The sequence below is a fragment of the Actinomadura parmotrematis genome, assembly GCF_019458805.1.
GTDB classification, from domain to species: domain Bacteria; phylum Actinomycetota; class Actinomycetes; order Streptosporangiales; family Streptosporangiaceae; genus Spirillospora; species Spirillospora parmotrematis.
On sequence record NZ_JAIBOA010000017.1, the window covers coordinates 115055 to 172278 of the forward strand.

Annotated in this window: 46 protein-coding genes, 1 tRNA gene and 1 pseudogene (2 of these 48 running past the window's edge); 24 read left to right on the forward strand and 24 right to left on the reverse strand. The window is 76.1% G+C overall.

Annotated features, from left to right (window positions below; translation table 11 throughout):
* On the reverse strand, positions 1-394 hold the 5' portion of the coding sequence (locus K1Y72_RS24935; RefSeq protein WP_220168882.1) for a PH domain-containing protein. Its footprint begins 38 nt before the window's first position; 394 of the gene's 432 nt are visible here — the first part of the coding sequence; the start codon lies at positions 392-394; the stop codon falls past the left edge of the window.
* Positions 395-468: 74 nt separating this feature from the next.
* On the opposite strand from K1Y72_RS24935, the gene K1Y72_RS24940 reads away from it, so the two are divergent.
* A complete protein-coding gene (locus tag K1Y72_RS24940) occupies positions 469-960 on the forward strand; it encodes an LURP-one-related/scramblase family protein (RefSeq protein WP_220168883.1) in 492 nt (163 codons plus the stop codon).
* A 25-nt stretch (positions 961-985) separates the two neighbouring features.
* On the opposite strand, the gene K1Y72_RS24945 is transcribed toward K1Y72_RS24940, so the two are convergent.
* The 4 genes from K1Y72_RS24945 to K1Y72_RS24960 are packed head-to-tail and all read right to left on the reverse strand — an operon-like array spanning position 986 to position 4485.
* The gene (locus K1Y72_RS24945; protein ID WP_220168884.1) at positions 986-1780 is read right to left on the reverse strand and encodes an ABC transporter permease; all 795 of its coding nucleotides are present in this window, start codon (positions 1778-1780) and stop codon (positions 986-988) included.
* Entirely contained in the window at positions 1777-2571 is a 795-nt protein-coding gene (locus K1Y72_RS24950) for an ABC transporter permease (RefSeq protein WP_220168885.1), read from the reverse strand. Before K1Y72_RS24950 ends, K1Y72_RS24945 begins: the two co-directional genes overlap by 4 nt.
* Positions 2568-3437 (reverse strand): ABC transporter ATP-binding protein, encoded by an 870-nt coding sequence (locus K1Y72_RS24955; protein ID WP_258573625.1) that lies wholly within the window; start codon positions 3435-3437, stop codon positions 2568-2570. Before K1Y72_RS24955 ends, K1Y72_RS24950 begins: the two co-directional genes overlap by 4 nt.
* Positions 3430-4485 carry an ABC transporter substrate-binding protein gene (locus tag K1Y72_RS24960; protein WP_220168886.1) on the reverse strand — a complete coding sequence of 352 codons (1056 nt, stop codon included), beginning with the start codon at positions 4483-4485 and terminating at the stop codon, positions 3430-3432. The genes K1Y72_RS24955 and K1Y72_RS24960 overlap by 8 nt, the downstream gene beginning before the upstream one ends.
* Positions 4486-4729: 244 nt before the next feature.
* Here K1Y72_RS24960 and K1Y72_RS24965 point away from each other — a divergent pair, with 244 nt between their 5' ends.
* Complete coding sequence (locus tag K1Y72_RS24965) at positions 4730-5656, forward strand: Ppx/GppA phosphatase family protein (RefSeq protein WP_220168887.1); 927 nt, start codon at positions 4730-4732, stop codon at positions 5654-5656.
* 24 nt (positions 5657-5680) lie between these two features.
* Here the strand turns inward: K1Y72_RS24965 and K1Y72_RS24970 are convergent, their stop codons facing one another.
* Positions 5681-7882, reverse strand: a complete 2202-nt coding sequence (locus tag K1Y72_RS24970; RefSeq protein ID WP_220168888.1) for a protein kinase domain-containing protein — start codon at positions 7880-7882, stop codon at positions 5681-5683.
* Between the two features lie 294 nt (positions 7883-8176).
* Between K1Y72_RS24970 and K1Y72_RS24975 the strand changes: the two genes are divergently transcribed.
* From K1Y72_RS24975 to K1Y72_RS24990, 4 genes are all read left to right on the forward strand, one after another.
* Positions 8177-9562 carry a polysaccharide deacetylase family protein gene (locus K1Y72_RS24975; RefSeq protein ID WP_220168889.1) on the forward strand — a complete coding sequence of 462 codons (1386 nt, stop codon included), beginning with the start codon at positions 8177-8179 and terminating at the stop codon, positions 9560-9562.
* A 7-nt stretch (positions 9563-9569) separates the two neighbouring features.
* Positions 9570-10577: an S-methyl-5-thioribose-1-phosphate isomerase gene (gene mtnA, locus K1Y72_RS24980; RefSeq protein ID WP_220168890.1), complete on the forward strand. Its 1008-nt coding sequence runs from the start codon at positions 9570-9572 to the stop codon at positions 10575-10577.
* A gap of 33 nt (positions 10578-10610) precedes the next feature.
* Positions 10611-11597 (forward strand): NAD-dependent epimerase/dehydratase family protein, encoded by a 987-nt coding sequence (locus K1Y72_RS24985; RefSeq protein WP_220168891.1) that lies wholly within the window; start codon positions 10611-10613, stop codon positions 11595-11597.
* Between the two features lie 87 nt (positions 11598-11684).
* A complete protein-coding gene (locus tag K1Y72_RS24990; protein WP_220168892.1) occupies positions 11685-12683 on the forward strand; it encodes a sulfotransferase family protein in 999 nt (332 codons plus the stop codon).
* A 43-nt stretch (positions 12684-12726) separates the two neighbouring features.
* Here the strand turns inward: K1Y72_RS24990 and K1Y72_RS24995 are convergent, their stop codons facing one another.
* On the reverse strand, positions 12727-13404 hold the full coding sequence (locus K1Y72_RS24995; RefSeq protein ID WP_220168893.1) for a nucleotidyl cyclase domain-containing protein: 678 nt from the start codon (positions 13402-13404) through the stop codon (positions 12727-12729).
* Positions 13405-13626: 222 nt separating this feature from the next.
* Between K1Y72_RS24995 and K1Y72_RS25000 the strand changes: the two genes are divergently transcribed.
* From K1Y72_RS25000 to recD2, 4 genes are all read left to right on the forward strand, one after another.
* The gene (locus K1Y72_RS25000) at positions 13627-14454 is read left to right on the forward strand and encodes a helix-turn-helix domain-containing protein (protein WP_220168894.1); all 828 of its coding nucleotides are present in this window, start codon (positions 13627-13629) and stop codon (positions 14452-14454) included.
* A gap of 10 nt (positions 14455-14464) precedes the next feature.
* Entirely contained in the window at positions 14465-14683 is a 219-nt protein-coding gene (locus tag K1Y72_RS25005) for a DUF397 domain-containing protein (RefSeq protein WP_258573626.1), read from the forward strand.
* Positions 14684-14824: 141 nt separating this feature from the next.
* A complete protein-coding gene (locus K1Y72_RS25010) occupies positions 14825-16105 on the forward strand; it encodes a cation:proton antiporter (protein WP_220168896.1) in 1281 nt (426 codons plus the stop codon).
* 53 nt (positions 16106-16158) lie between these two features.
* Positions 16159-18387, forward strand: a complete 2229-nt coding sequence (gene recD2 / locus K1Y72_RS25015; RefSeq protein WP_220168897.1) for an SF1B family DNA helicase RecD2 — start codon at positions 16159-16161, stop codon at positions 18385-18387.
* Here recD2 and K1Y72_RS25020 read toward each other — a convergent pair.
* From K1Y72_RS25020 to K1Y72_RS25030, 3 genes are all read right to left on the reverse strand, one after another.
* On the reverse strand, positions 18371-19147 hold the full coding sequence (locus K1Y72_RS25020) for an MBL fold metallo-hydrolase (protein WP_220168898.1): 777 nt from the start codon (positions 19145-19147) through the stop codon (positions 18371-18373). The genes recD2 and K1Y72_RS25020 overlap by 17 nt on opposite strands.
* Positions 19147-19737 (reverse strand): TetR/AcrR family transcriptional regulator, encoded by a 591-nt coding sequence (locus K1Y72_RS37330; RefSeq protein WP_220168899.1) that lies wholly within the window; start codon positions 19735-19737, stop codon positions 19147-19149. Before K1Y72_RS37330 ends, K1Y72_RS25020 begins: the two co-directional genes overlap by 1 nt.
* Before the next feature lie 61 nt (positions 19738-19798).
* Positions 19799-20368, reverse strand: coding sequence for a TetR/AcrR family transcriptional regulator (locus K1Y72_RS25030; protein WP_220168900.1), 570 nt, complete (start codon positions 20366-20368; stop codon positions 19799-19801).
* Between the two features lie 52 nt (positions 20369-20420).
* Here K1Y72_RS25030 and K1Y72_RS36580 point away from each other — a divergent pair.
* A pseudogene (locus K1Y72_RS36580) lies at positions 20421-21140 on the forward strand (MFS transporter); the annotation flags it as partial.
* A gap of 532 nt (positions 21141-21672) precedes the next feature.
* On the opposite strand, the gene K1Y72_RS25035 reads toward K1Y72_RS36580, so the two are convergent.
* The 3 genes from K1Y72_RS25035 to K1Y72_RS37335 all read right to left on the reverse strand — a co-directional run bounded on the left by K1Y72_RS25035 (position 21673) and on the right by K1Y72_RS37335 (position 24366).
* A complete protein-coding gene (locus tag K1Y72_RS25035) occupies positions 21673-22239 on the reverse strand; it encodes an NADPH-dependent FMN reductase (protein WP_220168901.1) in 567 nt (188 codons plus the stop codon).
* A 38-nt stretch (positions 22240-22277) separates the two neighbouring features.
* A complete protein-coding gene (locus K1Y72_RS25040; RefSeq protein ID WP_308287216.1) occupies positions 22278-23702 on the reverse strand; it encodes an FUSC family protein in 1425 nt (474 codons plus the stop codon).
* Between the two features lie 118 nt (positions 23703-23820).
* Complete coding sequence (locus tag K1Y72_RS37335; protein WP_220168902.1) at positions 23821-24366, reverse strand: CGNR zinc finger domain-containing protein; 546 nt, start codon at positions 24364-24366, stop codon at positions 23821-23823.
* Between the two features lie 154 nt (positions 24367-24520).
* Between K1Y72_RS37335 and K1Y72_RS25050 the strand changes: the two genes are divergently transcribed.
* From K1Y72_RS25050 to K1Y72_RS25060, 3 genes are read left to right on the forward strand one after another with little or no spacing between them, the layout of a single operon-like run.
* Positions 24521-25894 (forward strand): FAD-dependent oxidoreductase, encoded by a 1374-nt coding sequence (locus tag K1Y72_RS25050; protein ID WP_220168903.1) that lies wholly within the window; start codon positions 24521-24523, stop codon positions 25892-25894.
* A gap of 36 nt (positions 25895-25930) precedes the next feature.
* Positions 25931-29140, forward strand: coding sequence for a DUF4132 domain-containing protein (locus K1Y72_RS25055; protein WP_220168904.1), 3210 nt, complete (start codon positions 25931-25933; stop codon positions 29138-29140).
* Positions 29137-31116, forward strand: coding sequence for a DUF4132 domain-containing protein (locus K1Y72_RS25060; protein ID WP_220168905.1), 1980 nt, complete (start codon positions 29137-29139; stop codon positions 31114-31116). The genes K1Y72_RS25055 and K1Y72_RS25060 overlap by 4 nt, the downstream gene beginning before the upstream one ends.
* A gap of 12 nt (positions 31117-31128) precedes the next feature.
* Here the strand turns inward: K1Y72_RS25060 and K1Y72_RS25065 are convergent, their stop codons facing one another.
* On the reverse strand, positions 31129-34722 hold the full coding sequence (locus K1Y72_RS25065; RefSeq protein ID WP_220168906.1) for a WD40 repeat domain-containing serine/threonine protein kinase: 3594 nt from the start codon (positions 34720-34722) through the stop codon (positions 31129-31131).
* A 94-nt stretch (positions 34723-34816) separates the two neighbouring features.
* Positions 34817-34945 carry a hypothetical protein gene (locus K1Y72_RS36590; protein WP_258573628.1) on the reverse strand — a complete coding sequence of 43 codons (129 nt, stop codon included), beginning with the start codon at positions 34943-34945 and terminating at the stop codon, positions 34817-34819.
* Between the two features lie 164 nt (positions 34946-35109).
* Between K1Y72_RS36590 and K1Y72_RS25070 the strand changes: the two genes are divergently transcribed.
* The 4 genes from K1Y72_RS25070 (at position 35110) to K1Y72_RS25085 (ending at position 38364) form a co-directional block, all read left to right on the forward strand.
* The gene (locus K1Y72_RS25070) at positions 35110-35769 is read left to right on the forward strand and encodes a TetR/AcrR family transcriptional regulator (RefSeq protein WP_258573629.1); all 660 of its coding nucleotides are present in this window, start codon (positions 35110-35112) and stop codon (positions 35767-35769) included.
* Between the two features lie 286 nt (positions 35770-36055).
* Positions 36056-36952 carry an SDR family NAD(P)-dependent oxidoreductase gene (locus tag K1Y72_RS25075; protein WP_220168907.1) on the forward strand — a complete coding sequence of 299 codons (897 nt, stop codon included), beginning with the start codon at positions 36056-36058 and terminating at the stop codon, positions 36950-36952.
* 7 nt (positions 36953-36959) lie between these two features.
* Positions 36960-37880 carry a saccharopine dehydrogenase family protein gene (locus tag K1Y72_RS25080; protein ID WP_220168908.1) on the forward strand — a complete coding sequence of 307 codons (921 nt, stop codon included), beginning with the start codon at positions 36960-36962 and terminating at the stop codon, positions 37878-37880.
* A 322-nt stretch (positions 37881-38202) separates the two neighbouring features.
* Entirely contained in the window at positions 38203-38364 is a 162-nt protein-coding gene (locus K1Y72_RS25085; protein ID WP_220168909.1) for a hypothetical protein, read from the forward strand.
* Between the two features lie 191 nt (positions 38365-38555).
* On the opposite strand, the gene K1Y72_RS25090 is transcribed toward K1Y72_RS25085, so the two are convergent.
* On the reverse strand, positions 38556-39488 hold the full coding sequence (locus tag K1Y72_RS25090; protein ID WP_220168910.1) for an XRE family transcriptional regulator: 933 nt from the start codon (positions 39486-39488) through the stop codon (positions 38556-38558).
* 176 nt (positions 39489-39664) lie between these two features.
* Here K1Y72_RS25090 and K1Y72_RS25095 point away from each other — a divergent pair, with 176 nt between their 5' ends.
* From K1Y72_RS25095 to K1Y72_RS25115, 5 genes are read left to right on the forward strand one after another with little or no spacing between them, the layout of a single operon-like run.
* Positions 39665-42748, forward strand: a complete 3084-nt coding sequence (locus K1Y72_RS25095; protein WP_220168911.1) for a DUF4132 domain-containing protein — start codon at positions 39665-39667, stop codon at positions 42746-42748.
* Positions 42735-43850 carry an ATP-binding protein gene (locus K1Y72_RS25100; protein ID WP_220168912.1) on the forward strand — a complete coding sequence of 372 codons (1116 nt, stop codon included), beginning with the start codon at positions 42735-42737 and terminating at the stop codon, positions 43848-43850. Before K1Y72_RS25095 ends, K1Y72_RS25100 begins: the two co-directional genes overlap by 14 nt.
* Entirely contained in the window at positions 43850-46096 is a 2247-nt protein-coding gene (locus K1Y72_RS25105; protein WP_220168913.1) for a DUF5682 family protein, read from the forward strand. Before K1Y72_RS25100 ends, K1Y72_RS25105 begins: the two co-directional genes overlap by 1 nt.
* Complete coding sequence (locus tag K1Y72_RS37340; protein WP_220168914.1) at positions 46093-47250, forward strand: VWA domain-containing protein; 1158 nt, start codon at positions 46093-46095, stop codon at positions 47248-47250. The genes K1Y72_RS25105 and K1Y72_RS37340 overlap by 4 nt, the downstream gene beginning before the upstream one ends.
* The gene (locus K1Y72_RS25115) at positions 47247-49163 is read left to right on the forward strand and encodes a YehQ family protein (protein ID WP_220168915.1); all 1917 of its coding nucleotides are present in this window, start codon (positions 47247-47249) and stop codon (positions 49161-49163) included. Before K1Y72_RS37340 ends, K1Y72_RS25115 begins: the two co-directional genes overlap by 4 nt.
* Before the next feature lie 141 nt (positions 49164-49304).
* Here K1Y72_RS25115 and K1Y72_RS25120 read toward each other — a convergent pair whose 3' ends face one another.
* From K1Y72_RS25120 to K1Y72_RS25150, 7 genes are all read right to left on the reverse strand, one after another.
* Complete coding sequence (locus K1Y72_RS25120) at positions 49305-50504, reverse strand: vWA domain-containing protein (protein ID WP_220168916.1); 1200 nt, start codon at positions 50502-50504, stop codon at positions 49305-49307.
* An 8-nt stretch (positions 50505-50512) separates the two neighbouring features.
* On the reverse strand, positions 50513-51679 hold the full coding sequence (locus tag K1Y72_RS25125; protein WP_220168917.1) for an AAA family ATPase: 1167 nt from the start codon (positions 51677-51679) through the stop codon (positions 50513-50515).
* Positions 51676-53346 carry an ankyrin repeat domain-containing protein gene (locus K1Y72_RS25130; protein ID WP_220168918.1) on the reverse strand — a complete coding sequence of 557 codons (1671 nt, stop codon included), beginning with the start codon at positions 53344-53346 and terminating at the stop codon, positions 51676-51678. The genes K1Y72_RS25125 and K1Y72_RS25130 overlap by 4 nt, the downstream gene beginning before the upstream one ends.
* A complete protein-coding gene (locus K1Y72_RS25135) occupies positions 53343-54470 on the reverse strand; it encodes a leucine-rich repeat domain-containing protein (protein WP_220168919.1) in 1128 nt (375 codons plus the stop codon). The genes K1Y72_RS25130 and K1Y72_RS25135 overlap by 4 nt, the downstream gene beginning before the upstream one ends.
* A gap of 2 nt (positions 54471-54472) precedes the next feature.
* On the reverse strand, positions 54473-55834 hold the full coding sequence (locus K1Y72_RS25140) for an SDR family NAD(P)-dependent oxidoreductase (RefSeq protein WP_220168920.1): 1362 nt from the start codon (positions 55832-55834) through the stop codon (positions 54473-54475).
* Positions 55835-55866: 32 nt separating this feature from the next.
* Positions 55867-55939 (reverse strand) — tRNA-Arg (locus K1Y72_RS25145).
* Positions 55940-55999: 60 nt separating this feature from the next.
* On the reverse strand, positions 56000-56518 hold the full coding sequence (locus K1Y72_RS25150; RefSeq protein WP_220168921.1) for a protein-tyrosine phosphatase family protein: 519 nt from the start codon (positions 56516-56518) through the stop codon (positions 56000-56002).
* Positions 56519-56608: 90 nt separating this feature from the next.
* Between K1Y72_RS25150 and K1Y72_RS25155 the strand changes: the two genes are divergently transcribed.
* Positions 56609-56971: a hypothetical protein gene (locus K1Y72_RS25155; RefSeq protein ID WP_220168922.1), complete on the forward strand. Its 363-nt coding sequence runs from the start codon at positions 56609-56611 to the stop codon at positions 56969-56971.
* 60 nt (positions 56972-57031) lie between these two features.
* Here K1Y72_RS25155 and K1Y72_RS25160 read toward each other — a convergent pair whose 3' ends face one another.
* Positions 57032-57224 carry the 3' portion of a nuclear transport factor 2 family protein gene (locus K1Y72_RS25160; protein WP_220168923.1) on the reverse strand. It continues 161 nt past the right edge of the window, so the window shows 193 of its 354 coding nt (coding positions 162-354); its start codon lies off the right edge, out of view; its stop codon occupies positions 57032-57034.

A 57224-nucleotide genomic window follows, 5' to 3' on the forward strand; every position in this document is an offset into this window, starting at 1 on the left:
CGGCGACGTCGTAGACGTCGGCGCCGAGGTCGTAGGAGCTGAACAGGTACAGGTCGTCCCCGGTCTGGATCTCCAGCAGGCGCGTCCTGGAGGCGAGGCGGCGGCGCTCGTCCACCCGGACGGCGGTGATCTCCGGCCACGGGAGCCGCCGGTGCCCGATGTAGCCCGCGACGACGGTGACGCCCTCGCCGTCGGCGGCGACGCGGACCGGCGCGGCCAGGTCGCGGACCGCCAGCACCGCGAAGCCCGCCGCGACGACGCCCGCCAGCAGCGTCCCGCGCCCGTCGCCCACCAGCACGGCGAGGACGGCCGCCGCGACCGCGGCCGCGCACTTGAGGACGGTGTGGGCGGGCGGCACCCGCCAGCTCCGCGACGCCGCTGAACGCTCCTGCATCCCGCCAAGTTAGCGGGCCGCGGAGTAAGTCCGCCCCCACGGGTAGGTAAGGGACCGCCTGGGAAGGGGACGCCATGAAGTTCAAGGTCCGCGACCGCGTGTTCGGGATCGGCGACGACTACTGGATCGAGGACGAGGCCGGGCGGCGCGCCTTCCTCGTGGACGGCAAGGCGCTGCGGCTGCGGCAGACCTTCGAGCTGAAGGCCGCCGACGGGAGCGTCGCCGCCGTCGTCAAGAAGAAGGTGCTGTCGCTGCACAAGGCGATGGCCGTCGAGCGCGACGGCGAGCCGCTCGCCACCGTCCGCAAGAAGCACCTGTCGGTGCTGCGCGACCGCTTCAAGGTCGAGCTCGCCGACGGCGCCGAGTGGTCGGTGAAGGGCGACATCATCGACAAGGAGTACGAGGTCGACGGCCCGGACGGCCCGGTCGCCGCGATCTCCCGCAAGTGGTTCCGCATCCGCGACACCTACGCGGTGGAGGTCGCCGACGGCTACGACGTGCCGCTGGTGCTCGCCGTCGCGGTCGCCGTGGACGCGCTGAACGAGGAGAAGGACGAGGACGGCTGACCGCCGCCCCCGCCCCCTCGCTTCGTCAGCGCTCGTCGCGCGGCGCGAAGCGCGCCAGCACCAGCGCTTCCAGGACGCCGATCAGCGCGTAGACCGCCAGCGACGCCAGCGTCACCGCGACGACGCTCGCCCACAGGTCGTCGTACTTGAACGTGCTGCCGTCGGTCAGCATCGCGTAGCCGAGGCCCTTGCCGGTGGCGAGCCACTCGGCGAGCAGCGCCCCGATCAGCGAGCCGGGCGCGGCGATGCGCGCGGCGGCGAACAGCGCGGGCAGCGCGCTCGGCACCATGACCTTGCGCATCGTCGTCCAGGACGAGCCGCCGTAGGCGCGCACCAGGTCGGCGGCCTGCGGCGACGCCGACCGCAGCCCGAACGCGATCGTGACGAGCGCGGGGAAGAACACCACGATGCCGCTGATGACGGTGGTGGCCAGCAGGTCCCGCCCGAAGATGAGCGTGATGACCGGGGTCATCGCCACCAGCGGCACCGACCGCACGACCATCGCGATCGGCATGAACGACCGCTCGGCGGTCCGCCACAGCACGAACGCCATCGCGACCGCGACGGCGGCGGCGAGCCCGGCGACGAGGCCGAGCCCGGCGTCGCGCAGGGTGACGCCGAGGCCGTCCAGGACGTTGCCGAGGTTGTCGCCGGCCTTCTCGTCGGTGACGAGGTAGGCCCACACGTCCGCGGGGGTCTTGGCGACCAGGGTGTTGACGTCCAGCGCCTTCAGGAACGCCGTCCAGCCGGCGCCGGCGAGCACCAGCGACAGCAGGATCGACAGGAACGTGCTGCCCAGGCGCTTCACCGACGGGTTCACCGGCCGCCTCCGGGGGTTCCGGCCCGTGCCCACGGGGTGGCGAGGCGCCCGGCGAGCGCGATCAGCGCGTAGGCGGCGCCGGCGAGGGCGCCCGCGACGAGGGCGACGCCCCAGGTCCGCTCGACGTTGAGCTGCTGCTGCGCGACGATCATCGCCAGGCCGAGGCCGGCCGGCACCCGGCCCATGAACTCGCCGATGATGGCGCCGAGCACCGCCGCCGGAGCGGCGATTTTCAGGGCGGTGAAGGCGGCCGGCAGCGCGGCGGTGAGCCGCACCCGCCGCAGCAGCGCCCAGCGGCCGCCGCCGTAGGCGCGCACCACGTCCAGGCTGGCCTTGTCGGCGGCGCGCAGTCCCGCCAGCATCCCGATGAGCGTGGTGAACACCACCGACAGCGCCGACAGCGCCACCATCGGGGTGTCGCCGTCGAACACCACGGTGAGGATCGGGCCGACCGCGATGATCGGCAGGCAGTAGCTGGCGACGGCGAGCTGGGTGACGACGCGCTCCAGCGGCGGCACCAGGATCACCAGCAGCGCCATCGCCACCGCGACCGCGTTGCCCCACAGGAACCCGCGCAGCGCCTCGCTCGCCGTGCCGCGCACGTGCGGGCCGTAGAAGGCCCACCCGTCGTCCGCCAACTGCGAAACCACGCCTTGCGGCGTCGGGACGGCGTTGCCGCCGCCGAACACCGTGAGGGCGAGCAGCTCCCACGCCGCCAGCACGCCGACGACGCCGGCGAGGGGACTGACCCAGCCGGGCACCGCGGCGCGGCGGCCCGCGACCGCCGTCATGATCCGCCGCCCTCCTCCTGGCCGAACAGCATCTCCGACAGCCGGTCCTGCAGCGCGTGGAACTCCGGGGTGCGCAGCATCTCGGGGGTGCGCGGCCGGGGCAGGTCGATCTCGACGAGGGCGAGGATGCGGCCGGGCCGCGAGCTCATCACCGCGACGACGTCCGACAGGAACACCGCCTCGGCGATGCCGTGCGTGACCATCAGCGTGGTGGTGGCGCGCTCGGTCCAGATCCGCTGCAGCTCCAGGTTGAGGCGCTGGCGGGTGAGGTCGTCCAGCGCGCCGAACGGCTCGTCGAGCAGCAGCACCTTCGGCTCGACGACGAGGGACCGGGCGATCGCGACGCGCTGGCGCATGCCGCCCGACAGCTGCGCGGGCCGGGCCTTCTCGAAGCCGCCGAGCCCGACCAGCTCGATCAGCTCCTGGATCTGGCCGGGCGCCGGCTTGATCCCGGCGACCTCCAGCGGCAGCCGGATGTTGGCGGTGACCGACCGCCAGGGCAGCAGCGCCGCGTCCTGGAAGGCGATGCCGATGTGGTGGCCGCGGCGGGCGACCTCGGGCGACTCGCCGTGCAGCAGCGCCTGCCCGCCCGAGGGCTGCTCCAGCCCGGCGAGGATGCGCAGCACGGTCGACTTGCCGCAGCCCGAGGGGCCGAGCAGCGACAGGAACGAGCCCTGCGGCGTGCGCAGGTCGACGTTGTCGAGCGCGGTGATGGACTTGCGGCCGAGGCGGAACTCCTTGCGGAGCCCGGCGAGCCGGATGCCGTCGCCCGCGTCCTCGCCGAGGCCGGGGGCGGGGGCCGCCGCGGCGGTGCCGGTCGGCACGTCCGCGGCGGCCTCGTCCTGGGTCGAGGTGAGCTCAGACAAGGGAGGGGTCCTCCTTGTAGACCTCTTCGAGGATCGACAGGTCGAAGAGCTGCTCGGCGGAGATGTCGACGCCGGCGAACTTCAGCGTGCTGATGTTGGCCTGGACGAGCTCCGGCGTCATCGTGAAGATGCCGTTCTTCTTGGTGTCGGCCGTCAGGATGAGGGCGTTCTGGCTGGTGGACTCCAGCGTCTGCTCCTTCACCTCCAGGCCGAGGCCCTTGCCGTAGGTGTCCACGGCGAGCTCGGCGCCGGCGGCGGGGTCCTTCAGGCTGTCCTTCCAGCCCTTGATCTCGGCCCGCAGCATCGCCTTGATCTTGTCCCGGTTCTTCTCGATGGCCTCGGTGGTGACCAGGTAGGACTCGCCGACCAGCGGGTAGGAGTTGTCGGCGAGCAGCATCACGTGCGTGTCGAAGCCCTTCAGCTTCAGCACGTTCGGCTCGTTGGTGACGTAGCTCATCCAGCCGTCGACGGTGCCGGTGGTGAGCGGCAGCGGGTCGAACTGCACGGGCACCTTGGTGACCTGCTTGGGGTCGATCTTGGCGGCCTTGAGGAAGGCGTTCCAGACCGCCTCGTTGGTCGCCTGCACCCCGATCTTCTTGCCGATCATGTCCTGCGGGGTCTTGATCGGGTTCTTGGCCATCGAGGTGATGGCGAACGGGTTCTTCTGGTACTGGCTGCCGATGATCTTCAGGGGGGCGCCCTGCAGCACCGCGGCGCCGACCCGGTCGGGGGACGACAGGCCGGCGAACGCCTTGCCGGTCACCACGTCGGTCTCGGCGGGCGTCGCGTTCGGGCCGCCGGTGATGAGGTCGACCTTGCTGAAGCCCTCGGCCCTGTAGTGGCCGTTGGCGTCGGCCAGGTACTCGCCGGCGAACTCCACGTTCTTGATCCAGGCGAGCCGGATGCCGAGGCTGCCGTGCCCCGACCCGCCGCCCGCGCCCTTCGCGTCGTCGGAGTCGCCGCAGGCGGCGAGCAGCGGTGCGGCCATCACCAGGCCGGCGCCCTGCAGGCCGCGGCGGAGAAGGGTACGGCGGTCGAGCTGGCTCATCGTTCTCCTACTGGTCACGCGTGTCACGGGGGTGGTGCTGCCGTGAAAGTAGAAAGGGCGCGTTGCTGCCGTATGTGCGGTCTTTTTCGCGCTTGTTACGAAAGCCACACCGCCGGATCGTTCCGACGAACGGCCGCCGGGGCGCCCGGCACGTCTGTGGTTTCGTCCAAGGCGAACGGGGACGACCTGTGCGTAGCGGTCATGTACGGCGCTATGACGCATTCGGGTTCGGTAGCGTCATGGCATGCGACTCGGTGTGCTGGACGTGGGCTCGAACACGGTGCATCTCCTCGTGGTGGACGCGCACCCCGGCGCCCGCCCCCTCCCGGCGTTCTCCCACAAGACCGGCATGCAGCTCGCCGCCTACCTGGAGGGCGACCGGCTGTCGGACGAGGGGGAGCGCCGCCTCACCGCCTTCGTCGACGAGGCGCTGCAGGTCGCCGAGGACAAGGGCGTCGAGGACCTCGTCGCGTTCGCCACCTCCGCGGTGCGCGACGCGGTGAACGGCGAGGAGGTCCTCGCCCGCATCCGCGACCGCGCCGGCGTCGACATCGGCGTGCTGTCGGGCGCCGACGAGGCGCGGCTCACCTTCCTCGCGGTGCGCCGCTGGTTCGGCTGGTCGTCGGGCCGCCTGCTGGTGGTCGACATCGGCGGCGGCTCCCTGGAGATCGCCTCGGGCATCGACGAGGACCCCGACGTCGCCGTCTCGCTGCCGCTCGGCGCGAGCCGCCTCACCCGCGACTGGTTCGGCGCCGACCCGCCGCCCGCCGAGGAGGTCCGCAAGCTGCGCCGGCACGTGCGCGCCGAGATCGCCCGGCACGTCGGCGAGATCGCCCGCTACGGCGCCGCCGACCACGCCGTCTGCACGTCCAAGACCTTCAAGCAGCTCGCCCGGATCGCCGGCGCCGCGCCGTCGTCCGACGGGCCGTTCGTCCGCCGCGAGCTGCACCGCGGCGACATCGCCGACTGGGCCGAGAAGCTCGCCGCGATGGAGCCGGACGAGCGCGCCGCGCTGCCCGGGGTGTCGGAGCGGCGGGTGCCGCAGCTCCCGGCGGGCGCGATCGTCGCGGACGCGGCGATGGACCTGCTGGAGGTGCCGTGCCTGGAGGTCTGCCCCTGGGCGCTGCGCGAGGGCGTCATCCTGCGCCGGCTGGACGCCCTCGGCACCTGACGCCCCGGGACCGGCGGCCTCGGGTCAGCAGTTGGGGTGCGCGATGGTGCCCTCCTTCAGCGGGATGGCCTGGTCGTACTTGCCGTCGGGCTGCACGGCCCGCACCGTGGGGGTCCGGTAGTCGCCCTGCACGTAGCAGATCCACTTGCCGTTGCGGAACCAGCTCGGGTCCATGTCGTGCTCGCCGCCGCCGACCACTTTCCGCGGGCCGCCGCCGTCGGCGCTCGCGGTCCAGATGGTGCCCTTCGGGTACTTGCCGCGGGCGAACGCGATGGACTTGCCGTCGGGGGACCAGACGGGGTCCACGTCGGGCTGCTTGGTGTCGGTGAGCTTCTCCCACGGCTTCGCGGGGTCGCCGGCGTCCAGCGAGTAGATCTGCGAGGTGCCCGACCGCTCGCTCCAGAACGCGATCCGGTTCGCGGCCGACCACGACGGATCGTCCTTCTTGGCGCCGTCGCTGGTCAGCGCGGTCTTGCCGCTGCCGTCGGCGGAGCTCACCGTGTAGATCTGCGGGACGTCGCCGGCGTCCTTGGCGACGTAGGCGAGCTTGGAGCCGTCGGGCGACCAGGTGGCGCGCCCGCCGGCCATGACGTCCACGATCTTCTTGGCGCCGGTGCCGTCGATGTTCATCACGTAGAGCGAGCTGGAGCCGTTCACGCGCCGGGTGAAGGCGACCCGCTTGTCGTCCGGGGAGCGCTGGGGGAGCACGTCGCAGGGGCCCGCGGTGAGCGGCGAGGCCGTGTCGGCGCCGATCCGGAAGGTGCCCACCTTGGCGTGGCAGCTGCTCGGCCATCCCGACTCGGTGTCGACCCGCACCAGCAGCAGGGCCTCCTTGGGCAGCACGCCCGGCTTCTCCTGCGCGGCGGCGCCCTTCGCGTTCTTGTCCTTGTCGCCGTTCGCGGTGAGCGCGTAGGCGGCGGCGCCCCCGCCGATGACGAGGACGGCGACGGCGGCGCCGATCGGCAGCAGCAGCGAGCGGCGGCGCTCCTTGGGACGGTGGAGCGTGGGCGACGTCGCCATGTGCTCGGGCGGGCCGCTCAGCCGGGTCGGCGTGTAGCCGGGCTGCTGGAACTGCTGCTGCGGCTGGTACTGCTGCGGGACGTCGGCGGGCTGCGTCCGCGGATGCTCCTGCGGGCCCGTGGACGGCGGCGCGTACCCGCCCTGCCCGGAGTCGGCGCGCATCGTGGGCTCGTACGCGGGGGGCGGCGCCTGGCCCTGATCGGCGCGCATCGTCGGCTCGTAGGCCGGGGGCGGCGCCTGCCCCTGGTCCGCGCGCATGGTCGGCTCGTACGCGGGGGGCGGTCCCTGCGTGCCCTGCCCCTGCTGCGGGGACGGCCCCGCCGGGCCGGCGGGGGTGTCGGCGGCGGCGGTGGGCGGCGGTGTCCAGGACGCGCCGAGCGAGGTGTTCACCGCGGCCTCGCTGCCGCCGCCGACCAGGCGGAGCAGCAGGTCCTGCGCGGTCGGCCGGTGCGCGGGGTCCTTGGCGAGTGCGGCGCGCACGACGCCGGCGAGCGGCTCGGTGAGCGCGCCGAGCTCGGGCTCGCCGTGCAGCACCCGGCCCATCAGCATCTCGAACGAGCCGCGCCCGTAGGGGTTCTCGGCGTTGGCGGCGAACGCCACCAGGCAGCCCCAGGCGAAGATGTCCACCGCCGGGGTGATGCTGCGGCCGGTGACCTGCTCGGGCGCGATGTAGCCGGGCGTCCCGACGAGCTGCCCGGTGCGGGTGTGCGAGCTGGCCTCGTCGAGCGCCCGCGCGATGCCGAAGTCGATGACCCGCGGCCCCGAGATCGACAGCAGCACGTTGCTCGGCTTCAGGTCGCGGTGCACGAGCCCGGCCGCGTGGATGGCGACGAGCGCCGCGGCGACGCCGACCGCCACGCCGTGCAGCATGCCCGCCGACAGCCGCCCCTCCTCGGCGACGTGCTCCAGCAGCGACGGCCCGTCGATGTACTCGGTGACCATGTAGTCGAGCCCGGCGTCCTGGCCGTGGTCGAGGACCGCCGCGGTGCAGAACGAGGCGACGCGCTCGGCGTTGCGCGCCTCGTCGTGGAACCGGGCCAGGAACGCCCGGTCGCCCGCCAGCTCGGGCCGCACCACCTTGACCGCCACGCGCCGCCCGGCGCCGTCGCGGCCCAGGTAGACCGCGCCCATGCCGCCCTCGCCGATGCGGGCCTCCAGCCGGTAGGGGCCGACGGCCTCCGGGTCGGCGGGCTGCAGTTCGCGCATCGACGACGGGACGGGACGCGCCCCTTGGCCTTCCATCGCCCGTTCACCCCTCGATCGTGGGGACGCGCGTCGAGCCGCCCCGCATGCCTCCCACGATGGCAGAGCCAAGGCAGGTCGGGCCAGAGTCAAGCACGAGTCAACGGGCGGCCAAGAACGTTAGCCTCCGGGCAAAACAGCCGCGATGAACCTACTGCTCGCCTTTTCCGTCTCAATACCTTCGTACCCGGCGGGGCGACAGCGGGGGTGGACGTGCGCGGGGGCGGGTGCGGGAGGCGGGCGGGAGGCCGGCCGGCGGTGCTGCCGGCGACCCTCCTCGCCGGGGCGCTGGCGCTGGCCGGCTGCGCGTCGCCGCAGGTCAGGCGGACCGGGACGGTCGCGGAGGTGTCCGGCGTCCAGGCGGTCGGGGCACGCGCGGTGCCCGAGCTGGAGACCGTCACCCGCGACGTCCGCGACCCCGCCCGCAACGTCTTCACCGCCTACCCCGAGGTCCCCGGCGCGCGGCCACTGTCGGACGCGCTCGCCGCCGCCGAGGCGGCCGAGGTCGGCGCCTTCGAGCGGGAGACCGCCCGGCCGCCCGGACCGGGCGCCGGCGTCCCGGAGCTGAACGTCCGCTGGTCGCTGGTCGCCGCCGCGGGCGACGTCGCGGGGGTCCGGCTCGTCGCCGCCCGCGCGTCCGCCGCGGGCGTCCGCGAGACGCGCCGCACCCTCTGGTACGACGGCGCGGACGGGCGCGCGCACGCCTCCGCCGACCTGCTGGACGGGCCGCGCGGCGTCGCCGGGCTCGCCGCGCTGGTACGGGCGCGGGCTGGCGCGACGGCAGGCCCGTCGCGGATCGGCGCCGGCCCCGCCGCGTTCCCCTCGCTCGCCTTCACCGCCTCGGGCGCCCTCGCCGTCGAGCTCGCCGACCCCGCGCCCGGCGAGCGGCAAGCCCCCGTCCTTCTCGAACCGGCGTCCTACCGGCCGCTCCTGTCGGCGTTCGGGCGCCGCGCCCGCGACGCCGCGCTCACCCCGCACCCCCGCCTCACCCTCGCGCCCCTCCCGCCCGCCGCCCCGCAGACCGCCGTCACGCGGCCGGCCGCGCCGGCGGCGCGCACCGACTGCGCCCGCGCCAGGTGCGTGGCGCTCACCTTCGACGACGGGCCCGGCCCCCGCACCGCCGGCGTCCTGGACGCCCTGCGGGACGCGGGGGCGCGCGCCACCTTCTTCGTCGTCGGCGACAGCGCCGCCGTCCACCAGGACCTGCTGCGGCGCATCGCCGCCGGCGGCCACGAGATCGGCAACCTCACCGGGAGCCACCGCGACCTGTCGCGCCTCACCGCCGTCCAGGTCAACGGGGAGGTGCAGCCCACCCAGGACATCGTCCGCACCGTCGTCGGGCGCGCCCCGGTGCTGCTCCGCCCGCCCTACGCGGCGACCAACCCGACGGTGGCCGGGGTCGCCCGCTCGCTCGGCGTCCGCGAGGTGCTGTGGACGCTGGATTCCGGCGACCTCGCCGACGACGACGCGGCGTCGGTCGCGGCCCGCGTCGCGCGCGGCGTCCGCCCGGGGTCGGTGGTGCTGCTGCACGACACCCGCGCGTCGGCCGCCGGCGCGCTCCCGTCCCTGTTGCAGGCGCTGCGCGCCGCCGGATACACGTTCGTGACCGTCTCGGAACTGGGAGATCCGCCGCCGTCCGGATAATGGCGTCATGCCGGAAGATCTGCGGACCGTCGAATGGACCGGATCGGCCCTGCGGCTGCTCGACCAGACCGCGCTGCCCGACCGCGTCGCCTACCTGGACGCCGGCACCGTGGACGCGCTCGTCGACGCCGTCCGCCGGCTGGTCGTGCGCGGCGCGCCCGCCCTCGGCGTCGCGGGCGCCTTCGGCGTCGCGCTCGCCCTGCGGGAGGCCGGCGGGGACCGGGCCGCCTTCGAGGCGGGCGCCGCCCGCGTCCGCGCGGCCCGCCCGACCGCCGTCAACCTCGCCGCGGGCGTCGACCGGGTGCTGCCGCTCGCCGCCGAGGGCGAGGACGCCGTCGTCGCCGCCGCGCAGGCGCTGCTGGAGGAGGACGTGCGCGGCAACCGCGCGATCGGCGCGTTCGGCGCCGACTGGATCCTCGCCCGTACCGGCGACCGGCCGGTGCGCGTCCTCACCCACTGCAACGCCGGCGCGCTCGCGACCGCCGGCTGGGGCACCGCGCTCGGCGTCGTCCGCGAGCTGCACGCGCGCGCCCGGGTCGGCATGGTCTACGCCGACGAGACCCGGCCGCTGCTCCAGGGCTCGCGGCTCACCGCCTGGGAGCTCCAGCGGGCGGGGGTGCCGTTCCGCGTCCAGGCCGACTCCGCGGCGGCCGGCACGATCATGGGCGGGCTGGTGGACGTGGCCGTCATCGGCGCCGACCGGATCGCCGCCAACGGCGACACCGCCAACAAGGTCGGGTCGCTCGGTGTCGCGCTCGCCTGCGCCGCCGCCGGGATCCCGCTCGTCGTCGCCGCGCCCTGGAGCACCGTGGACCTCGCCACCCCCGGCGGCGACGGCATCCCGATCGAGCTGCGCGCCGAGGAGGAGCTGCTCGGCCCCGGCGTCGCGCCCGCCGGGGCGCGCGCCCACAACCCGGCGTTCGACGTGACGCCCGCCCGGCTGGTGTCGGCCTTGGTCACCGAGTCCGGTGTGCTGGAGGTCTCGGCGGGTACGACACCGGCACGCGCCCGCTGATCCCCCCCCGTCCCCGGCAGCGAGGAGACCGTCATGGGCCTGACCGTCGCGGTGACCGGACCGACCGGGGAGATCGGCACCGCCGTCGTCGGCGCCCTGGAGCGCGACCCGCGCGTGGACCGGATCGTCGGCATGGCCCGCCGCCCCTTCGACCCGGCCGCGCACGGCTGGCACCGGACCGAGTACCGGCGGGGCGACGTCCTGGACCGCGCGGCCGTGGACGGCCTCGTCGCGGGCGCCGACGTCGTCGTCCACCTCGCCTTCATGATCATGGGGTCGCGGGCCGAGGGCGAGCGCGTCAACCTGGCGGGCTCGCGCAACGTGTTCGCGGCCGCGCCGGGCCGCCTCGTCTACACCTCGTCGGTCGCCGCCTACGGCTACCACGCCGACAACCCCTCGCCGCTCACCGAGGACGTCCCGGCGCGCGGCTCGTCCGAGCACTACTACTCGGCGCAGAAGGCCGCCTGTGAGCGGCTCCTGCACGACGTCACCAAGGGCGCCGGCCGCCCGGTGTACGTGCTGCGGCCGAGCATCGTCGCCGGGCCCGACGCCACCATCCTGCTGCGGAACCTGCCCTGGGAGCCGGTCGCCGCGCGCACCCCCGAGCCGCTCCGCCGCCTGCTCGGCGCCGTCCCCGGCCTGAGACCGGTGCTGCCCGACCCCGGCACCCGCTTCCAGCTCGTCCACCACGACGACGTGGCCGCCGCGGTCGTCCTCGCCGCCCTCGGCGACGCCCCGCCCGGCGCCTACAACCTGGCGGGCGACGGCGACATCGGCATGGCCGACCTCGCCGCCGCCGTCGGCGCGCACGCCGTCCCGATCCCGGCCGAGCTGGTCGGCCTCACCGCCGAGCTGATCGATTTCCTGCCCTACCTGCCGGCCAAGCTGGAGTGGATCCACGCGGCCCGCCACCCCATGCTGATGGACACCGGCAAGGCCCGCCGCGACCTCGGCTGGACGCCCCGCCACACCGCCGCCGCCACCCTCGCCGCGATGGCCGCGGCCCACCGCGCCGGGTAGCGGGACCGCCGCCCCTCACGATCCGTTCATCGAATTCCAGGGTTCCTCTCAACGGGTTCTCAGCCGGGGCCACCACGCTGACCAGGCATGACGACCCCATCCCACCGGCCGGTGTTCATCATCGGCTGCCCCCGCTCGGGCACCACCCTGCTCCAGCAGATGCTCCACCTCGGCCCCCGCATCGCGCTCCCCGCCGAGACCCGCATCGTGCACACCGCCTACCGCGACCGCCGCGAGTTCGGCGACCTGACCGACCCCGCCAACCGCCGCGCGCTCGCCGGGTGGATCACCGGCCGCAAGGACACCAAGTTCGCCGCGCTCGGCCTGGACGCCCGGAGCGTCGCCGAGGAGATCGTCGCCGCGCCGCCCACCCTCGGCTCGGCGCTCGCCACGGTGTTCCGCGCCTACGCCCGCGAGAACGGCAAGCCGCGGTGGGGCGACAAGCGGCCGTCCTACTTCCGCATGGTGCCGATGCTGCTGCGGCTGTTCCCCGACGCCCAGTTCGTCCACCTGGTCCGCGACGGCCGCGACGCGGCGAGCTCGCTGCGCCAGATGCCCTGGTACAAGGGCGACATCTACTCGGCGCTGCTGACCTGGCGCGAGGCGGTCGACCGCGGCCGGCAGCTCGCCGCGCGGCTGCCGCCCGACGCCTACCACCAGCTCCGCTACGAGGACCTCGCCGCCGATCCCGAGGCCGCCCTCCGCCCCCTCTGCGCGTTCCTCGGCGAGGAGTACGCCCCGGCGATGGCCGAGCCGCACCACCTCGCCCGGCGCACCGTCCCGGCCGAGCGCCGCTGGCACCACCGCACGCTGGAGGCCGTGGACACCAAGGTCGTCGGCGCCTGGCAGGACCGCCTGCGCGACTGGGAGGTCGAGCTCGCCGAGCACGTCTTCGGCCCCCGCCTGGCGGAGCTCGGCTACGCCCCCTCGGGCGCGGGCCGCCCCCCGTCGCTGCACCTGACCCGCTTCCGCCAGATCGCCGCCGTCCGCTGGCGCCGCCGGCACGAGCAGGAGGCCGCCGAACGCTACCGCCGCCTCCGCGAACCGAACCCCGTCGTCTCCCTCCTGACGGGCCCCGCCACCTGACGCGCTCCGCCCCCGGACGGCCGCGGCCCCGGCCGTCCGCGCGTTAGAGCAGGACCGCGGCGCGCAGCCGCTTCAACGACCGCCGCGAGGCTGGCTCCGCGACCTGAACGGCACGCCCACCCGGCGGGTTCCTGCGGATGTAGGCGGGGAACGCCCGTCCCTTGGCGCGGACGTCGACCGGCTCGAAGACCGCCGGATCCAGCCCTTCCAGGCCAGTCTGCACAATGTCGTCGTAGATCCGCCGAGAGACGATCAGCGCCAGGTCGGCGCCGCCGCGGGCGAGCTCGTCCCGCAACACCTGCGCGTCGAGGAGCCGGGCCGCCACGATCGGCGCGCTGCCGACCGGCCCGAAGGGACCGTCCATCAGCGTGCCGTGATGGAGCGCGAACCGCACCCGCAGCCGGGGCGTGCGCTGCGCGTTCACGTCGGCGAGCGCCCGCTCCAGCTCCCGCGGAAAGGCGCCGACCAGGCGCAGCACATCGGTGTCCGACGGCAGGAACGCCAGCTCACCGTCTCCGGCGACCTGCCGCACCCACTGGGTGCGTTCGAGGCCGGCTCCCGTCGCGGCCTCGTCCAGCGCCCTGGCGAGGTCCCGCTGGACCTCGGCCTGGTCGGCGGCGCACAGCGGGCTGAACCCCGCGACGTCGACACCGACGACGAACCGGAAGCTGAGCCGCCCGTGGGAGAGCCCGGGCGGCGCCCCGGCCGGTGGCGCCATCATGGCGCTGTCCGTAACGGGGTCTCGGGTGGACCGGTTTTCATGCGCACACGCCTTCCGCACCTCTCAGTGCCCCACACTCCGAGAATGCGGGAAAAGCAAGGTGCCGCGCAAGCTTGCATGTAAGCTAGCTCGTACTTACTCGCAGTTGCTTGCGTGCAGTGTGGCGCGCAAGTCGTCAGAGGAGGGGTCATGCCCGCCGGTCGACGGCCGCCCTCTGTTCGCATGCAGCGGCTCGGCATCGAGCTGCGGAATCTGCGCGAGCGAGTGGGCGCGACCCTGGACGAGATCGCTGGGGAGTTCGGGTGGTCGGCGGCCAAGCTGTCGCGCATCGAGCAGGCGCGTTCGGCGGTGACGGCCGGTGACCTGGAACGGCTGCTGGAGCACTACCGGGTGGCCGGGGAGCATCGGGACCGCCTCAGGGAGCTCGGTGATTCCGGGTCGCGGCGGAACTGGTGGGACGCCTATGACCGCCGTACCGTCTCCGCCGCCTTGGCCACCTACATCGACTTCGAATCCGAGGCCGTGGAGATCCGCGCCTACCGGCTCTCCCTGGTGCACGGTCTCCTCCAGACGCCCCGGTACATGCGGGCGGTCATGGAGGGTTCGGCCGAGCACCTCACGCCCGGCGAGATCGAGCGGCGCATCGAGGTGCGCCGCAGGCGTCAGGAGAGGCTGACCGCGTCCCCTGCCCTGCAACTGCGGGTCGTCTGCGAGGAAGGAGTGCTGCGCAGGAGCATCGGCGGCCCCGATGTCATGAACGAGCAGCTCCGGCATCTGGTCGCGCAGAGCGCGCTGCCCAACGTCCGGCTGCAGGTCATTCCCTTCGACGCGCCTCTCCTACCCGGAGGGGCCGTCTCCTTCAACCTGTTGCGCTTCCCCGACACCCTCCTTCCCGAGCTGCTCTATGTCGAGATTCCGGGGGGCAGCATCTTCCGGAACGATGAGCGGAGCGTCTACGAGTACGCGACCTCGTTCGAAGGAGTGGGCCGGGCGGCGCTCTCTTCCGATGAGTCGCGGGAGTTCATCTCAGCGCTCATCGCCGAGATGTGAAAGCGACGCATTGAAAGATCATGTTTCCGGGGCCGTACTGGCCTGGCGCAAGAGCACGCGCAGCTTCTCCTCCGACGACTGCGTCGAGGTGGCCCCGCTGCCGTCCGCCGCCGTGCTGGCGCGCGACTCCAAGGACGCCGCCGGGGGCGCCGTCCTGTTCGACCGGGCCGGGTGGCGGGCGCTCCTCACTCGTGTGAAGGAGGGGGAGTTGGACTTGCCCGGCCGCTGACGCGGTGGCGCCGCACGGCCGTCGTTCCGGGGATTTCCGGGGCGGCGGCCGTGCGGCGTTTCGGGGGTGGGGCCGGGCGGTGTGATGAAGAAGGTGGTGTTCGGGAGGATTCGAGGGGTCGTGGGCGGGCAGCGGCGGTGGGTGAGTCTCCCCGATCTGCTGTTCCTGGTCGCCGGTGCGGCCGCGCTGCTCGCGGCGCTGCTGCCGGGGCTGCTGGACCGGCTGCCGCTGTCGCAGCCCATGCTCTTCCTCGGCGCCGGCGCGGCGCTCTACCTGCTGCCGCTCGGGCTGCCGGTGCCCGACCCGGTGGCGCACGCCGGGACCGTCGAGCACGTCGCCGAGGTGTGCGTGATCGTGTCGCTGATGGGGGCGGGGCTGGCGCTGAACCGCCCGTTCGGGCGGCGCTGGTCGTCGACGGCGCGGCTGCTCGCCGTCGCCATGCCGCTGACGATGCTCGGCGTCGCCGCCGTCGCGTACTGGGCGGCGGGGTGGCCCGCCGCGGCGGCGCTGCTGATCGGCGCGGTGCTGGCGCCGACCGACCCCGTCCTCGCCGCCGACGTGCGCGTCGGCGAGCCCGCCGGGGCCGACGGCGAGAGCGAGCCGGACCGGGACGACGACGAGGTCCGCTTCGCGCTGACCTCCGAGGCCGGCCTGAACGACGGCCTGGCGTTCCCCGTCGTCGCCGCCGCGATCGCGCTCGCCGCGGGCGGCGGCGCCGCGCACTGGGCGCTGGTCGACGTCCTGTACAAGTGCGTGGTCGGCGGCGTCGCCGGCCTCGCGGCGGGCCGCCTGCTCGGCCGGCTGTTCTTCCACACCGACCGCCCCGAGCTGCGCCTCGCCGAGCAGCGCGAGGGGTTCGTCGCGCTCGCCGCGACGCTGCTCGCCTACGGCGCCGCCGAGGTGGCGGGCGGCTACGGGTTCGTCGCGGTGTTCGTCACCGCCTGTTCCATCCGCGCCGCCGAGCGCAGCCACGGCTACCACGGCGTCCTGCACGGCTTCACCGAGCAGATCGAGCGCCTGTTCACCGCCTGGCTGCTGCTGCTCGCCGGCGGGTTCGCCGTCTCGGGCGGCCTGTCCGCGCTGACCTGGGAGGGGGCCGCGATCGGGCTGGCGCTGCTGCTGGTCGTCCGGCCGCTGGTGGCGTGGGTGTCGCTGCACCGGGGACTCCCCGGGCCGCGCGAGCGGGCGGTGATCGCGTTCTTCGGCGTGCGCGGCATCGGCTCGCTGTTCTACCTCGCCTACGCGCTCGGCCACACCGACTTCGGCGTCGCGCCCGAGGAGCTGTGGGCCGTCGTGACCTTCACCATCGTCGTTTCGGTGCTGCTGCACGGCGTGACGGCCAAGGCCGTCCTCGGCCGCCTGGACGGGCTGCGCGAGCGCCGCGCCCGGCGGCAGGGCCGCGAGGAGCTGCCCGCGGTGTAGGGCGGGCGGTGCGGGGCGGGCGGAGTGTCGCAGGGGAGGGGCATGATGGGGGCGTGGCCAGTTCGCCCCCCGAGACGTTCCGCCCCGCCGTGCTGGAAGCCGTGCTGGAGCGGATCACCTTCGCCAACGAGGAGACCGGCTTCACCGTCGCGCGGGTCGCGACCGAGCGGACGGGCGGCGACCTGCTCACCGTCGTCGGCGCGCTGCTCGGCGCGCAGGTGGGCGAGAGCCTCCGGCTGACCGGCCGGTGGGGGTCGCATCCGCGGCACGGACGGCAGTTCGAGGTGCACTCCTACACGACGGTGCTGCCCGCGACGGTGCAGGGCCTCCGCCGCTACCTCGGCTCCGGGATGATCAAGGGGATCGGGCCGGTGATGGCCGACCGGATGGTCGGCCACTTCGGCGTCGACATCCTGCGCGTCATCGAGGAGGAGCCCGACCGGCTGAACGAGGTGCGCGGCCTCGGCCGCAAGCGGGTGCGGCGCATCGCCGACGCCTGGGAGGAGCAGAAGGCCATCAAGGAGGTCATGGTCTTCCTGCAGGGGGTCGGGGTGTCCACCTCGCTGGCGGTGCGGATCTACAAGAAGTACGGCGACGCCTCCATCGGCACCGTCCGCCGCGAGCCCTACCGGCTGGCGTCGGACGTGTGGGGCATCGGCTTCAAGACCGCCGACACGATCGCGCAGGCCGTCGGCATCCCGCACGACAGCCCCGAGCGGATCAAGGCCGGGCTCCAGCACACCCTGTCGGAGGGCGCCGACTCCGGGCACTGCTACCTGCCCGAACCCAACCTGATCACCGCCGCCGAGAAGATCCTCGGGGTGCCGCGCGAGCTGATCAGGCCGGCGCTGGACGAGCTCGCCGCCGCCGAGGGCGTCGTCCGCGAGCGCATCCCCGGCGAGGGCGAGGAGGCCGCCGACATCCCCGCCGTCTACCTGGTGCCCTTCCACCGCGCCGAGAGGTCCCTCGCCCGCGGCCTCCGCGACCTGCTGGACGCCGGCGCCGACCGGCTGCCCGCCTTCAAGGACGTCGACTGGGACAAGGCCCTCGGCTGGCTGCGCGCCCGGACCGGCGTCGAGCTCGCGCCCGAGCAGGAGCAGGCCGTCAAGCTGGCCCTCACCAGCAAGGTCGCCGTCCTCACCGGCGGCCCCGGCTGCGGCAAGAGCTTCACCGTCCGCTCCATCGTGACGCTCGCCGCCGCCAAGAACGCCAAGATCGTGCTCGTGGCGCCGACGGGCCGGGCCGCCAAGCGCCTCGCCGAGCTCACCGGGCACGAGGCCGCCACCGTCCACCGGCTCCTGCAGCTCCAGCCCGGCGGCGACGCCCGCTACGACCAGGACGACCCGATCGACGCCGACCTGGTCGTGGTCGACGAGTGCTCCATGGTCGACCTGATCCTGGCGAACAAGCTGGTGAAGGCCGTCGCGCGCGGCGCGCACCTGCTGCTGGTCGGCGACGTCGACCAGCTCCCCTCGGTCGGCGCCGGCGAGGTGCTGGCCGACCTGCTCGCCGCCGACGCGATCCCCCGGATCCGGCTCACCCGGATCTTCCGGCAGGCGCAGGAGTCGGGGATCGTGGTGAACGCGCACCGCGTCAACCGCGGAGACGCCCCGCACACCACCGGCTACCCCGACTTCTACCTGTTCCCCTGCGAGGAGCCCGAGCGGGCCGCCGAGCTGACGGTGGACGTCGTCGCCCGCCGCGTCCCGGGGAGGTTCGGCCTGGACGCCCGCCGCGACGTCCAGGTCCTCACGCCCATGCACCGCGGCGCGGCCGGCGCGGGCGAGCTCAACAACCGCCTCCAGGAGGCGCTCACCCCGCACGACGAGCGCAGCCCCGAGCGCCGCTACGGCGGCCGCGTCTACCGCGTCGGCGACAAGGTCACCCAGCTGCGCAACAACTACGACAAGGGCGAGGCGGGCGTCTTCAACGGCACCGTCGGCGTCGTCACGGCGGTCTCGCCGGAGGAGTCGACGCTGACGGTCCGCACCGACGAGGACGAGGTGATCGACTACTCCTTCGACGAGCTGGACGAGCTCGCCCACGCCTACGCGATCACGATCCACCGCAGCCAGGGCAGCGAGTACCCGGCCGTGGTGATCCCGCTCACCACCGGCTCGTACATGATGCTGCAGCGCAACCTGCTCTACACCGGCATCACCCGCGCCAAGAGGCTGGTGGTGCTCGTCGGCTCCCGGCGGGCCCTCGCCATCGCGGTCCGCACCGCGGGCGCGGGCCGCCGGCACACCGCCCTCGCGCACCGGCTCAGGTCAGGCGGCTGAACTCCCACGGGTCGTGGGCGGAGAAGACGGTCACCTTGCCCGCGTCCGCGCGGGCGAGGGCGCGCAGCCGGTCCACGTTGGCGAGCCGGAGCGTCCGGTCGCTCTCGTTGGCCTCCTGGATCAGGTTCATCAGGGGGTGCACGACGGGGTCGGGGCGGTCGACCTCGCCGTGGTAGAAGTAGCAGTCGCCCGCGTGGACGAGCGTGCCGTCCCCGGTGTCGACGGCGACGCCGATGTGGCCGGGGGTGTGGCCCGCCATCGGCAGCAGCAGGATCTCCGGCGGCAGCCCCGCGAACGCCTGGACGCCCGCGAAGCCGCCCCACTCCTCGCCGGGGGCGTCCGCGTAGGTCCGCCAGCGCACCCCGTGGGCGAGCTGTGCCTCGTGCCCGGCCGGGTCCTCGGCGGCGTGCACGTGGACGGTGGCGCCGGGGAAGTCGGCGAGTCCGCCGATGTGGTCGTTGTGCAGGTGGGTGACGATGACGTGCCGGACGTCGGCGGGGTCGTGCCCGAGCGCCCGGACCTGGTGCAGCGCGGTCTCGGCGGGGTCCAGGACGGGCCCGGCGTAGGAGATCCAGTCGGCGCCGAGGCGCTCGGCGGGGCGGGCGACGTCGCGGGTGCCGAGCCCGGCGTCCACGAGGACGAGCCCCGCCGCGGCGGTCTCGATCAGCAGGCAGTGGCAGACCGCGCGGGCCGGGGCGCCCCGGCCGTCCACGGTCTCGATCTCGCTGAGGGATCCACAGTTGAGGTGGTGAACGCGCATCACGGCTCCCTGACGGTGGCGGCGGCCGCCGCGCGCTCGGCGAGCGAGCGGGCGACGGTCCGCAGGACGGTGGTGTCCCGCTGGACGCGGGCGAGCATGATCGCTCCTTGCAGGGACGACAGCAGCAGCGCGGCGAGCGCCCCGGCGTCCCCGGCCGGGACGCCCCAGCGGACGAGCGCGCCTTCGAGGCCGGCGAGCCAGCCGGCGTAGGCGTCGGCGCAGGCGTCGCGGATCGGCCCGTCGTCGGCGGCGGTCTCCAGCGCGATGGTCGCGACGGGGCAGCCCTTGGCGTAGCCGGACTCCTCCAGGAGGCGGGCGTAGTACTCCCCGATCGCCAGGACGCCGTCGTGGGCGCCGGTCGCGTCCGCCGCCGCGGCGGCGAGCTCCCCGGCGACGGCGGCGGCCGACAGCCGGACGGCGTCGGCGCCGAGCTGCTCCTTGCCGCCGGGGAAGTGGAAGTACAGCGAGCCCTTGGGGGCGCCGCTCTCGGCGAGGACCTGGTTGAGCCCGGTGCCGTGGTAGCCCTGCCGCTGGAACAGCCCGGCCGCCGTCTCCAGGACGCGGGCGCGGGTCTCGCCGTGAGGTGCCATGACCTAGATACTAGACCGGTCTACCTATTTTTGGAAGCCCCGGGATCCACCCGGCCGGTGCTCAGCGCGCGGCGTGCCGCTCGACGGCGTCCAGCGCCATGGTCTCGGCCAGCGCGTAGATCTGCTCGATCTCCTCGGCGCCGCCGTCGAAGCGGCCGCCCGCCTCGGACGCGGCGAGGCCCATGCCGAGGGTGTCCAGCAGCCGCTGGAGCGGCACGACGACCGGTTCGGGGACGCCCGCGTCGCGCAGGATCGCCTGCATCGCCTGCCGGGGGCGGAGCGCGCCGGGCGTGACGGTCGGGCGCGCGAACAGCAGGGGGAACAGCTCGGGGTGGCGGCGGGCGACCTCGCGGACGCCCGAGCCGAGGACGCGCAGCCGGTCCCGCCAGGGGAGCGCCGGGTCGTCGGCGGGCATCTCGGCGAGCAGCCGCTCGACCAGGCCGTCCAGCAGGCCCGCCTTGTCGCCGACGTAGCGGTAGAGCGCCATCGGCGTGACGCCGAGGCGGGCGGCGACCGCGCGCATGGAGACGGCGTCCAGGCCGCGCTCCTCGGCGAGGCCGAGGGTCGCGTCGAGGACCTCGTCGCGGGTGAGGCCGCGGGTGCCGCGTCCGCGCCTGGCCGGGGTGTTCACGGGGCCAGTCTAGTGCTTAATATACAGCGTATATTTTCTGGAAGGGGGCGCGATGCGTTCCTCCCGCCGGACCCTGGCGGTCGCCGCGACCGCCGGGTACCTGCTCGTCCTCGACCTCGCCGGGGTGAACCTCGCCCTCCCCGGCATGCGCCGCGACCTGCACGCCTCCCTCGCGGAGGTGCAGTGGTCGGTGGACGCCTACGCGCTGGCCCTGGCGGCGCTGCTGCTCCCGGCGGGCGCCCTCGCCGACCGGGCCGGGCGCCGCCGCCTGTTCCTGGCGGGCCTCGCGCTGTTCACCGCCGCCTCGCTGGCCTGCGCGCTCGCGCCGTCCCCGGGGGTCCTGGACGCCTGCCGGGCCGTCCAGGGCGCGGGCGGCGCGGTCCTCTACGGGACGGGCGCGCCGCTGGTCGCCGCGGCCTTCCCGGCGGGCGCGGCCCGCAACCGCGCGCTCGGGGTGTTCGCCGCCTCCACCGGCGCCGCGCTCGCGACGGCGCCGCTCGTCGGCGGCCTCCTCACCGAGCTGGCCGGCTGGCGGGCGATCTTCCTGCTGAACGTGCCGATCGGGCTCGCCGCGCTCGCCGTCGCGGCCCGCTCGGCGGCCGAGTCCCGCGATCCGGGCGCCCGGCCGCTGGACGTGCGGGCCGCCGCCCGCCTCGCCGCCGGCCTCGCGGGCGCGCTCGCCGCGCTGATCGAGGGGCCGCGCCTCGGCTGGCCCGTCCCGCTGCTGCTCGTCGGCGCCGCCGCGCTCGCCGTCGCCGCGTCGGGGCTGGCCCGGCTGCCCGGCGCGGAGCTGCTGCGCGACCGGCTGTACGCGGCCAACGCGGTGAGCGCGCTCGGCTTCAACGGGGCGGGCGCGGGCGCGATGGCCTACTTCTCCCTCTACGCGCAGGAGAGCATGGACGCCCGGCCGCTGGTGGCGGGCCTGTGGTTCCTCACCTACAGCGTGCCCGCGCTCGCCGCGCCGCTGCTGCTCGGCCGGGCCGTGCACCGGCTGCCGCCCGCCGCGCTCGTCGCGTCCGGGACGCTGCTGGTCGCCCTGTCGAGCGTGCTGCTGGCGGTGACGGCGGGGGAGTGGGCGGCGATGGTGCCCGGCCTCGTCGCGGGCGGCGCCGGGATCGGGATCTCCAGCCTGGTGTCGGGGCAGGTCGCCCTGACCGCGTCCCCGCCGGGACGCGAGGGCGCCGCCTCCGGCGTCGTCAGCACCGTCAAGCAGCTCGCGATCGGGGCGGGCGTCGCCGTCCTCGGCGTCCCCTACGGGCTCGGCGGGGTCGTCCCCATGCTGCTGGCGGCGGCGGCGATCGCGTTCACGGCCGCTCTGCCGGCCCTCGCGCTGCTGCGGCCAGCAGGGCGGCGAGGGGCGCGCCGAGGCGGTCGCGCAGCGCCGGATCGCGCACCCGCCCGTCCGGCCCGAGGTCCGGGCGGGTGACGGGGACGCGCGCGCACGCCTCCTCGACGATCTCCGCGCCGGCGTAGCCGAGCACCTTGCGCAGCGAGGCGTGCGCGTCGGCGCCGCCGGCCGGGGCGGCCGGGGACGCGACGTTGATCCAGGCGACCGGGCGGCCGGACAGCTCGCCGCCGCCGATCGTCCAGTCCAGCAGGTTCTTGAACGAGCCGGGCAGGGCGCCGGCGTACTCGGGCGTGCAGAACAGCACCGCGTCCGCCGCGCCGATCGCCGACCGCAGCGCGGCGACGGGCGCGGGCGGCGGGTCGCGGTCGTCGTCGGGGTTGAAGTGCGGCAGCGCCCCCATGCCGCCGAACACCTCGCCGGACGTGCCGGGCGGCGCCGCGTCGAGGGCGGCGCGGAGCGCGGCCTCGTTGGTGGAGCCGGCCCGCAGGCTGCCGCAGACGAGCAGGACCCGGGGGGACGTCATGATCGCGATGCTAGCGGCCGGGCCGGGCCGGGGGCCGGTCAGGCGGCCGAGTCGCGGCGGTGGTTCGCCGAGCGCTGCTCGCTCGTCCCGGTCCGGGCCTGCTGGTACTCGGGCGGGTGGTGGGAGTGCGCGGTCTCGCGGGGCCGCCAGGGCAGCGCGCCGAGGTCGGCGGCCGCGGCGTTGCGCTCGGCGGCCTGGGCGGCCGACTGGGCCGCCCGGCGGAGCCCGACGCCCGCCCGGTCCATCACCCGGGCCGGCCGCTCGGGCAGGTGGCGGGTCATCCGGCGGCTGCGCCGCCACTGCTCGCGGGCGTGCGCCCGGTGCTCCACCCGCAGCTGCTCGATCAGCCGGTCGACCTGCATGAGGATCTCGCCGTACAGGGCCCACCGGTCGTCGCCGATCGCCGGGTCGCGGAGGCGCCCGGCGAGCCGGTCGCGGCGCTCGCGGGCGGTGCGGATGTGCCGGTCGAGGGTCTGCTCGGCGCCCGTCGGGGCCGAGTCGGTGACGAGGTCGGAGCGGGCGAGGGTGCCGTAGGAGGCGATGCAGAGCGCGATCTCGTCGAGGGTGTCGGCGAGCTGGGTGCGGACCGGCCCGTCGTCGAGCGGCCGCTGCCCCGACAGGTGCGCGGCGTCGGCGAGGGCGCGGGTGAGGCCGCGCAGCGACAGGGTGAAGTGCTCCATCGTCTCCACGCCGTTGCGGAGGGCGGCGCCGGCGTCGATGAGGCGGCGGGCGCGCGGGTTGAAGCGCAGGCTGTCCTCGGCGGCGGTGAGCTCGCGGTCGGCGCGGCCGATGTCGGCGAACAGCCGCTCGGCGTCGCGCTGCCAGGCGTCGGCCTGGTCGGCGTGCAGCCCGGCGCGCAGCTGGTCGTCGACGGTGTCGAGGAGGCGGGACAGGCGGTCGGCGAGGTCCTGCACGGCCTCGGCGGCGGGCCGCACCCGGACCGGCGGCAGCAGCAGGCTCGCGGCGAGCCCGACGCCCGCGCCGATGAGCGTCTCCAGGATGCGGTCCCACGCGGCGGCCTCGTTGGCGGCGCCGATCGCGAAGATCAGCATCGCGCTGATCGGGACCTCCAGCATCTGGTCGCCGGTCGGCAGCACGTGCCCGACGACCAGCGCCGCCAGGATCGTCAGGGTGAGGCTCCACCAGGAGAACCCGACGGTGGTGGCGAACAGCACCGCGAGGACGACCCCCGAGGTGACGGCCACCACCCGCCAGAAGCCCGACCGGATGGTCTCGTACAGCGAGAACTGCACGACCAGCAGGGCGGTCAGCGGGGCGAGGAGCGGCGCCGGGCTGCCCTCGGGCAGGACCCGGAGGGCCAGCAGGTAGGCGGCCATCGAGGTGAGGGTGAGCCGGGCGATGCGGACGACGGTGCGCTGCCGCTCCGAGGAGACCTGCAGCGGCATCCGGTCGGCGTGGGCGCTGCGGGCGGCACGGGCGGCGCGGGCGGTACGGAAGAACACGGGCGCTGGATCCAGGGTCGGTGCTGAAACGATCTGAACGGGCTGTCCGAAAAGGGTGCCTCCTGGTTACTAAAGCGGATCGGGCCCCATGTGTTCCCTGACCGGGGGCAAAGCGCGGCTAAATATCCCCGGGGCCCGCGCGGCGGGACCGGAAGGCGGCGACGTTGGTGCGGTTGGCGCAGGACGCCGAGCAGAACCGGCGGCGGCCGCCGCGCGAGGTGTCGGCGTAGACGCGGCCGCAGCCGCCGGCCGCGCAGACTCCGGTGCGGGTGAGACCGTGCTCGGCGAGCAGCTCGGCGAGCCGCATGAGCGTGGTGGCGCGGAACCGGTCGGGCAACCGCGCCGAGGGCGGCGCGAAGTGCAGGTGCAGCGGCTCGCCGTCGTGCGCCGACAGGTGCGGGTGCATGGGGGTGCGCAGCATCAGCCGGTTCAGCAGGTCCACCGCCTCGCGCAGCTCGCCGGTCTCGAACAGCGGGCGCAGGTTGCGGCCCCATGCGCGCAGCCGGCGGGCGCCCGCCTCGTCCAGCTCGCTCCAGCGGAACCCGTGCGCGCGCAGCAGGGCCCGCAGCGCCTCGTCCGAGGCGTCCGCGCCGGGGACGGTGGCGGCGTTCACCAGCGCGACGGCGGCGGCCACGCCCTGGCTCCGGTACCCGCTGTCGTGCACGCGCGTCTCCTCCCGCTCGGGGTCACCAGTCTCCCCGGCGCGGCCCCGCCGCGTGTACCGGCCGCGCGGTGGGGGAGGTGCCGGGGATAAAGTGCGAGGCCGGTCCGCGGGGACGGGCTCGCGGAGACAGGGGCGCGGGGGACAGGGGAGCGCGATGACCGAACGGCTGCTGGTGATCGGCGGGGACGCCGCCGGGATGACCGCCGCGTCCCAGGCGCGCCGCCTGCGCGACCGCGCCGACCTGGAGATCGTCGCCGTCGAGCGCGGCCACTTCACCTCCTACTCCGCCTGCGGCATCCCCTACTACGTCGGCGGCGACGTCGCCGACGCCGGCGACCTCGTCGCGCGCACCCCCGAGGAGCACCGCGCCAAGGGCATCGACGTCCGGCCTGCGACCGAGGCCGTCGAGATCGACACCGGCCGCGGCCGGGTCCGGCTCCGCGACCTGGCGACCGGCGCCGAGACCTGGGAGGGCTACGACCGGCTCGTCGTCGCGACCGGCTCGGTGCCGACCCGGCCCGACCTGCCCGGCGCGGACGCCGAGGGCGTGCACGGCGTGCAGATCCTCGACGACGGCCTCGCCATCCGCCGCGTCCTGGAGCGCGACAGGCCCGCCCGCGCCGTCGTGGTCGGCGGCGGCTACATCGGCCTGGAGATGGCCGAGGCGCTGGTCAAGCAGGGCCTGAACGTCAGCCTGGTCGACGGCGCCGAGCAGCCGATGCGGACCCTGGACCCCGAGATGGGCGCGCTCGTCGCCGACGCCCTGCGCGGCATCGGCGTCGAGCTCCACCTCGGCGAGCGGGTCGAGGGCTTCGAGACGACCGGCGGGCGGGTGACCGCCGTCACCACCGCCGAGCGGACGCTGCCCGCCGACATCGTGGTCCTCGGCCTCGGCGTCCGCCCGAACGTCGGCCTGGCGCGCGCCGCCGGCATCGAGATCGGCACGGTGGGCGGCATCGTCACCGACCGGCGGATGCGCACCGGCACCGACGGCGTCTGGGCGGCGGGCGACTGCGTGCAGACCCGCCACCTGGTGTCGGGCGAGCCCGTCGCGATCGCGCTCGGCACGCACGCCAACAAGCAGGGGCGCGTCGCCGGCATCGACATCGGCGGCGGCTACGCCACCTTCCCCGGCGTCGTCGGCACCGCCGTGTCCAAGGTCTGCCACGTGGAGGTCGCCCGCACCGGGCTGAACGAGCGCGAGGCCGCCGCGGCGGGCTTCGCGACCGTCACCGCGACGATCGAGTCCACCACCCGCGCCGGCTACCACCCCGGCGCCACGAAGATCCGCGCCCGGCTCGTCGCCGAGCGGCGGAGCGGCCGCCTGCTCGGCGGGCAGATCGTCGGCGAGGAGGGCGCGGCCAAGCGCATCGACGGCCTCGCCATCGCGCTCTGGAACGGCATGACCGTCGAGCAGATGACCGGCCTCGACCTCGCGTACGCGCCGCCGTTCGCGCCGGTGTGGGATCCGGTGCTCGTCGCGGCCCGCAAGGCGGCCGAGCTGGTCGAGAAGGACCTGCGTTCCTGATCTTTTTGTCCGCCCCGTCCTCTACGGTGTGGGCTCATGGACGACCCCTCCCCGGTGCTCCCGGCCGCGTGGCGCGCGCGCCTGCACCCCCGGCGCGGCGGCACGCCGGTCCCCCCTCCCGCCGCCGACGCGGCCCGCGCCGCCGAGGCGCGCGCCCTGCTGGACGCCTACGCGCCGCTGCACGACCGGATCGTGATCGCCGGAGAGGGCGAGGCGGAGCTGGAGCGCGCCGCGGCCGCCCACCTCGCCGGCGCGGCGTCCCCGCTGGGCGCCGCGGCCGTCGCGGCGCTGATCGACGCGGGGGAGAGCGGTTTCCACAACGACCTCCGCACGCCCTTCGCGCACGCCTGGCTGGCCGACCACGGCCCGGCCTTCGCCGCCGCCGCGCTCGTCGCCGCGAGCGACATGGAGGCGCGGCCGGAGAAGTGGCACTCCGACGAGCAGGAGCAGCGCCGCAGCCTGCACTACCGCAAGCCCGACCGCATCACCTACTTCCATATGGAGAACCTGCTGCCCGTCCGCGCGGCCCTCGCGGCGGCCGGCGACGAGGAGTACCGGCGCGCCGTCGCCCTGCTCGACCCGATGCGGACGAGCACCGCGCGCCGCATCGTCGCCGCCTACCTGCTGCCGACCGAGACCGCCTGGGTGGACGAGGCGCTCCAGCGCGAACCGGTCGACGACAACGGGCGGCCCGCCCACGCGAGCTGGATGATGATGGCCGCGGCCGGCACCGCCGCGCAGGTCAAGGCGCTCTGCGCGTGGCAGTGCCGCTACCACTACGTGTTCGACGTCGGACCCATCGCCAGCCTCGTGGACGGCGCGCGCGCGGACGCGCTGCCGTTCCTGGAGGAGCTCCTCGACGGCCCCTACTTGAGGGCCGGGGAGCGCAAGCGCCTGTTCAAGGCGCTGTCGGTGATCCCCGCCGACGGGGCGTTCGGGGCCCTGCTGCGCCGGATCGCGCAGCCCGGCGCCACCGTCGCCCTCACGGCCATGGCCAAGTCCTTCCCCGACCGCGCCGCCCGCCTGCTGCCGGCGTCGTCCGATCCCAGGGCCGCCGCCCTGCTCGCCGAGATCACCGGCACGGACGCGCCGGCGGACGACGGCGACACCGAGGGGCTGCCCGCCCTCCTGGTCTCCCCGCCCTGGACGCGGGCGCGCAAGGCCAAGCCCGCCGTCGTCACCGGCCTCACCGCGCCCACCGGGCGGCGGACGGCCTGGCGCGACGGCGAGCGCGAGGAGTGGCGCGCGACCGACTACTACCAGTGGTCGTGGCGCAGCGAGGTCGCCGACTGGGACGCCGTCCTCGCCCAGCACCGCAAGGACACCTACCGGTACGGCGGCGAGGACGCGCTGCTGCTCGGCCGCGGCCCCGAGGAGCTGATCCGCCCGCTGCTCGCCGACTGGCGCCCCCGCCCCTCCTGGAACGTCGACACGTGGATGCGGGTCGCCGTCGCCCGCTTCGAGCTGGACGCGCTCCCGGTCGTCCTGCATTACGCCGCGGCGCAGCCCGCCGTCTGCGGCGGCCTGCTGCTGCCTTACCTGACGCCCGAGACCGCGGGCCTCGCCGCCGACTGGCTGGCCCGGCTGAAGAAGGCCCGCACCCCGGCCGCCGCCTGGTTCGACCGGCACCGCCTGGCCGCCGTCCCCTACCTGGTGCCCGCCGCCGTCGGCAAGGCGGGCGCCGCGCGCCGCGCCGCCGAGAACGCCCTCCGCCACGTCGCGTCCCTCACCTCCGCCGGCGAGGTGACCGGCGCCGCCCGCGAAGCCCACGGTGACGCCGCCGCCGGCGCGGTGGCGGCCCTGCTCGCCACCGATCCGCTCGACGTCGTCCCCGCCCGGATCCCCCGGCCCGGCGAGTGGGCCGACGCGGCGCAGCTGCCCCGGCCCGTCCTCCGCGACGGCCGCCGCGAGTTGCCGCCCGCTGCGACCGCCCACCTCATCACGATGCTGGCGATGGGCGACGACTACGCGGGCGCCGCCGCCGTCCGCGACCTGTTCACCCCGGCCTCCCTCGCCGAATTCGGCTGGGCGCTGTTCGAGCGCTGGCGCATGTACGGGATGCCGTCCAAGGACGGCTGGGCGCTCACGCAGCTCGCGGTGACCGGCGACGACGGCACCGTCCGCCGCCTGACTCCCGTCATCCGGGCCTGGCCAGGCGAGGGCGGCCACACCCGCGCCGTCACCGGACTGGACGTGCTCGCCGCCATCGGCACCGACGTCGCCCTCATGCATCTGCACGGCATCGCGCAGAAGGTGAAGTTCCGCGCTTTGAAGACGCGCGCGCAGGAACGCATCGCCGAGGTCGCCGACGGCCTCGGGCTGACTCCCGACCAGCTCGCTGATCGCCTCGTCCCCGACTTCGGCCTGGACGGTCTCGTCCTCGACTACGGGCCGCGCTCGTTCACCGTCGGGTTCGACGAGCAGCTGAAGCCCTACGTCCTCGCCCAGGACGGCAAGCGCTTGAAGGCGCTGCCGAAGCCGGGCGCCAAGGACGACCCGGACAAGGCGCCCGCCGCCCATGCCCGCTTCGCCGGGCTGAAGAAGGACGTGCGGACCGTCGCCGCCGACCAGGTGCGCCGTATGGAGGCCGCCATGGTCGCGCAGCGCCGCTGGACGGCCGCCGAGTTCACCGCCCTGTTCGCCGGCCACCCGCTGATGCGGTACCCGACGTCCCGCCTGGTCTGGATCACCGGCGGCGGGACGGCGTTCCGCGTCGCCGAGGACGGCACGCTCGCCGACGTCCGCGACGACGCGTGGGAGCTGCCGGCGGACGCCGAGGTCCGCATCGCGCACCCGCTCGACCTGGACGTGCCCGCCTGGTCGGAGGTGTTCGCCGACTACGAGATCCTGCAGCCGTTCGCCCAGCTCGCCCGGCCCGTCCACGCCCTCACCGGCGAGGAGCGGGCGGGCGCGCGCCTCGCCCGGTTCGAGCACCGCACGGTGCCCGCGCTGCGGCTGCTCGGGCTGGAGCGGCGCGGCTGGTCGCGGGCCGCGCCGATGGACGCCGGCGTCCAGAGCTCGATCAGCCGGCCGGTGCCCGGCGGCCGCCACCTCGTCATCGCCCTGGACCCCGGCATCGTCGTCGGGCTCGTGGAGGAGTTCGAGGAGCAGTCGCTGGAGGCGGTCTACCTGGCGACGACGCCCGACGACTGGGGGCCGCGCGAGGGGCGGACCGTGCCGCTCGCCGAGCTGGACGCCATCACCGCGTCCGAGATCATCGAGGACCTGACCGGGGTGACGGCGTGAACCTGGAGGCCCCCGAGGGCCGCGAGCTGCGCTGGCTCGTCGGCGAGAAGCTCGCCTGGACCGCCGGGCCCTGCCCTGATCAGGACTGGGCCGGCCACGTCGAGAGCTACCTCGCCGGGAAGCTGACGTGGATCCCGTACCAGTCCGACATGTTCGTCTGCGGCCCCGAGGAGCTCGTCCGCCCGCTGCTCGCCGCCTGGCGGCCGGACGTCAACTACGAGTTCGCGCACCGGTTGAAGCGCATCGTGGCGCGCTTCGAGCTGGACGCCCACGACGCGGCCCTGCACGTCGCCAAGAAGAACCCGTTCGGCTCCGGGCCGGCGCTGATGCCGTTCCTCAGCACCGACGTGGCGCGCGCGATGGCCGACTGGCGGTTCCGCCTGAAGTCCGCGCGGGAGCTCACCGCCGCCTGGTTCGCCCGCCACGGCCTGGACACCGTCCCCTACCTGGTGCCCGACGCGCTCGGCAAGCGCAAGGCGCTCCGCGACCGGGCGCACGGGGCGCTCTGGCTCGTCGCCGCCGAGCACGGCCTGGACGCCGTCGTCGCGGCGGCCCGCACCGCCTACGGCGACGAGGCCGCGTCGGGCGTCGCCGCGCTCACCGAGCCCGCCGGGCCGCCGCCGAAGCCGGTACGGCTGCCCCGCTGGGCGGCGCCCGACATGCTGCCCGCGCCCGCGCGCGAGGACGGGACGCCGCTGGACGCCGACCGGTTCCGCGACCTGCTGCTGGCGCTCGCCGGGGACCGGCCCGCCGACACCGCCGGCCTCACCCGCGCGTCCCTCGCGGCGTTCGCGCTCGCCCTGTTCGAGGCGTGGCTCGCGGCGGGCACGCCGTCCCGCGAGAAGTGGGCGATGCGGACGCTCGGCCGGTACGGCGACGACGCCGCCGCCCGCCGCCTCGCCCCGCTGGTGCGCGAGTGGCCGAAGCAGAGCGGCCACGAGCGGGCCGCGCTCGGCGCGCGCGTCCTCGCCGAGATCGGCACCGACCTCGCCCTCGCCCACCTGTACGGCATCGCGGGCAAGACCCCCTACCCGGCGCTCCGCGACCGGGCCTGGCTGCGGCTGGAGGAGGTCGCGGCCGCCCGCGGCATGGCGCTGACCGAGCTGCTCGACCGGCTCGTCCCCGACTTCGGGCTGGACACGGTCGTCCTGGACTACGGTCCGCGCTCGTTCACCGTCGGCCTCGACGCCGCGCTGCGCCTCCAGGTGCTCCAGGACGGCAAGCCCCGCAAGGGCCTGCCGAAGCCGGGCCTGAAGGACGACGCCGCGCTCGCCGAGGCGGCCCGCCGCCGCCTCGCCGACCTGCGCAAGGACGTGCGGGGCGTGGTGTCGGACCAGCTCGCCCGGCTGGAGTGGGCGATGACGTCGGGCCGCACCTGGGCGCCCGCCGACTTCCGCGCCCACGTCGCCGGGCACGCCATCGTCGGGCGGATCGCCTCCCGCCTGGTCTGGCACGACCTCGGCGGCCGGGCGTTCCGCATCGCCGAGGACGGCACCTTCGCCGACGTCCACGACGACCCCTACGAGCTGTCGGCGGGCGGCCCGATCGGGCTCGCGCACCCGGTGGAGCTGGACGTCGCCGCGTGGGCGCGGGTGTTCGTCGACTACGAGATCCTGCAGCCGTTCGCGCAGCTGTCGCGCCCGGTGCACCGCCTCACCGACGCCGAGCGCGGCGCGTCGCGGCTGGACCGGTTCGCCGGCGCGAAGGTCGCGACGGGCCGGCTGCTCGGCCTCACCCGCCGCGACTGGCAGCGCGGCGTCCCCCAGGACGGCGGCGTCGAGCACGAGCTCACGCTGCCGCTGGACGACGGCAGCGAGGTCGTCATCGACCTGGACCCCGGCATCGCGGTCGGCCTGGTGGACCTGTTCCCCGACAACACCCTCACCGCCGTCCGCATCTCCCGCGGCACCTTCGGCGACCTCGGCCCCATCACCGCCTCGGAGATCCTCGCCGACCTCACCGCCCTCACCTCCTGACCGCCGGCCCCGTCAGCAGGTCGCGCGGTAGGGGATGCCGTAGTCCTTGCGGACGTTCCGGTCCCACTCCCGCCGGGTGAGGCCGCCGGTCTGTTTGCAGAGCGCGGCCCGGAGGGGGCGGGTGCCGACGAGGTGGGTGACGAGCTTGGCGTCGTCCTCGCCGACGCTGTAGAGGCGGGTGCCGTCGGCGCTGAACGCCAGGGCGTCGATCACGGTGTCGGTGCCGGTGGTGTGGCCGGTGAGGGCGAGGCCGAGGTGGCGCTGCGTCGCCACGTCCCACACGTCGATCCTGCCCTTGCTGTCGGCGGTCGCGGCGAGCCGTCCATCGGGGGACAGGGCGGTGATCGGGGTCTTGCCCTCGGGCAGGCGGACCGGGGCGCCCCGCTGCTTCAGGGTGGCGGCGTCCCAGAAGATGAGGGTGCGCTGGTTCACCACGCCCTCGACGGTCGCCAGGACGCCCTGCGGGTTCAGCGCCTGCACGGTCCGGCTCACCAGGGGCGCGCCGAGCGCGCCGGGCGGGACGGCCGTGCGGCCGGAGGGGAACGCGACGACGCCGAGGTCGGTGGCCGACACGACGCGGCGCCCGTCCTTGCTCCAGACGATCCGGATGTCGGCGTCGCCGACCGTCGAGCGCTGCGCGGCGGCGCGGGCCTCGCCGAGGCGGCGGCCGGTGGCGGCGTCGAAGAACGTCAGCACGCTCGGCTTGGTGGAGGTGAGGACGGCCAGCGCCCTGCCGTCGGGGGAGAAGGACGGCAGCGGCCGGCCGGCGAGGGGCGGCGGCCCGGCGGCGATCGTGGTGCGCCGGGTGCGGGCCCGCACGTCCCAGACCTCGATGGCCCCGGCCTCGCCGGGCAGGGCGAGGAACCGGCCGTCGGGGGACAGGGCCGTCCCGCCGCTGAGGGGGTGGCCGACGGCGAGGTCGCCGCGGCGGGCGCCGGTCGCGGTGTCCCAGACCTGCACGGTGCCGGGGAAGGAGCTGGAGGCGACGGCGAGCGTGCGGCCGTCGCCGCTGATCGCCGAGTGCGCGCTGAGCTCGGCGAAGCGGATCCCGCCGGTGAAGGCGGACACGTCGATGGTGCGGACGCGGTCCTGCTCGTCGACGCAGCGCAGGGTCGTGCCGTCGCGGCCGAAACGGGTGCCGTTGCACATCGCGTCGGGCGTGTAGTGCAGGTACGGGCCCTCGCCGGTGCCGATCTCGGTGCTCCACATCGTCATGTCCATGGCGATGTAGCGGCCGTCCCGGCTGAAGTCCAGGTCGGGTGCGTCCACGCCGTTCGGGACTTTCAGCGTCGTCCGTACCTCGCGGGTGCGCGCGTCCAGGACGGCGATGGTGTCGCCGACGCGGGTGGCGAGGAAGCGGCCGTCGGGGCTGAACGTCGTGCCCTGGAACTGGCGGGCGTCGGCGAACGGGTACTGGTGCGGGCGGCTGTGGGCGCCGGGCAGCTCCTTGCCGGTGGCGAGGTCCCACCAGGCGAGGCGCATCCGGTCCTTGCCGGCCTCCAGCGGCATGACCATGGACCGCTCGTCGGGGGACATCGCGGGCCCCCACACGCTGTTCTTGCCGGCGGCGCGGAACAGCTCCCGGCCGGTGGCGGCCTCCACCACCGTGATCTGCCCGTCGAGCGTGCGCACCAGCTTCGCGCCGGTGGGGCTGAGCCAGAGGCCGGCGCCCGCCGGGTGCTTGTAGGGCAGCGGGCGGGCGGCGCCCGTCGCCACGTCCCAGAAGACCTGGGTGCCGTCCTTCTGGAGGGTGAACAGGCGGGCGCCGTCCAGGGTGAGGTCCATCCCGGCGAGCGGCGCGCCGGTCACCGCCAGGGTGCGGACGACGCGGCGGGCGCCGGCGTCCGCGATGATGATCCTGCCGGTCGCGGGCTTCCAGAACACGGTCGGGCCGCCGCCCGCCGGGTACACCTGGTTCCACGAGCCGTCGGTGCCCGGCGGCGCCCAGATGTCGCGCTCCCACTGGGAGTTCAGGGCGAGCAGCGCGTCGTGGGCGTCGGGGACGTCCCCGGCGAGGGACGCCGCCGCGACGGCGAGGCGGCGCGCGAGCGTCGGGTCGGTGCGGCGGAGCTGCAGGGCGCGGGCGGCGAGCTGGCGGCCCACGGCCGAGTCGCGCTGCGCCGAGACGGTGTCGTTGGCCTTGGCGAGGTTCCAGCTCTGCGCGCCGGCGGTGCCGCCCGCCAGGAGGGCGACCAGCAGCAGGGCGGCGAGCGCGCCGGTCACCGCGGTGCGGGTCCGGGCGCGGCGGCGGGTCTGCTCGACCGACGCCTTCAGGAAGTCGCGCTCGGCGGGGTTCAGCGTGATGTGGCGGCGGCCCGCCGACGCCCAGCCGAGCGCGTCGTCCAGCCGCGATCCCTGCAGCAGGTCGGTGGGCTTGCGGCCGCCGCCGTCCCAGCGGTGGGTGGCGTCGGCGAGGACGTGGTGGTGGTCCAGGCCGTCGCGCTCGGCCTCGAACCACTCGCGCAGGCGCGGCCAGGCGCGCAGCAGGGCCGGGGTGGTCAGCCGGACCGTGCCGCCGGAGCCGTGGAGCAGGCCGGCGTCGCCGAAGGCGGTGAGCACGCGGTGCACGGTGCCGGGGTCGGCGTCGCCGTCGCTGAAGTCGCCGACGGGCACCGTGCAGAGGACGTCGCCCGCCCGGGCGCGCGCGGCGAGCATGCGCAGCAGGATGCGCGGGACGGCCTGCCGCGCCTGCGGGTCCAGCCCGCCGTAGGCGCGCTCGGCGAGGGCGCCGAGCGTCGGCGGGAACGTCATCGACGGCTGGACGGTCCCGGCGGCGGCCTGCTTGCCGGCCTCCAGCGGGTCGGGCCGCCGGCCGCCGATGAGCCCGGCGAGGACGTCCTCGGGGCGCGGCCGCTCGTCCGGATCCTGGCGGAGCGCCGCCTCGACGAGGCCGCGCAGCGGTTCGGCGAGCACGCCGGTGTCGGGCCGCAGGGTGGTGATCTGGTGCATGAGGACGGGCAGGGTGTCGCCGTCGAACGGAGCCTTGCCGGTCGCGGCGAACAGCACGATCGCGCCCCACGCCCAGACGTCGACGGCCGGGGTCGGGCGGTGCCCGCGGAACACCTCGGGCGCCATCCACCGCGGCGTGCCCTTGATCGACCCGGTGGCGCTGCGCGACATCTCCTCGGTGCGCGCGATGCCGAAGTCGATGACGCGCGGGCCGTCCGGGCCGAGCAGCACGTTCGCCGGCTTCAGGTCGCGGTGCACCACGCCCGCGCGGTGGATCGACGCGAGCGCCGTCACGACGCCGATCGCGAGGCGGTGCAGCTCGTCCGGCCGGTAGGCGCCGGTGCGGTCGACCCAGCTCTGCAGGTCGGCGCCGGGCACGTACTCGCTCACGATGTAGGGCGGGGCGTGGTCGAGGTCGGCGGCGAGGATCCGGGCGGTGCAGAACGGGGCGACGCGCTGCAGGGCGGCGGCTTCCTTGCGCAGGCCGTCGCGGAACGCCTCGTCGACGGCGTCGGTGTGCAGCGCCTTGACCGCGACGCGGGTGCCCTGCACGTCGTAGCCCTCGTAGACGACGCCCTGGCCGCCGGCGCCGAGCCGGGCCGCCAGCCAGTAGCCGCCGAGCTGCCTCGGGTCGCGTTCGAGCAGGGGGGTGCTCACGTCATCACTTCCTCGGGGGAGGGGGACCGGTGGCCGGTCCGGGCCGCGGCGGCCCGGCCGGACACGTCGGCGGGGGGTCTGGTGCGGGGTGGGGTCAGGCGTTGCGGCGGCGCTCGCGGCGCTCCTCGGCGCGGCGCCGCCGGGACTGGCCGAGCGCTCCGGCGAGGCCGATCAGGCCGCCGCCGATGGCGCCGGCCACCAGGACGTGGAGCAACTGGTCCATGAGCTCTCCCTCGCGGTCGGGGCGGGGCCCGGTGGCCGCCAACCCAGAAGAACAATTCTGTCTACTTGAAGGGTACGACGAGCGCGGCCCGGCGGAGGTTCGGTGAACGCCCGGGGAAATCGCCGTGCCTTCAAGTGCGGTGCCCGCTGCCCTAAACTGGGCCGATGCCCACGTCACGACGGTTGCCGCGAGGGCGGACCGCCCTGCCGCCCGAGGAGGTCGCCCGCGTCCAGCGCGGCCGCCTCTGCGAGGCGATGGCCGAGGTCGTCACGGAGAAGGGCTACGCCGCCACGTCGGTGGCGGACGTGCTGAAGCTCGCCGGGGTCTCCCGGCAGAGCTTCTACCAGCTGTTCTCCTCCAAGCAGGACTGCTTCCTCGCCACCTACGACCGCGCCGCCGAGCGCCTGGTGGCGCGGGTCTTCGAGGCGCTCGGCCCCGGCGGCCTGGACGACGGCCCGGACGACCCGTCGCCCCCGCTGAAGCGCTACGAGCGCGGGTTCAACGCCTACCTGGAGGCGCTGCGGGCCGAATGGTCCTACACGCGGCTGTTCCTGGTGGAGGTGTTCGCGGCGGGCCCCGCCGCCGTCGCGCGGCGCGTCGAGGGGCAGGACTTCCTGGTGCAGACGCACGCCGACGTGCTCGGCGCGGCCACGCCCGAGGCGCTGCTCGCCTGCCGGATGGTCGTCGCCGCCGGGGCGTCGCTGGTCAGCAACGCCGCCGCCGCCGACCGGCCCGACCGGCTCGCCGACATCGGCCGCGAGATCGTCGAGTACGTCCGCACGCTCTGGGAGGCCGGCGTCTTCACCGCCCCGGTGGACGCCTGACCGGAACCGCCCGTCCCGCCCGCCCGTCCCGCCCGCCCGTCCCGCCGCTGACGATGACCACCCGGTCGCCCCATGTTGAGATGCGGCGTGTTGGGCCTTCTGGCGATCGAAAGTGCCCAACACTCCGCATCTCAACCGTTGATGACCGGGGGGTCGCGGGTGGTGGGACGTGCTCGGCGTCGCGGGTCGCGTTAGGGGAACATTTTTGTCTTTTTGATGGTCGTCTCCCCTTCCCGCCGGCGGCGGCGCGTGGAACACTCGGCCGCGGGGAGCCCTGGGGGAGGCCATGCGATCCACCATCGTGATGACCGGAGCGAGCCGCGGGATCGGCCGGTCCACCGCCGGGCACATCCTGCGCCGGGCGCCGGGCGTCCGCCTCGTCGTCCTCGGCCGGACCCCGACGGCGCCGGACGCCGGTGAGATCGTCCACATCGCCACCGACCTCGGCTCGCTGCGCAGCGTCCGGGAGGGTGCCGCCGCCGTCCGCGAACGGCTGGCGAGCGGCGCCCTGCCGCCGCTGCGCGGCATCGTCGCCAACGCGGGCGTCCAGCACACCGACGCGCTGACCGAGAGCGCCGACGGCTTCGAGGCCACGTTCGCCGTCAACGTGCTGGCCCACCACCTGCTCGTCCGGCTGCTCCAGGACCGCCTGACGCCGCCCGCCCGCGTCGTCGTCACCGTCAGCGACACCCACTTCGGCGACGTCCGGCACAACCTGGGCATGGTCCCCGGCCCGCGCTGGCGGGAGCCCGACGCGCTGGCCCGTCCGGGCGCCTTCCCCAAGCCCGCGAGCACGGGCGCGGGTCGCACGGCGTACTCCACCAGCAAGCTGGCCGCCGTCCACCTCGTCCACGAGTACGCCCGCCGCCTGCCGGCCGGGATCGACGCCGTCGCCTACAACCCCGGCCTCGTCCCCGGCACCGGCCTCGCCCGCAACGCCGGGCCGCTCGCCCGCTTCGCGATGCGCCGGATCCTGCCGGCGCTCGCCGCCACGCCGCTCGCGACCGGCCCCGGCACGGCGGGGCGCCGCCTGGCGGACGTGGTCCTCGGCGCGATCGCCGCGCCGACCGGGTCCTACGTGGACCGGCGCCGCCCGGCCCGGTCCTCCGCCGCGTCCTACGACCCGGCGCGCGAGCGCGAGCTGTGGGACGCCGCCGAGCGGCTCACCGCCGGGACGGCGTGAGGCGGCCATGGCGACCTTCCTGGTGCTGGGCGGGTACGGGGCGGTCGGCCGCGAGATCGTCGCGCTGCTGCGGGACGGCGGCGACGAGGCGCTCGCGGCGGGCCGCGACGCCGCCCGCGCCGACCGCCGCGTCGACCTCGCCGAGCCGGGCCTGCGCTCCTACCGAGCCGCCCTCGACGGCGCGGGCGTCGTCGTCAACGCCTCGGGGGCCGAGGACCCGCGGTTCGCGGAGCTCGCGGCGGCGCGGGGCGCGGCGTTCGTCGACATCACCGCCACGACCTCCTACACGGCCGAGCTGGAGCGGCTCGACCCGCCGCGTCCGGTGCTGCTCGGCGTCGGGCTCGCCCCCGGGCTGACGAACCTGCTCGCCGCCGACGTCCACCGCGCCGCGCCGGGACCGGTCGACGTCGCCGTCCTGCTCGGGGCCGGCGACCGGCACGGGCCGGCGGCGACCGACTGGACCTACCGGCTGCTCGGCCGCCGCTTCCACCACGGCGGCGACACGATCCGCAACCTCACCCGGCCGCGGGCGTTCGACCTGCCCGGCCTCGGCCGCCGCCGGCTCTACCGGCTGGACTTCTCCGACCAGCACGCCCTCAGCCGCGACCTCGGCGTACCGGTCCGCACCTACTTCGGCCTCGACTCGCGGACGGCGACCGCCGCCCTCGCCGCGCTCACCTGGCTGCCCGGCGCCTCCCGCGCGCCGCGCGGCGTGCACCCGCCCGGCGGCGACGGCTGGCTGCTGCTCGCCCGCGGCCACGACGGCACCGTCCGGTGGGCGCGCGGGCGCGGCCAGTCGCGCGGCACGGCGATCGTGACGGCCGCCGCCGCCCGCCTGGCGCCCGGCCTGCCTCCCGGGACGCGGCACCTGCACCACGTCCTCACCCTCCGCGACCTGCCCGCCCACCAGGGCATCGAACTCGGCTGAACCGCCGTCCGCGCCGGCGTCGGGACCTTCGGCCCTGTACCGGAGGCGGGGGAGCGCGCAGGCTCGGCCGGGAGGGGTTACCGGACGCGGGACGGGCGCGCCCGTGCGACCCGAGCGCCCGCCATGGCGGAGGCCGTGACGGACCCTCCCACCGGCGCGGGCCGTCGCCCCGGCGCCGACGGCCCGGCCGGACGCGGGGCGCGCGTACCGGCCGGGCCGGGCGCGGCGCCGTGAGCTCGCGCAACGTGTCCGGTTGGACACCGCTCGTCCGGGCATGAGGATGACCGTCCAGTCATCCGCGATCCGCAAAGGAGCGATCGTCATGGCCCAGCCCGAGCACCCGGCCGACGTCACCACCGCCGACACCGCCCGCACCGCCCACGGGAGCGACCCGCTGCCCGAGGCGTGGGAGGTCGCCGACGTCCCGGCCGCCTCGTCCGCGATCCGCCGCAACCCGCTGCGCACCGACGCCGACCTCGGCTGAGCCGCTCCCGACCCGGACGTCAGCCCGGACCGGCGCCACCGCCGGCCACGGCCACCGCGACGAGGCCGAGGTCCACGTAGGCGATCCGCCCGCCCGGCCCGCGCTCCACGAGTAGAAGGTGACCGGCCCGCGAGAAAGCGCCATCCCAGCCCACCGCCCTTCCCATCACGTTCGGTAAGAGATGGGGAACGCTAAGGCGCCGGGCCGAGGCGAAGGTTCTCCGCCGGAAACCGTGCTCGGATGAGGTTCATGCGCCAGGCGAGGCCGCGCAGCTCGCGGCCGCCGGGCTTGAGCAGCAGGTCGGCGACCAGCTCGCGGAGGAGCGGGTGGTGGTGCACCTGTTCGGGGGAGAGGCGTTCGGCGTGCCGGAGTTCGGCGCCCGCCGCGCGGTGGTCGCCGAGCATGGCGTGCGCGCGGGCGCGTTCCAGGCGCAGGGCGGCCCGGCGGTCGCCGGAGGCCAGGGCCTGCGGGACGTCGGCGTCGGCGTCGGCGTAGGTGAGGGCACGGCCGGGTTCGCCCGCCTCCACGGCCAGGGACGCCCGCCACACGCCGACGTTGGCCGGGCCGAACAGTTCCCAGGCGTGCGGGTCGTCGCCCAGGGGCGCGGCGATGCGCGCCGCCTCCTCGGCGTGGGCGTCGGCGGCGGCGTGGTCGCCTTGGATCTGGCGGGTGAGGGCGGCGGAGAGACGCAGCATCCCGTAGACCTGTCGCGCGAAACGGTCGTCGCCGACGTGCGGTTCCACGTCGTCGGCCGCCTCGGGCGTGGTCATCAGGGCGCACGGCAGGTTCATGGAACTGCGGGCGTGGGCGCGGCCGTAGGCGGCCGCGGCGCACCAGACCGGGTCGCCGAGCAGGGCCGCGGCCCGGTGGCCGCGCTCGCCGCTGATCCAGGCCAGTTCGGTGGCGCCCAGGTGCCGCAGCGCGCAGACCGCCTCCGAACCGTACGCCTTCACGAGCAGGCGGAGCGCCGTCGAGCGTGCGGGCTCCGGACCGGCGGAGCGCACGCACAGCTCGCCGAGGAGAGGCGGCAGGAGACGCATGACCGTCGTGTAGTCGGCCGTGCGGAGAGCCGCGTCCACCGCGTCGAGGTCGTCGCGGAGGAGGGGGAGCGGCCGGGCGGGCACGTCCGGCGGGTCGTCGAGCGCCGCCCAGTACGGCCCGAGCGGCCGCAGTGGCTACATGGCCCTCGGCGCGTTCGGGTGGGAACGTCGCGACTTCGCGTGGGAGGCCACCGTCCTCGCGTTCAGGACGAACGAGACGTACCGGAATTCTGTCGGCCGCCCCCACTACCGTGATCACCGTGATCCTGGAGTTCATCCCCCGCCGCGGCGGCGCCCCCGGCCCCGCCCTCGCCGTCGCCCCCGACGCCGCCGAGCGGCTCGCCCGCGCCCTGCCCGACGACGGCGACGGCGCCGCCGCCCTGCGCCTGTACGGCGAGCCGGACGGGTGGCGGACGCTGGTGGACGGCCTCGTCGCCCGCCGCGGTCCCGCCGCCGCAGCGGCCTCGGTCGCCGGACTGGCCGGCCGCACCGACCCGGCCCGGCCCGGTTCCACGAACGGGCTGCGGCACAAGGACCTCGACGCCCTCAGCCGCCTCCGCGCGTTCCTCGCCGCCACCGGCGACGACGAGTACGCCCGCGCGATCGACCTCCTCGCCCCGCTGCGCGGCTCGGAGCTCGGCGACCTGGTGACGGGCTTCCTGGTCCCCACCCGGCACGACTGGGCCGCCGCCGACCTGGCACGAAGGTCGATGTGGACCCAGCACAACCCGCTGCGCGTCCTCGCCCTCTGCTCCCTCGGCGCCCCCGAGCACCTGGACGGCGTCAGTCTCGAACAGGACGACCTCCTGGACCGCGTCATCCTGGGAACGCTGGCGGACGGCGTCGGCGGCGACGCCCTCGCCGCCCACTTCGCCCGGCTGCTGGACGGACCCATCTGGGACGACGCGGGCCGGGCCCTCGGCCTGGCGCTCGGCCGCATCCCCGGCGACCGCGCGCTGCTCGCCCTCGCCGAGCGCGCGGGCCGGTCCTACATGCGGACGCCCGTGCTCGCCGCGCTGCGCCGCGTCCCCGAGCGCCTCCCGGAGTTCGCCGCCGCGCTGCGCAGCGGCGGCGGCAGCGCGATCCTCGACCTCCTCCAGCGCGAACGCGCCTTGCTGGACGTCCCGCGCGTCCCCGACGCCGCCCCGGCCGACGTGCCCGGCTTCCTCGCGACGCCGCCCGGACAGGAGCCCCGCCCCGAACCCGTCGTCGTCCCCAGGCTCAAGGCGCCCGCTCCGGTCGCCGCCTGGGCCGAGGGCGAGCGGGCCGGGTGGCTGAACGCCCCCGTCGGACGCTCGGTCGGGTCGATGGTCGCGAAGAGCACCGGGCGGCCCTACGACGCCGCGAGCGACTCCACCGACGCACTGCGCGCCACCGAGGTCACGCCCGAATGGCGGCGGCAGGTCGACGACGTCCGCCGAGGCAGCCACTCCTACGCCGTCCAGGACGACGCCGCCGTCCTGCTGCTCGCGCCGGACGAGCTGGTGCGTCCGGTGCTGAAGGAATGGAACCGGCACCCCCACCCCTGGCGCTACTACGGCGATTTCGGCCCCACGTACAAGGTCCTCGCCGCCCGCTTCGAGGCCGACGCCCTCCCCTTCCTGCTGCCGATGGCCCGCTGGGACGCCGGGGCGCTCGTGCCCTTCCTCGACGTCCGGGTCGCCGCCGCCATGGCCGCCCGCGGCCCCGACGACGCCACGGCCGCCGCCTGGCTGCGGCGCCACGGCCTGGCCGCCGTCCCCTACCTGCTGAAGGACGCGCTCGCCAAGCCCGGCCCGAAGCGCCGCAAGGCCGACGCCCTGCTGCGCGCCCTCGCCGCCGAGCACGGCGCCGACGAGGTCGCCGAAGCGGCGGGGGAGCACCGCGAGGCGGTCGCGGCGTCCTTCGCCTTCGACTCCAGCCTCCTCACCGAACGCAAGATGCCCGTCCTCGGCCCGTGGCTGCACCCGGAAGCGCTGCCCCAGGCGGTCCTGCGCGCCACCGGCACCGCCCTGCCCGCCGCCCTCGTCCCGCACCTGGTCACCCTCATCGCCCTGGACGACGGCCGCGTCGAGCGGATCCGCGAGGTGTTCGAGCCCGCCTCCCTCACCCGCCTGACCTGGGCGCTGTTCGGCCAGTGGCAGTCGGGCGGCGAGCCGAGCCCGGGATCGTGGGCGCTGCTCGCGCTCGGCGCGTTCGGCGACGACGAGACCGCGCGGCTGCTCACCCCGTCCGTCCACGCCTGGCCCGGCGACAACGGCCACGCCAAGGCGGTGAAGGGCCTGGACGTCCTCGCCCGCATCGGCACCGACACCGCGCTGGGGCAGCTCAACACCGTCGCGCAGCGGGCGAAGTTCAAGGCCATCAAGCAGCGCGCCGCCGAGAAGATGGAGGACGTCGCGCACGGCCTCGGCCTCACCGGCGAGGAGCTCGCCGACCGCCTCGTCCCCGCCTACGGCCTGGACGACCGCACCCTCGACTACGGCCCCCGCCGCTTCACCATCGGCGTCGACGAGCAGCTCAAGCCCTACGTCGTCGACGAGGCGGGCAAGGTCCGCAAGGCGCTGCCCAAGCCCGGCGCCAAGGACGACCCGGAGAAGGCCCCCGCCGCGCACCGCCGCTTCGCCGACCTCAAGAAGGACCTGCGCGCCACCGCCGCCATCCAGATCCAGCGCATGGAGCTGGCCATGACGACCGGACGCCGCTGGTCCGCACCCGACTTCGACCGCTTCATCGCCCGCCACCCCCTGACCGGCCACCTCGCCCGCCGCCTCGTCTGGCTCGCCGAGGACGACGGGACCGCGACGGCGTTCCGCATCGCCGAGGACGGCACGCTCGCCGACGTCCGCGACGACCCCTTCGCTCTCCCGGACGACGCCCGCGTCGCCGTCGCCCACCCGCTGCACCTCGGCGCCGACCTGGCCGCCTGGTCCGAGCTGCTCGCCGACTACGAGATCCTCCAGCCGTTCGAGCAGCTCGCCCGCCCCGTCCGCGCCCTCACCGGCGAGCAGCGCGCCGCCCGCCGCCTGGCCGCCTTCGAGAACGTCACCGTCCCGACCGGCCGCGTCCTCGCCCTCGTCAAGCGCGGCTGGAAGCGCGCCGCCCCGCAGGACAACGGCACCGAGTTCGGCGTCCACCGCGACCTGCCCGGCGGCCTGCACCTCATGGTCGCCCTGTCGCCGGGCATCACCGTCGGCAACGTCATGATGGACCCCGACCAGACCCTCACCGAGGTGTGGATCACCGACGCGTACGACGAGTACCACTGGTTCCGCGACGGCCCGCACACCTTCGGCGACCTGGACGCCGTCACCGCCTCGGAGATCCTCCTCGACCTGAACGGACTGGCCGATGCCGCATCCTGACGCCCCGCCCGCCGACGCCGCGCGGGAGGCGCAGCGGCCGCCCGCCGAGGTGCGGTTCGCCGCCGAGCTGGCGCGCCTGCGCGACACCGACACCGCGCCCCGCCCGCCGGGCTGGGCGCTCAGCCTGGAGGCCGCGCGCCGCTTCATCGTCGGCGACCCCGCCCGCGACGTCGCCCGCAAGTTCGTCGGCGACCCCTCGCTGGTCGACCGCGCCCTGGTCACCCTCGCCACGAGCCGCGGCCTGATGCTCGTCGGCGAGCCCGGCACCGCCAAGTCGCTGCTGTCGGAGCTCATCGCCGCCGCCGTCAGCGGCGACTCCACCCTCACGATCCAGGGCGGCGCCGCCACCACCGAGGACCAGATCCGCTACTCCTGGAACTACGCGCTGCTCGTCGCCGAGGGCCCCTCGCCCCGCTCCCTGGTGCCCGCGCCGCTGCTGCGCGGCATGGCGGACGGCAAGGTCGTCCGCTTCGAGGAGATCACCCGCTGCCCGCTGGAGGTGCAGGACACGCTGCTGTCGCCGCTGTCGGACCGCGTCCTCGCCGTCCCCGAGCTGACCGGCCCCGACGCCATGGTCTTCGCCCGCGACGGCTTCAACATCATCGCGACGGCCAACACCCGCGACCGCGGCGTCAACGAGATGAGCGCCGCGCTGAAGCGCCGCTTCAACTTCGAGACCGTCTTCCCCATCGCCGACTTCGCCACCGAGCTGGAGCTCGTGGAGGCCGAGGCGGCCCGGCTGCTGGAGCACTCCGGCGTCGGCGTCCCGCCCCGCCGCGACGTGCTGGAGGTGCTCGTCACGACGTTCCGCGAGCTGCGCGAGGGCCGCACCGCGCAGGGCCAGGCGATGGACCGGCCGCAGGCCGTCCTCAGCACCGCCGAGGCCGTGTCGGTCGCGCACGCCGTCGGCGTCCGCGGCTGGTTCCTGCGCGGCGAGGCCGGCACCGCCGCCGACATCGTGGAGAGCCTCGCCGGCACCGCCGCCAAGGACAGCCCCGACGACCTCGCCAAGCTCCGCCGCTACCTGGAGCAGCAGGCGTCGCGCCGCGACGGCGCCCAGTGGAAGGCGCTGCACGCCGCCCGGCACCGGCTGCCCGGCTGATGCCCGTCACCTTCGTCGGCGTCCGCCACCACAGCCCCGCGTGCGCCCGGCTCGTCCGCGCCGCGATCGCCCGGCTGCGGCCCGCGCACGTCCTCATCGAGGGCCCCGCCGACTTCACCGATCGGCTGGACGAGCTGCTCCTCGCCCACACCCTCCCGTTGGCCATCTTCACCCACCACAGGGACGGGGACCGGACGCACGCGTCCTGGACGCCGTTCTGCGCCTACTCGCCCGAGTGGGTCGCGCTCACCGAGGGCCGCGCCGCCGGCGCGGAGGTCCGCTTCATCGACCTGCCCGCCTGGCATCCCGCGTTCGCCGACCGCGGCAACCGCTACAGCGACGCCGAGGAGCGCTACGCCGAGGCCACCCGCCGCCTCTGCGAGGAGCTCGCCGTCGACAACAGCGACGCCCTGTGGGACCACCTCGTCGAGGTCGCCGGGGACGACGGCCTCGCCGAGCGCCTCACCGCCTACTTCGACCTCGTGCGCGGCGAGTCCGAAGCCGGCGAGGACGACGCCGAGCGCGAGCGCTACATGGCCCGCTGGATCCGCGCGGCCGCCGCCGACGCCGGCGACCGCCACGTCGTCGTGGTCACCGGCGGCTTCCACACCCCCGCCCTCCGCGCCCTCACCGCAGCGCCCGGCGACGGCGCGGACGGCTGGCCGGAGGTGCCCGCCCCCGCCGGCGGCGCCCGGCACGGCAGCTACCTCGTGCCGTACTCCTTCAAGCGCCTGGACGCCTTCACCGGCTACCAGTCGGGGATGCCGTCGCCGGAGTACTACCAGCGACTCTGGGAGGGCGGCCCGCAGGCCGCCGCCGACGCCCTCACCGAGCTCGTCGCGACCCGGCTGCGCCGCCGCAAGCAGGTGGTGTCGACGTCCGACCTCATCGCCGCCCGCACCCTCACCGAGGGCCTCGCCCGGATGCGCGGCCACGCCGCGCCCGCCCGCGCCGACCTGCTGGACGGCCTCGCCGCCGCGCTCGTCAACGAGGACCTCGCCCAGCGGCTCCCCTGGAGCGCCCGCGCCCCGCTCGGCCCCGGCGCGCACCCGGCCGTCGTCGAGATGGTCGGCGCGCTGAGCGGCGACCGCGCCGGCCGCCTCGCGCCCGGCACCCCCGCCCCGCCGCTCGTGCACGACGCGGCCGCCGAGCTGGAGCGCCTCGGCCTCGACACCCCCGGCCCCCGCACGCTGCGCCTCACCCGGCCGAAGGATCTGGAGCGCAGCCGCACCCTGCACCGCCTCCGCGTCCTCGGCGTCCCCGGCGCCACCCCCACCTCGGCCACCTACACCGAGGAGGGCTGGACGCTCGCCGGCGACGACGCCCGCGACTCCGCGCTGATCGAGGCCGGCGCCTACGGCGCGACCCTCGCCGACGCCGCCACCGCCGCCCTGGAGGAGCGCGCCCTCGCCGCCGGGCACGACATGGCCGCCCTCGCCGCGGTCCTGGACGCCGCCGCGCGCGCCGGCTGTACCGGCGTGTCCGGCCGCATCGCCGCCCTCCTCGGCGGCGGCATCGCCGCCGCCACCGACTTCGGCGGCCTCGGCGCCGCCCTCGCCACCGTCCTCGGCCTCTGGCGCCACGACGCCGTCCTCGGCACCGCCGGGAGCCCGCTGTTCGCCGCCGTCATCGACGGCGCGGTCACCCGCCTGCTCTGGCTCGCCGAGGGGACGCGCGGCGGCGCCGCGCCCGCCGAGCCGAAGCGCCTGGCCGCCGTCGCCGCCATTCGCGACGCGCTCCGCCACGCCGCGCCCGTCCTCACCGTCGCCCGCGAGGACGCCCTCGGCGTCGCCGCCCGCATCAGCGCCGACCCGGACGCGCCGCCCGACCTGCGCGGCGCCGCGTTCGGCCTCGGCTGGGCGTTCGACGCCGCCGACGATCCGGAGCGCGCCGTGCGGGGCGCCGCCGACGCGCGGACGCTCGGCGACTGGCTCGCGGGGCTGTTCGCCGTCGCCCGCGAGCAGGTCCTCACCGGCGGGCCCGGCGTCCTCGGCGTCCTGGACGAGCTGGTCGGCGGCCTCACCGAGGCCGACTTCCTGATCGCGCTGCCCGCGCTGCGGCAGGCGTTCCACCACTTCCCGCCGCGCGAGCGCGAGACGATCGCCCGCCGCCTGCTGGAGCGCCGCGGCGCCGCCGGCTCCGGCCGCGCCCTGCTGCGCGGCGCGCCCGACCCGCTCGCCGTCGCCCGGGGCCGCGCCCTGGAGGAGCGCGCCGCCGCCGTCCTGGCCGAGGAGGGCCTGCTGTGACCACCCCCGACGCGCCCACCCCCGACGCGCCCACTCCCGATCTGGAGCGCTGGCGGCTCATCCTCGGCGACGCCGCCGAGAGCCGCACCGGCGCCCCGTCCGCCGCCGGCGCCGCCCGCGACGCCGCCCTGGACTGGCTCTACGGCCGCGACGCCGACGCCGACGGCCGCGGCGTCCGCCGCACCGGCCCGCGCACCGGCGGGGACGGCCCGTCGCAGCTCACCCCCGTCGACTGGCTGGACGAGGTGCACCGGCTGTTCCCCAAGGAGACCGTCGAGCGGCTGGAGCGCGACGCCGTCGAGCGCTACGAGATCCACGAGATCGTCACCGACCCGGCGGTGCTGGAGCGCGCCGAGCCCGACGCCGCGCTGCTGCGCGCCGTGCTGCGCACCAAGCACCTGATGAACCCCGAGGTCCTCGCGCTCGCCCGCCGCATCGTCGAGCACGTCGTCCGCGACCTGATGGACCGGCTGCGCGTGGAGGTCCGCCAGGCGTTCCACGGCACCCGCACCCGCCGCCCGAGCCACCGCAAGCAGGCCCGCGACTTCGACTTCAAGGGCACGATCCGCGCCAACCTCGCCCACTACCGCCCCGACGAGCGGCGCCTCTACATCGAGCGGCCGCGCTTCCTCGCCCGCACCCGCCGCCACCTGGAGCAGTGGCAGCTCATCCTGCTGGTCGACCAGTCCGGGTCCATGGTCGGGTCGGTCATCCACAGCGCGGTGACGGCGGCGTGCCTGTGGAGCCTGCCGGGCCTGCGCACCCACCTGGTCGCCTTCGACACCGCCGTCGTCGACCTCACCTCCGACGTCGTCGACCCGGTGGAGCTGCTCATGAAGGTCCAGCTCGGCGGCGGCACCGACATCGCCCGCGCCGTCCGCTACGGCTGCGGCCTGATCGACAACCCGCGCCGCGCCATCGTCGTCGTCGTCAGCGACTTCTACGAGGGCGGCGACGCCGAGGCCCTCGTCCGCGACGTGCGGGAGATGGCCGCGCAGGGCGTGCAGGTGCTCGGCCTCGCCGCCCTGGACGCCGACGCCGAACCCGACTACGACCGCGAGATGGGGCGGCGCCTCGTCGCCGCCGGCGCGCACGTCGGCGCGATGACGCCCGCCCACCTCGCCGAGTTCGTCGCCGAGAGGATCGGCCGGTGACCCGCGCCGACCTGCTCGCCCTCACCCCCGACGCGCTCGCCGCCCTCGCCAACCGGGGCCTGGTCAAGCGCGCCGCCAAGGACCTGGACGCCGGCACCGTCCCCGCCCTGGAGAGCGACGCCGACGGCACCGTGCGCGCCGCGTTCCCCGACGGCGCCCGCGCCGCCCTGCCCGCCGGCGCCGGCCTGGAGGCCGCCACCTGCACCTGCGGCGCTTCCGGCGTCTGCCGCCACCGCATCGGCGCCGTCCTGGCCTACCAGCGCCAGGGCGCCGGCGCCGAGCCCGAGCCGCCGCAGGACGCCGCGCCGTGGTCGCCCGGCGCGTTCGACGACGACGCGCTCGCCGCCGTCGTCGGCGCCCGCGCCCTCGCCGCCGCCCACCGCACCCTGCGCGCCGGGTACGCCGCCCGCGTGCACCGGCCCGGCCCCGACGGGCAGGCGTGGGCGGAGCTGCCCGCCTGCACGGTCCGGTTCCTCGTCCCCGGCGAGCTCGGCTACGTCCACACCGACGCCGGCGACACCCGGCGCGGCGAGGTGATCGTCCTCGCCGTCTGGGCGTTCCGCGCCGCCGACGAGCGCGGCCTCGGCGACGCCGTCCTAGACGTCGGCGGCGAAGGCCGTACCGGCCGCGACGACATGGCGGGCGTCCTCGACCTCGCCGAGCGGCTGCTGCTGGACGGGGCCGCGCACGCCGGGCCCGTCCTCGCCGCCGCGCTCGGCACCGCCGAGAAGGCCCTCGCCGCCCGCGGCCTGCACTGGCCCGCCGCCGTCGCCGCCGACCTCGCCGACCAGCTCGCCGCCCACGACGACCGCGCCGCCCGCCACGACCCGGCCCGCACCGCCGAGCTGATCGCCGAGCTGCACGCCCGGCACCGCGCCGCCGCCCACGCCGGCGGCAGCCCCCGCTCGGCCGTCCTCGGCACCGCCGAGGCGGGCGAGACGCCGCTCCGCCGCGTCCGCCTCACCGCGCTCGGCTGCCGCGTCGGCGGCACCCCCGAACGGCCCGAGGCGCGGGTGCTGCTCGCCGACGGCGCGGGCACCGTCCTGGTGCTGCACCGCCAGTGGCCCGAGCCCGCCGCCGACATCGGCGGGCGCCGCGTCGCCGGGGCGGCGCTGCGGGCGCTCGCCGCCTCCAACGTGGTGTCGGAGAGCGCGTCCCGCAGCGCGCGCCACCACGTCCGCCTGTCGCCGGGCCGGATCGCCCGCACCACCGTCACCCCCCTCGGCCGCGCCTGGGAGGACCTGCCCGCGCCGCTGCTCACCGGCGACTTCGCCGCGCTCGGCGAGCGGATCGCCGCGCTGCCGCCGCGCCTCGTGCGGCCCCGGGTGGACGCCGACAACGTCCACGTGCTGCGCGTCGCCGCCGTGGAGGACGTCCGCTACGACCCCGGCGGCCAGGCGCTCTCGGCCGTCGTCCGCGACGGGCACGGCACCCCCGCCGCCCTGCACGCCGTCCACAGCCCCGTCGCCCCGGCCGCGCTGGACCGCCTCGCCGCCGCGCTCGGCGACGGCGCCACCCACGTGTCCGGCGCGGTGCGGCGCTCGCAGGGGACGCTGCACGTCACCCCCTACGCCGTCCTCACCTCCGCCGGGCTCCAGGTCCCCGACCTGGCCGCCGGCACCGCCGCCGCGATCACCGACCGCGCCGTCCCCGCCCCGCCCGACCCGATCGGCGCCGCCCTCGACGAGGCCCTGGAGGTGTGCGCGGACGCCGCCCACCACGGCCTGCGCCACCTGCCCGCCGGTTTCGCGCCCCGCGCCGAGCGCGCCGCCGCCGCCCTCGACGCGACGGGCCTGCGCGCCGCCGCCGGCGCCGTCCGCGCCTTCGTCCACGCCCTGGACGACGAGGAGGAGGCCGCCCGCCGCTGGACCGACGCGCAGATCCGCCTCACCACGACCGCCGACCTCCGCTGATCCGAGGACACCCGATGCCGCGCCGCCTCCTGCTCGCCCTCGCCGGGCTGTCCGTCCTCGCCCTGGCGCTGGTGGTCGTGGCGCTGGAGCTCTTCGAGCGGTGGGCCGAATGCAGCGGACGCTGCTGACGCGCCGCCCGCGTCAGCGGACGCGGACCGTCTCCACCCAGCCGGGCGGGTTCGGCGGGTCCTCGCCGACCAGGCCGGCGATGAGGCGGCACGTCTGCGGCTCGTGCGGCCACGGCGTGAACCCGTCGGTCAGCACGATGACGACCTGCGGCCGCTCGCGGGACGCCAGCGCCCGCGCGATCCCGACGCGCATGTCGGTGCCGCCGCCCCCGCCGAGCTCCACCTGGCCGGCCGACGTCACCCGGCTGACGGCCTGCACGTCGGCGTCGCAGGCCAGCACGCTCACCCGGTTCGCGCCCACCCCGACCTCGCGGAGCACGCCCGTCACCTCGGCGAGTGCGGCGCCGAGCTCGTCGTCGCCCATCGACCCCGAGGTGTCGATGACGATCGCGACGCGCGGCAGCGGCCGCCGCAGGCTCGGCAGCACCACGCCGCGCAGCGCGGGCGTGCGGCGCGACGGCCGCCGGTAGGTGTAGTCGACGGCGCCGCCCGCCCACGCGACGGCCTCGCGGACCGCGCCCGCCAGCACCCGCCGCCAGTCCACGACCGGCTCCAGGACCTGCTCGGCCCACCGCTTCCAGCCGCCCGGCAGCGTCCCGCGCGACCGCTCGTGCGCGCGCATCGCCTCGGCCGTCGCGCGCCGCAGCGCCGCCGCCTCGACGTCCCCGACCGACGCCGCCCCGCCCCGACCCGGCAGCTCCCACGGGGCCGGGACGCCGTGCGCGCCCGACCCGCAGTCGTGCGGGTGCGGCTGCGGCGGGACGCCCGCCAGGTACTCCTCGAACAGGCGCCCGGTGGGCAGCCCGAAGTCGCCGGGCACGACCCGCGAGGCGGGCAGCCGCAGCCGGTCGGCGAGCAGGTCGTCGTTGATCTCGCAGTCCTGCGCGAGGTTGAGGCGGGCACGGTCGCGCTGGTCGGCGGCCGGCAGCCGCGACGCGCGCCCGTGGTGGTCGCGCAGCAGGTGCGCGACCTCGTGGATCCACACCCCCGCCAGCTCCTCCACCGGCGTGGCGTCCACGAACGCGGGGGAGACGTAGCAGCGCCAGTACCGGTCCACGCCCATCGTCGGGACGGCGGCGGTCGGCACGACCGTCAGCGAGTACAGCGCCGACGCCAGGTAGGGGCGGTCGCCCGCGGCCTTGAACCGGGCGGCGAGCAGCTTGGTGCGGTCGAGCGCGGGCGCGCCGGGCGCGGGCTCACCGGGAGCGGGCATTGCCGCCCCTACAGCGCGCCGGACAGCTGGAGCAGTTCCACGAACCCGTCGATGCCCTCGGGCACCGGCCAGTCCGGCTCGCGCAGCGCCGCGAGGTCGGCGGCGGCGCGCGCCGCGACGTCCGGGACGCCCGCGTCGACCGCCTTGGCGAGCACCACCCAGCCCGCCTCCCAGCGGCGCCGCGTGAGGTCGCCCTGCACGGCCGACACGACCGCCGTCAGGAACGCCAGCTGCCGGTCGCCGCGCTCGGGCAGCGCGAACCGCGCCGGGTCGGCGAGGACCTTGTCGGGGTCGGGCAGGTCCAGCTCCTCCAGGTAGGACAGCAGCTCCAGGCCCGCGCCGTCGCCGACCGCGCCGACGACCGCCGCCGACACCGCCTCGCCGGCGGAGCCGGTGGCGTACCCGGCGGCCAGCAGCCGCAGCGCCATCTCCCAGCTGCGCGGCGACGGCCACGCGCCGCCGCGCGCCTCGGCGTCGGCCGGCATGTGGTGCACCAGGCCCGGCCGCGCCGTCAGGAACCCCGAGATCGCGCCCCGGGCGCGCGCGACGGCGCCGCCCGCCCGCGCCGGGTCCACGACCGGGACGGACAGCTCGGGCCACGTCCCGGCGAGGCCGCGCGCGACGGTGCGCGGGTCGTGCGTCCAGTGCAGGTGCACGAACCGGTTGGCGAGCGGCGGGCTGAGGTGCCAGCCGTCGGCGGCGCTGGACGGCGGGTTCGCCGCCGCCACGATCCGCACCGGGCCCGGCAGCGTGAGGCTGCCGACGCGGCGCTCCAGGACGACGCGCAGCAGCGCGGCCTGCACGGCGGGCGGCGCCGACGACAGCTCGTCGAAGAAGACCAGGCCGCGCCCGGCGGCCGCGACCCGCACCGCCCAGTCCGGCGGCGCCATCGGCACGCCGGTCGCCGCCGGATCGTCCCCGATGATCGGCAGCCCGGCGAAGTCGGACGGCTCGTGCACGCTCGCGATGACCGTCTCCAGCGGCACCCCGAGCCGCTCGGCCAGCCGCTCCATGCCCGCCGACTTGCCGATGCCGGGCTCGCCCCACAGCAGCACCGGCAGGTTCGCGGCGACCGCGAGCGCCAGCGCCTCCAGCTGGGTGCTGCGGGCGGGCTCCGAGCGCCAGGCGCGGGCCCGCCGGTTCAGCTCGTCGGCGGCGGCGAGCGCGTCGCTCACGCGTCCTCCCCGTCCTCGTCCTCGCCGTCTTCGTCGTCGCCCCAGTACTCGTACTCGTAGCCGACGCCGGGGTGCTCCTTCTCGACCCGGTCGCGCAGCCACTCCAGCTCGGTGCGCTTGTGCTGGCGGATCAGGTACGCCAGGGACACGTCGTCGTTGTCGACGGTGTCGATGCGGGCGCCGCGCTCGACCAGCGCCCGCACCAGCTCCTCCGACCCGTAGTCGCCGACGGCCATATGCAGCGGGGTGCGGCCGTTGCCGTCCTCGACGTCGATGTCGAGGCCGGCGTCCAGCAGCCGGGGCAGCAGCCGCTCGTGGTCGAGCATGTGCAGGTGGTGCAGCAGCGTGCGGCGGCGGCCGTCGCGCAGCACCGGCGGGACGCCGGCGTCCAGCAGCGCGAGCACGGCGGGCGTGTCGCCGTGCTGGGCGCGCAGGTACAGCTCGCGCATCTGCGCGCGCAGCGCCTTCGGCAGCCGTCCCTCGCCGGTCTCGACGGCGGTGCGGACGGCGAAGCAGCCCGCGACCTTGCCGCCGAACGCGCCGAGCGCCCGCTCCCGCCTGATCTCCTCGGCGGTGTGCGGGACGGCCAGCGCGCCGTCGCGGAACGCCACCTCGTGCCAGCCGCCCTGGCAGCGCACCCGCACGGGGGAGGGCGGGACGGGATCGGTGCGCGGGCCGACCGGCCCGTCCGCCTCGCCGCGCGCGGGGAACATTCCGGCGCGCACCAGCGGGTGCAGTTCCTCGGGGGACAGCAGGCCCGACCGCAGCAGGTCCAGGTCGGGGGAGCGGCGCCACGCGGAGCTGTCGAGGTGGGGGACGCCGTCGAGGTCGTTCCAGTCGACGGCCACGGCCCGGCCGTCCCGGACCTTCAGGTACAGGCCGCCGCCGAGGTCGACGCAGCCGAGGCCCGTTCGCGCCAGGAGCGGGAAGTCGATCGGCGTCACGGGGGCGATCTCGCGGGCGGTGTGCGACCCCCAGGGCGCGGACGTGTCGAAGCCCGCCGGGTCGGGGACCGCCAGCCCGACGGCCTCCAGCGCGCCTCGCAGGTCGCCGCGCTCGTTCAGCAGCGTCGTCCACTCCACCAGCTCCACCCCGCCGGACGGGGGAGCGGCGGGCGGCGGCACCGGTTCGCCGGCGGCGTCGAAGTACGGTGTCCGGGACTCGCCGCCGCGGACGCCGTCGATCGCGCGGACGTCCCACCGGTACCGCAGGCCCGACCAGTCGGCGTGGTGGAGCTCCATCCGGCCGCCGGGCGCCTTCTCGACCATCGCGCGGTCGTGACGGAGGACGAGGCGCTGCGGCCCGTCCACCATCACCGGCGTGGTGACGTACAGGACGCCGTGCTCGTCCTCGCGCAGCTTCAGCGCGTTGTGGGTGGTGATCGTGGACCGCCCCTCCAGCACGCGCGGCAGGTGCCAGCGCAGCAGGTCGGGGGCGAAGTGCGCGAGGTCGTCCTCCAGGGCGGCGGCCGCCGCGGGCGGCAGCGCGGCGAGGTCGACGCGGACCTCGACGTCGGCGGCGGCGCACGCGCCGCGCCAGTCGCCCGCCAGGCGGCGCTCGGTCGCCCGCTCGATCATCCAGGCGGGCACGGCGTAGCGGCGGACGCGCAGCCAGTCGGCGCGCTCGTCGGGCGCCAGGTTGGACGGAGGTGCTGCCGGCGGGGTCATCGGTAGATGCTCCCGATCGCGTGCAGGTCGGGGTGGGGGGCGCCGGCGGGCCGCAGCACCTCGGCGAAGCCGCGCTTGACGCGGCGCGGCACGCCCGGCCCGAGCCCGACGTACTCCAGGCGGCTGCCGCGCGTGCGGGCGAGGAGCGTCTTGGCGCCGCGCCCGGTGATGCCCGAGTGGCGCAGCTCCAGCCTCCGCAGCGGGCTGCCGGGCAGCGCCGCGGCGAGCAGCGCGGCGCCCTCGTCGCCGGTGGCGTTGCCGGGCGCGCCGAGCGTGCGCTCCGACGGAGGGCGGCCGAGGTCGAGCGCCTCGATGCCGGGGAGCGCGGCGGCGAGCGCCCGCGCCCCGTCCGGGCCGATGCCGTTGCCGCCGAGGCCGAGGCGGATCGGGCGCGCCGGGTCGGCGGCGGCCGCGAGGACGGCCGCGCCGCCGTCGCCGAGGTGGTTGGCGGGCAGGTACAGCTCGCGGACGCCGCCGTCGCGGACCAGCGCGGCGAGCAGGTCGGCGGCCTCGGGTCCGAGGCCGTTGCCGCCGAGGAACAGCCGCTCCAGCGGCGCCTCGCGCCCGGCGGCGGCGTCCAGCAGGGCGCGCAGCCCGGCGAGGCCGACACCGGTGTTGACCAGGTCGAGGGTGCGGATCGCGGTGTTGCGGCGCAGCATCGCCGCGAGCGCGGCGGCGCCCTCGTCGCCGACCGGGTTGCGCTTCAGCCAGAGCGCCCGGACGGTCGTGTCGGCCGCCAGCGTCTCGCCGAGCGCGGCGGCGCCCTCGGCGTCGATGCGGTTGCAGCCGAGGTAGAGGGTGCGCAGGCCGTGCCCGGCGGGCAGGCCCGCCGCGAGCGTCCGGGCGCCCTCGGTGCCGATCGCGTTCGTGCCGAGCAGCAGGTGCGCGGCGTGCGGGGACGCGACGGCGGCGGGCAGCAGCCGGGCCAGGCCGCCGGGGCCGAGGCCCTGCTTGCACAGGTCCAGGCGGCCGTCGGCGCGCAGCGTCCCGAGCGGGAACGCCTCGTCGGCCGCCACCGGGCGGTCGCCGGCGAGGCGGGCGAGCAGCGGCGCGAGCGCGGCCGGGTCGGCGGCGGGCACGTCCGGGTACGCGATCGCCGGGCAGCGGACGGGGGTCGGCTCCATGGTCACCACTCCACCGGTCGGTAGTCCTTCAGGAACAGGCCGGACAGCCGCTCGCCGCCCGCGACGCCGCGCACGATCGGGTCGTACACCCGCGCCGCGCCGTCGATCACGTCCAGCGGCGGCCGGAACCCGGCGGCGCGCTCGGCCTGCTTGCCCGGGTGCGGGCGCTCGTCGGTCACCCAGCCGGTGTCGACGCTGGTCATGTGGATGCCGGCGGCGGCGTAGTCGGCGGCCGACGTGCGCGTCAGCATGTTCAGCGACGCCTTGGCCATGTTGGTGTGCGGGTGGCGGACGGTCTTGTTCTCGCGCGAGAAGCTGCCCTCCATCGCCGACACCTGCACCACGTACCGGTCGGGGAACGGCGACGCCTCCAGCAGGCCGCGCAGCCGCGACGTCAGCAGGAACGGCGCGAACGCGTTGACGAGCTGGGTCTCCAGCCACTCGCCGGCGTCCACCTCGTGCAGGCGCAGCGTCCAGGAGTTGCGGTCGCGCAGGTCCAGGGGCTCGCCGGTCTCGTCGGTGCGGCCCGCCGGGAACAGCGCGTCGTCGGCGGGCGCGAGGACGGGCAGCGCACCGACGTCGACGGGCGGGGCGGGCGCGGCGAGCGCGACGCGGGCGGCGGCGCCCTCCAGCGGCAGCGCCTCATCGGCGCGGACCTGCCGGTGGTAGGCGGCGGGACGGCGGATCGTCTGCGCGGCGTTGTTGACCAGGACGTCCAGGTGGTCGAACCGCGCGTGGGCGGCGCCGAGCAGCCCGGCGACGCCCGGCATGTCCAGCAGGTCCACGCCGTGCACCGACAGCCGGTGCAGCCAGTCGGGATGGTCGGGGACGGCGGCGAACCGGCGGGCGGCGTCGCGCGGGTAGCGGGTGGTGACCATGACCTCGGCGCCGTCGCGCAGCAGCTTCAGCGCGAGCTGGAACCCGATCTTGATGCGGCCGCCGGTGACCAGCGCCGTCCGGCCGCGCAGGTCGCAGCGCGCGTGCCGGCGCTCGCGGTTCTCGCGCGCGCACTCGGGGCAGAGGGCGTGGTAGTCGGCGTCCAGGCGCCGGTAGAACACCTTGCACACGTAGCAGCGGCGCGCCGACGACAGCACCGCGCCGCCGTCGCCGTCCGGCCCGGCGGGCGCGGCGATCTCGGGGCCGGGGTCCTGCTCGGCGAACCGCGCCGTCGCGGCCATCGCGGCGAGGTCCTCCTCGCGGCGCGCGGCCTTGCGCTGCGCGCGGCGCGCCTTGCGGGCCGACTGGAACACCCGCGTCAGCGCCTCGTGCACCGGCCGCCAGTGCGGATCGTCGGGATCGGCGGCGCGCGCCTGCTCCAGCACCCGCAGACAGGTCTCCAGGTCTGCGGGGTCCGGCGGCGGCACTGCACTCCCTGATCGAGCGGAACGTGTAGGGGCAGGACCGACCGGATTCGAACCGGCGTCCTCCAGCTCGCAGCCAAGGCGCGACGACCTCTGCGCTACGGTCCTGCCGCGCCAGACACTAGCGGACCACCCCGACATTCCGCACCAAGATCCAACAAGGCCCGGCTAGGTCGCCGCCGGCGGCTGCTCCTCCAGGCCGGTGAGGAGGTGGGCGACGTCCAGGCCGGCCGTCAGGTACTCCTCGAACGTCCGGTTGTTCAGGGCCCACCTGGACCGCCGGTAGCGCACCAGGAAGATCGCGTCCGCGGCGTCGTGCCCGAGCAGCGTGAGCGCGTGCGCGACGACCAGGCCGGAGCGGTTGTAGCCCGAGTGGCAGCGCACCAGCACCTGCCGCCCGCCGCGGACGGCGTGCGCGGCGCGCTCGGCCATGTCCAGGACGACCTGGATCTGCGCAGGGGTGAGCGGGTCGTCGGGGATCACCGTGCAGTGGTGCTCCACGCCCGGGTCCGGGCCGTGCCCGGCGCGCTCGTAGAGGCTGAGCACGAGGTCGAAGCGGGCGTCCGGCACGGCGGCGGCGCGGGCGCCGGTGGCGTCGCGGTAGTGGTGGCCGCCCATCCAGAGCCCCGGGACGATCTCGTTCCAGGGCGCGTCCGCGTCCGGCGCTCCACGGCCCTCGGTCCGCATGCTCACCACCTTCCGTTCACTCCATGTTTGAGGGTAGATCGGAGGGTATGGCGTTGTCTGGCCGAGAACACAAGACCTGGGAGGGACGCCATGGCCATCGAGACGACCCCGACCACCGGTGCGACGGCCGGACTGGGGACTCCGCAGACCACGCCGGACGCACTGCACGTCGACGCCGAACGCACCAAGGACAACCTCGACGCCGTCGAGCAGGGCAAGCGCCGCCCGTCCGTGAAGGCCGCCGCCGGTTCCGGCGCCGGGCTCGCGGGGGTGGCCGCCGGGGCCGCCGCCGTGTGGGCGTGGCGCCGCCACGCCCGCGCCAAGCAGAGCCGCTGGACCAAGGCGACCCGCAAGGTCAAGGCGCTGGGCAGCGCCGGGGCCGGCGCCGCCGTCCAGGGCGCCGGTGCCGCGCGCAAGCAGGCCGCCAAGGCCAAGGCCGGCATCGGACGCTGACCTCGGCAGCACCCCGGGAACGGCCCCGTCCTCACCAGAGGGCGGGGCCGTTCCCGTTGCTCACACGCCGGGGGCGAAGAAGTAGGTGGTCCGGTGGCGGATCAGCCCGTCCTCGAAGGTGAAGAAGTCGGCCCACTCGGCCGACAGGTCCTCGTCGTCGCGCGACAGGCCGCGGAACGTGCCGCGCGCGGCCACGTGCTCGCCCTGCCAGACGGCCGAGTCGACGGCGTGCTCGCCCTTGGCGATGATCCGC

Bases quoted from the DNA above. Each gene is read 5' to 3' on its own strand.
- K1Y72_RS24940 (WP_220168883.1), top strand. From the start codon at position 469: ATGAAGTTCAAGGTCCGCGACCGCGTGTTCGGGATCGGCGACGACTAC.
- K1Y72_RS24950 (WP_220168885.1), bottom strand. From the start codon at position 2,571: ATGACGGCGGTCGCGGGCCGCCGCGCCGCGGTGCCCGGCTGGGTCAGT.
- K1Y72_RS24960 (WP_220168886.1), bottom strand. From the start codon at position 4,485: ATGAGCCAGCTCGACCGCCGTACCCTTCTCCGCCGCGGCCTGCAGGGC.
- K1Y72_RS24965 (WP_220168887.1), top strand. From the start codon at position 4,730: ATGCGACTCGGTGTGCTGGACGTGGGCTCGAACACGGTGCATCTCCTC.
- K1Y72_RS24970 (WP_220168888.1), bottom strand. From the start codon at position 7,882: ATGCGCGAACTGCAGCCCGCCGACCCGGAGGCCGTCGGCCCCTACCGG.
- mtnA (WP_220168890.1), top strand. From the start codon at position 9,570: ATGCCGGAAGATCTGCGGACCGTCGAATGGACCGGATCGGCCCTGCGG.
- K1Y72_RS24985 (WP_220168891.1), top strand. From the start codon at position 10,611: ATGGGCCTGACCGTCGCGGTGACCGGACCGACCGGGGAGATCGGCACC.
- K1Y72_RS24990 (WP_220168892.1), top strand. From the start codon at position 11,685: ATGACGACCCCATCCCACCGGCCGGTGTTCATCATCGGCTGCCCCCGC.
- K1Y72_RS24995 (WP_220168893.1), bottom strand. From the start codon at position 13,404: ATGATGGCGCCACCGGCCGGGGCGCCGCCCGGGCTCTCCCACGGGCGG.
- K1Y72_RS25000 (WP_220168894.1), top strand. From the start codon at position 13,627: ATGCAGCGGCTCGGCATCGAGCTGCGGAATCTGCGCGAGCGAGTGGGC.
- K1Y72_RS25020 (WP_220168898.1), bottom strand. From the start codon at position 19,147: ATGCGCGTTCACCACCTCAACTGTGGATCCCTCAGCGAGATCGAGACC.
- K1Y72_RS37330 (WP_220168899.1), bottom strand. From the start codon at position 19,737: ATGGCACCTCACGGCGAGACCCGCGCCCGCGTCCTGGAGACGGCGGCC.
- K1Y72_RS25035 (WP_220168901.1), bottom strand. From the start codon at position 22,239: ATGACGTCCCCCCGGGTCCTGCTCGTCTGCGGCAGCCTGCGGGCCGGC.
- K1Y72_RS25050 (WP_220168903.1), top strand. From the start codon at position 24,521: ATGACCGAACGGCTGCTGGTGATCGGCGGGGACGCCGCCGGGATGACC.
- K1Y72_RS25055 (WP_220168904.1), top strand. From the start codon at position 25,931: ATGGACGACCCCTCCCCGGTGCTCCCGGCCGCGTGGCGCGCGCGCCTG.
- K1Y72_RS36590 (WP_258573628.1), bottom strand. From the start codon at position 34,945: ATGGACCAGTTGCTCCACGTCCTGGTGGCCGGCGCCATCGGCGGCGGC.
- K1Y72_RS25070 (WP_258573629.1), top strand. From the start codon at position 35,110: ATGCCCACGTCACGACGGTTGCCGCGAGGGCGGACCGCCCTGCCGCCC.
- K1Y72_RS25075 (WP_220168907.1), top strand. From the start codon at position 36,056: ATGCGATCCACCATCGTGATGACCGGAGCGAGCCGCGGGATCGGCCGG.
- K1Y72_RS25080 (WP_220168908.1), top strand. From the start codon at position 36,960: ATGGCGACCTTCCTGGTGCTGGGCGGGTACGGGGCGGTCGGCCGCGAG.
- K1Y72_RS25085 (WP_220168909.1), top strand. From the start codon at position 38,203: ATGGCCCAGCCCGAGCACCCGGCCGACGTCACCACCGCCGACACCGCC.
- K1Y72_RS25100 (WP_220168912.1), top strand. From the start codon at position 42,735: ATGCCGCATCCTGACGCCCCGCCCGCCGACGCCGCGCGGGAGGCGCAG.
- K1Y72_RS25105 (WP_220168913.1), top strand. From the start codon at position 43,850: ATGCCCGTCACCTTCGTCGGCGTCCGCCACCACAGCCCCGCGTGCGCC.
- K1Y72_RS25120 (WP_220168916.1), bottom strand. From the start codon at position 50,504: ATGCCCGCTCCCGGTGAGCCCGCGCCCGGCGCGCCCGCGCTCGACCGC.
- K1Y72_RS25130 (WP_220168918.1), bottom strand. From the start codon at position 53,346: ATGACCCCGCCGGCAGCACCTCCGTCCAACCTGGCGCCCGACGAGCGC.
- K1Y72_RS25135 (WP_220168919.1), bottom strand. From the start codon at position 54,470: ATGGAGCCGACCCCCGTCCGCTGCCCGGCGATCGCGTACCCGGACGTG.
- K1Y72_RS25150 (WP_220168921.1), bottom strand. From the start codon at position 56,518: ATGCGGACCGAGGGCCGTGGAGCGCCGGACGCGGACGCGCCCTGGAAC.
- K1Y72_RS25155 (WP_220168922.1), top strand. From the start codon at position 56,609: ATGGCCATCGAGACGACCCCGACCACCGGTGCGACGGCCGGACTGGGG.